This window comes from Malikia granosa, assembly GCF_002980595.1.
GTDB lineage: Bacteria > Pseudomonadota > Gammaproteobacteria > Burkholderiales > Burkholderiaceae_C > Malikia > Malikia granosa.
Genome location: NZ_PVLQ01000073.1, coordinates 1 through 45,625, shown reverse-complemented (window position 1 = coordinate 45,625; position 45,625 = coordinate 1). Strand labels below are relative to the sequence as shown.

Annotated in this window: 44 protein-coding genes; 23 read left to right on the top strand and 21 right to left on the bottom strand. The window is 68.7% G+C overall.

Features of this window, described 5'->3' with window-relative positions; genetic code table 11:
• The first annotated feature begins 54 nt into the window (after nt 1-54).
• Nucleotides 55-1,836, top strand: a complete 1,782-nt coding sequence (locus C6P64_RS15075) for an acyl-CoA dehydrogenase (RefSeq protein WP_105749379.1) — start codon at nt 55-57, stop codon at nt 1,834-1,836.
• A 602-nt stretch (nt 1,837-2,438) separates the two neighbouring features.
• Entirely contained in the window at nt 2,439-3,782 is a 1,344-nt protein-coding gene (locus tag C6P64_RS15070; RefSeq protein ID WP_105749378.1) for an NAD(P)-binding domain-containing protein, read from the top strand.
• Nucleotides 3,783-4,105: 323 nt separating this feature from the next.
• Here the strand turns inward: C6P64_RS15070 and C6P64_RS15065 are convergent, their stop codons facing one another.
• The 6 genes from C6P64_RS15065 to C6P64_RS15040 form a co-directional block, all read right to left on the bottom strand.
• Entirely contained in the window at nt 4,106-6,481 is a 2,376-nt protein-coding gene (locus C6P64_RS15065; RefSeq protein ID WP_105749377.1) for a trimethylamine N-oxide demethylase, read from the bottom strand.
• Nucleotides 6,481-6,819 (bottom strand): P-II family nitrogen regulator, encoded by a 339-nt coding sequence (locus C6P64_RS15060; protein ID WP_105749376.1) that lies wholly within the window; start codon nt 6,817-6,819, stop codon nt 6,481-6,483. Before C6P64_RS15060 ends, C6P64_RS15065 begins: the two co-directional genes overlap by 1 nt.
• A 49-nt stretch (nt 6,820-6,868) precedes the next feature.
• Complete coding sequence (locus C6P64_RS15055) at nt 6,869-8,179, bottom strand: ammonium transporter (protein ID WP_211296863.1); 1,311 nt, start codon at nt 8,177-8,179, stop codon at nt 6,869-6,871.
• A 306-nt stretch (nt 8,180-8,485) separates the two neighbouring features.
• Complete coding sequence (locus C6P64_RS15050; RefSeq protein WP_105749374.1) at nt 8,486-10,168, bottom strand: electron transfer flavoprotein-ubiquinone oxidoreductase; 1,683 nt, start codon at nt 10,166-10,168, stop codon at nt 8,486-8,488.
• 34 nt (nt 10,169-10,202) lie between these two features.
• The gene (hutG, locus tag C6P64_RS15045; protein WP_105749373.1) at nt 10,203-11,012 is read right to left on the bottom strand and encodes an N-formylglutamate deformylase; all 810 of its coding nucleotides are present in this window, start codon (nt 11,010-11,012) and stop codon (nt 10,203-10,205) included.
• Nucleotides 11,009-12,031 (bottom strand): LysR family transcriptional regulator, encoded by a 1,023-nt coding sequence (locus C6P64_RS15040; RefSeq protein WP_105749372.1) that lies wholly within the window; start codon nt 12,029-12,031, stop codon nt 11,009-11,011. The genes hutG and C6P64_RS15040 overlap by 4 nt, the downstream gene beginning before the upstream one ends.
• A 153-nt stretch (nt 12,032-12,184) precedes the next feature.
• Here C6P64_RS15040 and C6P64_RS15035 point away from each other — a divergent pair, with 153 nt between their 5' ends.
• The 4 genes from C6P64_RS15035 to C6P64_RS15020 are packed head-to-tail and all read left to right on the top strand — an operon-like array spanning nt 12,185 to nt 15,715.
• Entirely contained in the window at nt 12,185-13,369 is a 1,185-nt protein-coding gene (locus tag C6P64_RS15035; RefSeq protein WP_105749371.1) for an NAD(P)/FAD-dependent oxidoreductase, read from the top strand.
• Nucleotides 13,370-13,388: 19 nt separating this feature from the next.
• The gene (locus tag C6P64_RS15030) at nt 13,389-14,144 is read left to right on the top strand and encodes an electron transfer flavoprotein subunit beta/FixA family protein (protein WP_105749370.1); all 756 of its coding nucleotides are present in this window, start codon (nt 13,389-13,391) and stop codon (nt 14,142-14,144) included.
• Nucleotides 14,145-14,171: 27 nt separating this feature from the next.
• Nucleotides 14,172-15,122 carry an electron transfer flavoprotein subunit alpha/FixB family protein gene (locus C6P64_RS15025; RefSeq protein WP_105749369.1) on the top strand — a complete coding sequence of 317 codons (951 nt, stop codon included), beginning with the start codon at nt 14,172-14,174 and terminating at the stop codon, nt 15,120-15,122.
• Complete coding sequence (locus tag C6P64_RS15020; RefSeq protein WP_105749368.1) at nt 15,119-15,715, top strand: HutD/Ves family protein; 597 nt, start codon at nt 15,119-15,121, stop codon at nt 15,713-15,715. Before C6P64_RS15025 ends, C6P64_RS15020 begins: the two co-directional genes overlap by 4 nt.
• Nucleotides 15,716-15,736: 21 nt before the next feature.
• Here the strand turns inward: C6P64_RS15020 and C6P64_RS15015 are convergent, their stop codons facing one another.
• Nucleotides 15,737-16,339: a helix-turn-helix domain-containing protein gene (locus C6P64_RS15015; protein WP_245911751.1), complete on the bottom strand. Its 603-nt coding sequence runs from the start codon at nt 16,337-16,339 to the stop codon at nt 15,737-15,739.
• 170 nt (nt 16,340-16,509) lie between these two features.
• Here C6P64_RS15015 and glnT point away from each other — a divergent pair, with 170 nt between their 5' ends.
• The 11 genes from glnT to C6P64_RS14960 are packed head-to-tail and all read left to right on the top strand — an operon-like array spanning nt 16,510 to nt 26,952.
• Nucleotides 16,510-17,907, top strand: a complete 1,398-nt coding sequence (gene glnT / locus C6P64_RS15010) for a type III glutamate--ammonia ligase (RefSeq protein WP_211296862.1) — start codon at nt 16,510-16,512, stop codon at nt 17,905-17,907.
• Between the two features lie 10 nt (nt 17,908-17,917).
• On the top strand, nt 17,918-18,826 hold the full coding sequence (locus tag C6P64_RS15005) for a class II glutamine amidotransferase domain-containing protein (RefSeq protein ID WP_105749366.1): 909 nt from the start codon (nt 17,918-17,920) through the stop codon (nt 18,824-18,826).
• Entirely contained in the window at nt 18,814-19,503 is a 690-nt protein-coding gene (locus C6P64_RS15000) for a GltB/FmdC/FwdC-like GXGXG domain-containing protein (protein WP_105749365.1), read from the top strand. The genes C6P64_RS15005 and C6P64_RS15000 overlap by 13 nt, the downstream gene beginning before the upstream one ends.
• Before the next feature lie 10 nt (nt 19,504-19,513).
• Complete coding sequence (locus C6P64_RS14995; protein ID WP_105749364.1) at nt 19,514-20,881, top strand: FMN-binding glutamate synthase family protein; 1,368 nt, start codon at nt 19,514-19,516, stop codon at nt 20,879-20,881.
• A gap of 15 nt (nt 20,882-20,896) precedes the next feature.
• Nucleotides 20,897-21,481 (top strand): dimethylamine monooxygenase subunit DmmA family protein, encoded by a 585-nt coding sequence (locus C6P64_RS14990; RefSeq protein WP_105749363.1) that lies wholly within the window; start codon nt 20,897-20,899, stop codon nt 21,479-21,481.
• Nucleotides 21,478-22,431 carry a PDR/VanB family oxidoreductase gene (locus C6P64_RS14985; RefSeq protein ID WP_105749362.1) on the top strand — a complete coding sequence of 318 codons (954 nt, stop codon included), beginning with the start codon at nt 21,478-21,480 and terminating at the stop codon, nt 22,429-22,431. The genes C6P64_RS14990 and C6P64_RS14985 overlap by 4 nt, the downstream gene beginning before the upstream one ends.
• A gap of 30 nt (nt 22,432-22,461) precedes the next feature.
• Nucleotides 22,462-23,541, top strand: coding sequence for a heme-dependent oxidative N-demethylase family protein (locus C6P64_RS14980; protein WP_105749361.1), 1,080 nt, complete (start codon nt 22,462-22,464; stop codon nt 23,539-23,541).
• 52 nt (nt 23,542-23,593) lie between these two features.
• Nucleotides 23,594-24,724, top strand: a complete 1,131-nt coding sequence (locus tag C6P64_RS14975) for an aminomethyl transferase family protein (protein WP_105749360.1) — start codon at nt 23,594-23,596, stop codon at nt 24,722-24,724.
• 8 nt (nt 24,725-24,732) lie between these two features.
• On the top strand, nt 24,733-25,596 hold the full coding sequence (gene purU, locus C6P64_RS14970; RefSeq protein ID WP_211296861.1) for a formyltetrahydrofolate deformylase: 864 nt from the start codon (nt 24,733-24,735) through the stop codon (nt 25,594-25,596).
• A 10-nt stretch (nt 25,597-25,606) separates the two neighbouring features.
• Nucleotides 25,607-26,512: a bifunctional methylenetetrahydrofolate dehydrogenase/methenyltetrahydrofolate cyclohydrolase FolD gene (gene folD / locus C6P64_RS14965; protein WP_105749359.1), complete on the top strand. Its 906-nt coding sequence runs from the start codon at nt 25,607-25,609 to the stop codon at nt 26,510-26,512.
• On the top strand, nt 26,512-26,952 hold the full coding sequence (locus C6P64_RS14960) for a dihydroneopterin aldolase (RefSeq protein ID WP_105749380.1): 441 nt from the start codon (nt 26,512-26,514) through the stop codon (nt 26,950-26,952). Before folD ends, C6P64_RS14960 begins: the two co-directional genes overlap by 1 nt.
• Before the next feature lie 75 nt (nt 26,953-27,027).
• Here C6P64_RS14960 and C6P64_RS14955 read toward each other — a convergent pair whose 3' ends face one another.
• A complete protein-coding gene (locus tag C6P64_RS14955) occupies nt 27,028-27,801 on the bottom strand; it encodes an SAM-dependent methyltransferase (protein WP_105749358.1) in 774 nt (257 codons plus the stop codon).
• Nucleotides 27,798-28,406 (bottom strand): Maf family nucleotide pyrophosphatase, encoded by a 609-nt coding sequence (locus tag C6P64_RS14950; protein WP_245911750.1) that lies wholly within the window; start codon nt 28,404-28,406, stop codon nt 27,798-27,800. Before C6P64_RS14950 ends, C6P64_RS14955 begins: the two co-directional genes overlap by 4 nt.
• A 274-nt stretch (nt 28,407-28,680) precedes the next feature.
• Between C6P64_RS14950 and C6P64_RS14945 the strand changes: the two genes are divergently transcribed.
• Genes C6P64_RS14945 through C6P64_RS14925 form a run of 5 tightly spaced genes read left to right on the top strand, consistent with a single transcriptional unit; the run spans nt 28,681 to nt 34,537 of the window.
• Nucleotides 28,681-29,673 (top strand): S49 family peptidase, encoded by a 993-nt coding sequence (locus C6P64_RS14945; protein WP_105749356.1) that lies wholly within the window; start codon nt 28,681-28,683, stop codon nt 29,671-29,673.
• A 45-nt stretch (nt 29,674-29,718) separates the two neighbouring features.
• On the top strand, nt 29,719-30,930 hold the full coding sequence (locus C6P64_RS14940) for an FAD-dependent oxidoreductase (protein ID WP_105749355.1): 1,212 nt from the start codon (nt 29,719-29,721) through the stop codon (nt 30,928-30,930).
• Between the two features lie 56 nt (nt 30,931-30,986).
• Complete coding sequence (locus C6P64_RS14935) at nt 30,987-32,003, top strand: Bug family tripartite tricarboxylate transporter substrate binding protein (protein ID WP_105749354.1); 1,017 nt, start codon at nt 30,987-30,989, stop codon at nt 32,001-32,003.
• Between the two features lie 15 nt (nt 32,004-32,018).
• Complete coding sequence (locus C6P64_RS14930) at nt 32,019-33,629, top strand: thymidine phosphorylase family protein (protein ID WP_105749353.1); 1,611 nt, start codon at nt 32,019-32,021, stop codon at nt 33,627-33,629.
• Nucleotides 33,629-34,537 (top strand): ribose-phosphate diphosphokinase, encoded by a 909-nt coding sequence (locus tag C6P64_RS14925; protein ID WP_105749352.1) that lies wholly within the window; start codon nt 33,629-33,631, stop codon nt 34,535-34,537. The genes C6P64_RS14930 and C6P64_RS14925 overlap by 1 nt, the downstream gene beginning before the upstream one ends.
• Here C6P64_RS14925 and C6P64_RS14920 read toward each other — a convergent pair.
• From C6P64_RS14920 to C6P64_RS14890, 7 genes are all read right to left on the bottom strand, one after another.
• Nucleotides 34,534-35,457, bottom strand: a complete 924-nt coding sequence (locus C6P64_RS14920) for a hypothetical protein (protein ID WP_105749351.1) — start codon at nt 35,455-35,457, stop codon at nt 34,534-34,536. The genes C6P64_RS14925 and C6P64_RS14920 overlap by 4 nt on opposite strands.
• A 15-nt stretch (nt 35,458-35,472) precedes the next feature.
• Complete coding sequence (locus tag C6P64_RS14915; RefSeq protein WP_105749350.1) at nt 35,473-36,048, bottom strand: LemA family protein; 576 nt, start codon at nt 36,046-36,048, stop codon at nt 35,473-35,475.
• A 97-nt stretch (nt 36,049-36,145) separates the two neighbouring features.
• On the bottom strand, nt 36,146-36,799 hold the full coding sequence (gene kynB, locus C6P64_RS14910; protein ID WP_105749349.1) for an arylformamidase: 654 nt from the start codon (nt 36,797-36,799) through the stop codon (nt 36,146-36,148).
• 15 nt (nt 36,800-36,814) lie between these two features.
• Nucleotides 36,815-37,123 (bottom strand): YkgJ family cysteine cluster protein, encoded by a 309-nt coding sequence (locus C6P64_RS14905; RefSeq protein ID WP_105749348.1) that lies wholly within the window; start codon nt 37,121-37,123, stop codon nt 36,815-36,817.
• A gap of 31 nt (nt 37,124-37,154) precedes the next feature.
• Nucleotides 37,155-38,087, bottom strand: coding sequence for a class I SAM-dependent methyltransferase (locus C6P64_RS14900; RefSeq protein WP_105749347.1), 933 nt, complete (start codon nt 38,085-38,087; stop codon nt 37,155-37,157).
• A gap of 11 nt (nt 38,088-38,098) precedes the next feature.
• Nucleotides 38,099-39,070 (bottom strand): ornithine carbamoyltransferase, encoded by a 972-nt coding sequence (gene argF, locus C6P64_RS14895; RefSeq protein WP_105749346.1) that lies wholly within the window; start codon nt 39,068-39,070, stop codon nt 38,099-38,101.
• Between the two features lie 10 nt (nt 39,071-39,080).
• Nucleotides 39,081-40,280 (bottom strand): aspartate aminotransferase family protein, encoded by a 1,200-nt coding sequence (locus C6P64_RS14890; protein WP_105749345.1) that lies wholly within the window; start codon nt 40,278-40,280, stop codon nt 39,081-39,083.
• Nucleotides 40,281-40,543: 263 nt separating this feature from the next.
• Here C6P64_RS14890 and C6P64_RS14885 point away from each other — a divergent pair, with 263 nt between their 5' ends.
• Complete coding sequence (locus C6P64_RS14885) at nt 40,544-40,861, top strand: DUF3579 domain-containing protein (RefSeq protein ID WP_105749344.1); 318 nt, start codon at nt 40,544-40,546, stop codon at nt 40,859-40,861.
• A gap of 87 nt (nt 40,862-40,948) precedes the next feature.
• Here the strand turns inward: C6P64_RS14885 and C6P64_RS14880 are convergent, their stop codons facing one another.
• The 5 genes from C6P64_RS14880 to C6P64_RS14860 all read right to left on the bottom strand — a co-directional run bounded on the left by C6P64_RS14880 (nt 40,949) and on the right by C6P64_RS14860 (nt 45,585).
• Nucleotides 40,949-41,902, bottom strand: a complete 954-nt coding sequence (locus tag C6P64_RS14880) for a branched-chain amino acid ABC transporter permease (protein WP_105749343.1) — start codon at nt 41,900-41,902, stop codon at nt 40,949-40,951.
• 9 nt (nt 41,903-41,911) lie between these two features.
• On the bottom strand, nt 41,912-42,796 hold the full coding sequence (locus tag C6P64_RS14875) for a branched-chain amino acid ABC transporter permease (RefSeq protein ID WP_105749342.1): 885 nt from the start codon (nt 42,794-42,796) through the stop codon (nt 41,912-41,914).
• Between the two features lie 72 nt (nt 42,797-42,868).
• Nucleotides 42,869-44,077 (bottom strand): ABC transporter substrate-binding protein, encoded by a 1,209-nt coding sequence (locus tag C6P64_RS14870; RefSeq protein ID WP_105749341.1) that lies wholly within the window; start codon nt 44,075-44,077, stop codon nt 42,869-42,871.
• 36 nt (nt 44,078-44,113) lie between these two features.
• Nucleotides 44,114-44,836 (bottom strand): ABC transporter ATP-binding protein, encoded by a 723-nt coding sequence (locus tag C6P64_RS14865; protein WP_105749340.1) that lies wholly within the window; start codon nt 44,834-44,836, stop codon nt 44,114-44,116.
• Nucleotides 44,833-45,585, bottom strand: coding sequence for an ABC transporter ATP-binding protein (locus tag C6P64_RS14860; protein ID WP_105749339.1), 753 nt, complete (start codon nt 45,583-45,585; stop codon nt 44,833-44,835). Before C6P64_RS14860 ends, C6P64_RS14865 begins: the two co-directional genes overlap by 4 nt.
• Nucleotides 45,586-45,625 lie beyond the last annotated feature (40 nt).

The window sequence follows — 45,625 nt, the reverse complement described above, 5'->3', positions numbered from 1 at the left end:
CTGACCAAGGCGCTCTGAGCCTTTCCTCAACCCATTCATCTGGAAGTCAAGACCGTGAGCTACCAAGCCCCCATCAAAGACATGCTGTTCGTCATGCAGGACCTGGCCGGCATCAGCCAGGTCGCGGCCTTGCCCGGCTTCGAGGACTACGGCCTCGATACCGCCCAGGCCGTGCTCGACGAGTCGGCCCGCTTCTGCCAGGACATCGTCGCACCGCTGAACTGGGAAGGCGACCGCAATCCCTCCTCCTTCCAGGACGGCCAGGTCACGACCACGCCCGGCTTCAAGCAGGCCTACGAGCAGTTCATCGCCGGCGGCTGGCAGGGCGTGATCCATCCGGCCGAGTACGGCGGCCAGGGTTTCCCGAAGCTGATCGCGACCGCCTGCACCGAGATGCTGCATGCGTCGAGCCTGTCGTTCGCGCTCTGCCCGATGCTGACCGATGGCGCGATCGAGGCGCTGCTGACCGCCGCCAGCGACGAGTTGCGGCAGAAGTACGCGCCCAAGCTGATCTCGGGCCAGTGGACCGGCACCATGAACCTGACCGAGCCTCAGGCTGGCTCCGACCTGGCGGCGGTGCGTTCGCGCGCCGAGCCGCAGGCCGACGGGACCTACCGCATCTTCGGCACCAAGATCTTCATCACCTACGGCGAGCATGACCTGGCCGAGAACATCGTCCACCTGGTGCTGGCCCGACTGCCCGACGCGCCCGAAGGCGTCAAGGGCATCAGCCTGTTCGTGGTGCCCAAGTTCCTGGTCAATGCCGATGGCAGTCTGGGCGAGCGCAATGACGCGCATTGCGTCAGCATCGAGCACAAGCTCGGCATCAAGGCCAGCCCGACCGCGGTGCTGCAGTTCGGCGACCATGGCGGCGCCATCGGCGAGCTGGTCGGCGAGCCGAACCGCGGCCTCGAGTACATGTTCGTGATGATGAACGCGGCGCGCTTCGCGGTCGGCATGCAGGGCATCGCGGTGTCCGAGCGGGCCTACCAGCAGGCGCTCGGCTACGCCAAGGACCGCGTGCAGAGCCGCGACCTGGCCGGATCGGCAGGCCCGGTCGCGATCATCCAGCACCCGGACGTCAAGCGCATGCTGCTGACGATGAAGGCGCATACCGAGGCCGCGCGCGCGCTGGCCTATTGCACGGCAGCGACCAGCGACCTGGCACACCATGCCGGCGACGAGTCGGTGCGACGCGAGAACCAGGCGCTCTACGACTACCTGGTGCCTATCGTCAAGGGCCATTCGACCGAACTCTCGATCGAGCTGACCAGCCTGGGGGTGCAGATCCACGGCGGCATGGGCTTCATCGAGGAGACCGGCGCGGCCCAGCATTACCGCGACGCGCGCATCCTGACCATCTACGAGGGCACGACCGCGATCCAGGCCAATGACCTGGTGGGCCGCAAGACGGTGCGCGACGGTGGCGCGGTGGCCAAGTCGCTGTGCGCGCGCATCGCCGCGACCGAGCAGGATCTGCTGGCCCTGGGGCAGGAAGATGGCCTGGTGATGCGCGAGGCGCTGCAGCAGGGCCGTCTGGCGCTCGAGGCTACGATCGACTATCTGGTCGCGAATGCCAAGACCCAGGTCAAGCCGGTCTATGCCGGCGCGGTCAACTACCTGCGCCTGGCCGGCCTCGTGCTGGGCGGCTGGCAGATGGCGCGCGCCATGCTGGCAGCGCTCGAGCAGCGCGAGCAGGACCCGGCCTTCTTCGACGCCAAGCTGGTGACCGCACGCTTCTACGCCGAGGCGCTGCTGCCCCAGGCGCAGGCGCTGTCCGCCTCGGTGCGGACCAGTGGCGCCACGGTCGATCGGATGGCGGTCGAGCTGTTCTGATCGAGCGCCGCCAGCCGCAGCCGGCACCCGCACGCCCACCGGCGGCTGGTGCGTGAAGGCTGCGGCGCCTGGCGGCCCAGCCAGCCGCAGCAGGGCCCCGCGCCCCTGGCCCGCGCAGGGCCAGTTCTCCAGCCCGCACCAGAGCCAGCCGTCACTTGATGTGACGCCGCCTGGCTCGCGCCTGCCGTTCGTGCGCCAGGCGTCTCTTCTCCCTCTCTCTCCCAAGATCCGAATCCCGGCCCTGGCGACACCGCCTGCCTGAGGCAATGCCGATCGCCTGCAGGTTGTTGCGCCGCCCAGGTGATCCGGTGGTGGCCCGTGCCGTTCCAGCCGCTCCAGCCGTCACTGCCGCTGAGGCAGCGCCCGTTGCGCGCCCGTCCCAGCCAGGGGGCGGTGCCCATGCACCGGCCTCGTCCAATCTCCCGTTCACGCACCGGCATCGCACGGCATCGTGCGTCTTTTCTCACCCTTTTGGCGCAGGAAAGCCCCATTTCCTGCGTCTAGATAGTTCTATCGTCCTGCTCGAGCTGGCATGTCTTATGCTTCATATGGGGAATCAAAGTTTCACTGTGTTTAACCATGTCATCGATAGGAGTACTTGCATGAACAAGCGTGTTGCCATCATTGGCGCAGGCCCCAGCGGCTTGGCGCAACTGCGGGCTTTCCAGTCTGCCCAGGCCCAGGGAGCCGAGATTCCGGAGCTGGTGTGCTTCGAGAAGCAGTCCGACTGGGGGGGCATGTGGAACTACACCTGGCGCACCGGCCTCGACGAGCATGGCGAGCCGGTGCATGGCAGCATGTACCGTTACCTGTGGTCGAACGGCCCGAAGGAATGCCTGGAATTCGCCGACTACACCTTCGACGAGCATTTCGGCCGTCCGATGGCGTCCTACCCGCCGCGCGAGGTGCTGTGGGACTACATCAAGGGCCGGGTCGAGAAGGCCGGCGTGCGCAAGCACATCCGCTTCAACACGGTCGCGCGCGACGTGAGCTTCGACGAGAGCACCCGCCAGTTCACCGTCACCGTGCACAGCTATGACCAGGACCTGACCTATTCGGAGCAGTTCGACTGGGTGGTGGTCGCCAGCGGGCATTTCTCGACGCCGAACGTGCCCTATTTCCCGGGCTTCGAGACCTTCGGTGGCCGCGTGCTGCACGCGCATGACTTCCGCGACGCGCTCGAGTTCAAGGACAAGGACGTGCTGGTGGTCGGCGCGAGCTACTCGGCCGAGGACATCGGCTCCCAATGCTGGAAGTACGGTGCGCGCTCGATCACGAGCTGCTACCGCAGCAGCCCGATGGGCTACAAGTGGCCGGCCAACTGGGAGGAGAAGCCGCAGCTGCTCAAGGTCGAGGGCAACACCGCGCATTTCGCCGACGGCAGCAGCAAGCACATCGACGCCATCATCCTGTGCACTGGCTACAAGCACCATTTCCCCTTCCTGCCGGAAGAACTGCGCCTGAAGACCAGCAACCGGCTCTGGCCGCTGAACCTGTACAAGGGCGTGTTCTGGGAGGACAACCCGCAGCTGGTCTACCTGGGCATGCAGGACCAGTGGTACAGCTTCAACATGTTCGATGCCCAGGCCTGGTATGCGCGCGACGTCATCCTCGGCCGCATCCCGCTGCCCGCGCAAGACGTGATGCACGCGGAGAACCTGGCGTGGCGCGAGGAGGAACTGGCGCTCGAGGACGCGCAGCAGATGTTCGAATTCCAGGGCAAGTACATCGGCCAGCTGATCGATGCCACCGACTACCCGAGCTTCGACATTGCCGCCGTCAACAAGACCTTCCTCGAATGGAAGAAGGACAAGTACGAGGACATCATGGGCTATCGCAACAAGTGCTATCCCTCGTTGATGACCGGCACCATGGCGACGCCACACCACACGCCGTGGCAGGAGGCGCTGGACGATTCGCTGGAAAACTACCTCGCGCAACCTTGATCGGGTCGTGCTGACCTGAGCCGGCCCGGGGCGCGAACTGCGCCCCGGGCTTTTTTCATCCCGGCTGCAGGCGGCGGCATGGAGAGAGCGGGGAGAGCCGGGCGTGCCCCAGCGCGACCAAGATCGGACGCCAGACGCCAGACGCCAGACGCCAGACGCCAGCCGAGCGGGCACGGCCCGTGGCTCTGGTGTCGTCCAGGAACCAGGGCCGCAGTCGCTTGAGCTGGGGGATCGGGATGACGGGTCTCGGGCGTCTGGGGCGACGCGCCCGTCGAATGATGCGCCCCCCGGCCGGCTGCGCCGGGCAGCGGCCAGGGCGGTGCTCAGGCGCGCACGCGGCTCTTGTCGGGATCGTAGAAGATCGGGGCGCTCACGGCAGCGGGCAGGCGCTTCTGGTGTCCGTCGAGCTTGCCGATCTCGACCCGGGTGCCGGGCGTCGCGTGGGACACGCTCAGGTGGCACAGCGCGATGTTCTGTCCGGTCAGCGGCGAGCGGGTGGCGCTGGTGACCACGCCGACCTGGGCATGGCCGATGTAGACGCCGTCGCCGTGCGCCGCCATTTCATTGCCATCGAGCAGCAGGCCCATCAGCTTGCGTTGCGGGTGTGCGCTGCGCTCGAGCAGCGCCGCGCGGCCGATGAAGTCGTCGCTCTTGCTCTTGAGCGGCACGCAGAAGCCGATGCCAGCTTCGAAGGGATCGGTCTGGTCGCAGAACTCGTGGCCAGCGAACACCAGGCCGGCCTCGATGCGCAGGGTATCGAGCGCGTCAAGGCCCAGCGGCGCGAGGCCGAGCGGCTGGCCCAGTTCCCACAGCCGGGCCCAGACGCGCGGCGCGTCGCTCGGGTGGCACCAGACCTCGTAGCCGAGTTCGCCGGTGTAGCCGGTGCGCGAGACCATCAGCGGGCAGCCGTTGTGATCGTCGAGGCGGCCGACCAGGAAGCGGAACCAGCCCAGGTTCTCCAGCGCCGGCTGCGTGCCGGGCGACCAGACCAGTTGGCGCAGCAGCTCGCGCGCCCGCGGGCCCTGCACCGCGACGTTGTGGATCTGGTCGCTGGCCGACTTGACCCAGACCTTCATGCCGAGCTGCTCGGCCTGCTCGCGCAGCCAGATGCCGCTGTAGTCCTCGCCGCAGATCCAGCGGAAGTTGTCCGGTCCCAGCCGCAGCAGGGTGCCGTCGTCGAGCATGCCGCCGTGCGGATAGCACATGGCCGAATACACCACCTGGCCGACCGCCAGCTTCTTGACGTCGCGCGTCAGGCAGTACTGCAGCAGGGCTTCGGCATCGGGGCCGATGATCTCGAACTTGCGCAGCGCCGACAGGTCCATCAGCGCGACCTGCTCGCGGCAGGCCTGGTATTCGGCCACCGCACCGTAGCCGTCGTAGCGCATCGGCGTCCACCAGCCGCGGTAGTCGCCGAACTGCCGCGTGAGCGCCGAGGTGGCGCCGTGGAAGCCGCTTTCGCGGGTCATGGTGGGTTCGGCGTCGGGGGTGGGTCGGTGGGCAAGTGCCATGCTGAAGCGCTCCTGGGCGGCGTAGAGGCGGACGTGGATGTCGGTCGGCATCCAGCCGTTGGCGGGGTCGATGTCGTCCGGACAAGAGGTGTTGGCGCAGACCAGGTCGTCGAGCGCGCGCAGCAGCACATGGTCACCCGGCCTGGACCAGGGTTCGTCCATGGTCAGCTGGTCGTGCGCATCGACGCCGGTGTTGTAGAAGAAATTGATCGCGGGCCAACCCGGCCGCGCGCGCACGCCGTAGGGCGCCAGCTCGCGCGAGAGGTTGTCGCTGCAATTGGCATGGCCGAAGTAGCCCATGCCTTCGTAGTAGCGCGCCGCGCAGGCCAGGCCGAAGGTGTCGTGCCGGCCTACGGTGTCCTGCACCAGCTCGAGCATGGGCTGCATCTCGCGATCGAAGAAGCGCGAGTGCAGGCCAGGCCCCGGGTAGGCGCGTCCGCCGAGCGTGCGCGTGACCGTGGGATCGAGCTCTTGCTCGATGCCGCGCTCGAGCGCCTGCCGGTTGAAGGCCACGAAGTCGGAGCACTGGCGCCCGGCGACATCGATGATCTGGATGTACTGGCCCTTGGCGACGGTGTAGCTGCGCGCCGTGCCCGGCGCGATGGTGAACTCGTCGACCACCTCGCCCAGCGGCTCGGGCAGCGGTGGGGCAGCGAGGACATCGCGGCCGTGGCGCTGCACCTGCAGGGCCAGTGGCGTCGGGGCGTTCTGCTCGTGCACCTGGCTGTCCTGGCCCGGTGCCGCCACCAGCACCAGCAGCTCGGCGCTCGCGGTGCAGCGTTGCCGCTGCCCCGCCGGGCCGTCGCCGGCCCAGAGCTGGCAGGCGTCGGGTAGTTGCTCAAGGTCCACGCCGTGGCGCCGCAGCCCGGCTTGCAGCATGCGCAGCTCGGGCCGCTGGCGCTGCAGCAGGCTGGCCAAGCCGCTGGCCCCGGGCGATGCCTGCAGGCCGAGCGCCGGCAGGGCGGCGCGCCCCTCGGCATCCCATGCCATCAGCTCGCAGGCCTGCAGGCCCTCGGGGTCGATCACTTCCAGTGCATCGCCCGCGGCCAGCCGCACGACTGTCGCGCCGCCGCCGCTCACGCGGTAGCGCTCCAGCGTCGGCGTGCGGCGCGACAGCGCGGGTTCGCGCACATGGGTCGCCACCGGGGCGCGTGCCGCCACGGGCGCGGCATCGTCGGGGCTGCTCATCACAGCGCCTCGACGCCGTTTTCGCCGGTGCGGATGCGTACCACCTGCTCCAGGGCCGTGACGAAGATCTTGCCGTCGCCGATCTTGCCGGTGCGCGCGGACTGCTCGATCGCCTCGATCACCAGCGCCACGCGCTCGTCGGCCACCGCGGCCTCGATCTTGATCTTGGGCAGGAAGTCCACGATGTATTCCGCGCCGCGGTACAGCTCGGTGTGGCCCTTCTGGCGCCCGAAGCCCTTGACCTCGGTGACCGTGATGCCCTGCGTGCCCATGTCCGAGAGCGCCTGGCGCACCTCGTCGAGCTTGAAGGGTTTGATGATGGCAGTGACAAGTTTCATGTTGAACCTCGAAGCAGGAAGGGAAGCGGTTGGGTGACGACGCGCTGGCTCAGAGCTTGTAGCCCGGCTCGCCGTGCGAAGTCAGGTCCAGGCCCTCGATCTCGTCGTCCGCAGGCACGCGCAGGCCGCCGCAGAGCCAGCCGGCGAGCTTGAACGCGATGAAGCTGCTGATGGCGGAATACAGGATGCTGAAGCCGATCACGCCGACCTGCACCGACATCTGCGAGGCCAGGTCGCGTCCCTCGGCGAAGCCCAGGCCGCCGAGGGCGGGCAGGGCGAACAGTGGCGTCAGCAGGCCGCCGGCGATGCCGCCGACGCCATGCACCCCGAACACGTCGAAGGAGTCGTCCAGGCCGATCATGGGCTTGAGCTTTTCCACGGCCCAGATGCAGATCGGCGAGACGATCAGGCCGATCACGATCGCGCCCATCGGGCCGACGAAGCCGCAGGCCGGCGTGATGGCCACCAGGCCGGCGATCGCACCCGAAACCGCACCCAGCATGCTGGGCTTGCCGCGGTGCAGCCACTCGATCAGCATCCAAGACACCGTGCCGGCTGCAGCAGCCAGCATGGTGTTGACCACCACCAGCATCGCGAAGCCGTTGGCGAGCAGGGCGCAGCCACCGCAGAAGCCGAGCCAGCCGACCCAGAGCAGCGAGCCGCCGGTCATGGTCATGGTCATGTTGTGCGGCGACATGGCCGAGGTGCCGACACCCTTGCGGGCGCCGACCAGCCAGGCCCCGACCAGCGCGGCGATGCCCACGTTCACGTGCACCACGTTGCCGCCGGCGAAGTCCTGTGCGCCGAGCGCGAACACCCAGCCACCGCCCCAGCCCATGTGGGCCATCGGCACGTAGTTGATCGTGAACCAGATCGCCATGAAGACCAGCACGGCGGCGAACTTGATGCGCTCGGCGAACGCTCCCACGATGATGGTGGGCGTGATGGCCGCGAACAGCAGCATGAACAGGAAGTAGAGCAGCTCGGGGATGCTGCCTTGCAGCGAGTCCTGGGTCACGCCGCGCATGAAGACCTTGTCCAGCCCGCCGATCACGGACTGCAGCGAGCCGCCATCGGTGAAGGTCAGGGTATAGCCGTAGAGCGCCCACAGCACCATGATCAGCGACGAGACCGTGAAGACCTGCATCAGGATGGACAGCACGTTCTTGGTCCGGGCCAGGCCGCCGTAGAACAGCGCCAGTCCGGGAATCGTCATCAGCCAGACCACCAGGCTGCAGACAAAGATGAAGGCCGTGTCGCCCGTGTTGAGCGTCGGCGCGGCGGCCTGGGCCCAGAGGGATGAGGTCGAGAGGGTGAGGCAGGCCGGAATGATCCAGCGCAGGGAGTGGAACGTTTTCAAGGGGAGCTCCATAGGGCGGTTGTGGACGGTCTCAAGCGTGCAAGGAATGTGCCAAAGTTTCCCTTGGTTAATATTGGATTCACTGCAAGAAACTGGTGCGCAGAATGCTGCAAATCCAGGCTATGCACCGCCATCGCGCGGCAACTTGCGCCTTTCTTCACCTTTTTGGCGCGGCGCTCGGTGCCGCCCCGATTCCGCCCGGGCCTGGAAGGCCGAAGGCCGCCCTCGGGCGGCCTTGCTGGGGCGCATGCCGCACCGGGAGCGCGCTTGCGGCTGCAAGTCGCGCCCCCGGCGCGGGCTGCCGGCTCACATGCCGGCGTAGTTGGGGCCGCCGCCGCCCTCGGGCGTGACCCAGACGATGTTCTGCGTCGGGTCCTTGATGTCGCAGGTCTTGCAGTGCACGCAGTTCTGCGCGTTGATCACCAGCTGGTCCGCGCCGTCCTTGTTGACGAACTCGTAGACGCCGGCCGGGCAGTAGCGGCTCTCGGGACCGGCGAACCTGGCCAGGTTGACCTTGACCGGCACGCTGGCGTCCTTCAGCGTCAGGTGCGCCGGCTGGTTCTCCTCGTGGTTGGTGTTGCTGATGAATACCGAGCTCAGGCGGTCGAAGCTCAGCTTGCCGTCGGGCTTGGGATAGTCGATCTTGCGGCTTTCGGCCGCCGGGCGCAGCTTGCCGTGGTCCTTGACCCGGTTGTGCAGGGTCCAGGGCGGCTGGGCCACGCCAACCCTGGGCAGCAGCCAGTGCTCGATGCCGGTCATGAGCTTGCCCAGCAGCGGGCTCTTCTTGAACCAGTTCTTGAAGTTGCGGTAGGTCCAGAGTTCCTCGTGCAGCCAGCTGGCCTTGAAGCGGGTCTCGAAACCGGTCAGTTCATCGCTGCTGCGACCGGCGCTCAAGGCCTCGAACGCCGCCTCGGCGCACAGCATGCCGCTCTTGATCGCGGCGTGGCTGCCCTTGATGCGCGCGGCGTTCAGGTAGCCCGCGTCGCAGCCGACCAGCGCGCCGCCCGGGAACACGGTCCGGGGCAGGGCCTGGGGCGTGCCGTTGTTGAGCGCGCGCGCGCCATAGCCCAGGCGCTTGCCGCCCTCGATATGGGCCCTGATGCTCGGGTGGGTCTTCCAGCGCTGCATTTCCTCGAACGGCGACAGCCAGGGGTTCTGGTAGTCCAGGCCGACGACGTAGCCCAGCGTGACCTTGTTGCCTTCGAGGTGATAGAGGAAGCCGCCGCCGAAGGCCTCGTCGTTCAGCGGCCAGCCGGCGGTGTGCAGCACCAGGCCGGGCCTGGCCTGCTCGGCCGGGATCTCCCACAGTTCCTTGATGCCGATGGCAAAGGTCTGCGCGTCCCGGCCTTCGTCGAGCCGATAGCGCGCGATCAGCTGCTTGCCCAGGTGGCCGCGCGCGCCTTCGGCGAACACGGTGTACCTGGCGTGCAGTTCCATGCCGAGCTGGAAGGCCTCGGTCGGCTCGCCGTCCTTGCCCAGGCCCAGGTTGCCGGTGGCCACGCCCTTGACCGAGCCATCCTCGTGGTACAGCAGCTCGGCGGCGGCAAAGCCCGGGAAGATCTCGACCCCCAGCGCTTCGGCCTGTTCGGCCAGCCAGCGCGTGACGGCGCCCAGGCTGATGACGTAGCAGCCGTGGTTGTCGAAGTTGCGCGGCATCAGCCAGCCGGGGGTGCGCCGGGTGCCGGTTTCGCTGAGCAGCAGCAGCTCGTCGCCGGTCACGGGCTGGTGCAGCGGGGCGCCGAGTGCCTGCCAGTCCGGGAACAGCTCGGCCAGGGCCTTCGGGTCCATGACCGCGCCGCTCAGGATATGGGCACCGGGTTCCGAGCCTTTTTCCAGCACGCAGACGCTGACTTCGCTGCCCTGCTGGGCGGCCAGCTGCTTGAGGCGGATCGCGGTCGCCAGGCCGGCGGGGCCGGCGCCGACGACCACCAGGTCGTATTCCATCGCTTCGCGCGGGCCGTAGCGGCCGAGGAGGTCTTCTGGGCTCATGGGGACTGATCGGATAGGAGAGGGGGCGGGCGGGTCAGGCAGTCAGGCGGTCGAGCTCGCTCAGCGCGGTCAGCAGCATCTTCTGCAGCAGCGGCTGGACCGAGGTGGCCTTGTATTCCAGGTAGCTGAACGGTGGGTCCTCGAGCATGTAGAGGTCCTGCCCCATCTCGAGCTGGATCGCGTGCACCCGGTCGGCGGGCGAGCCGTAGTGGCGCGTGATGTAGCCGCCCTTGAAGCGGCCATTGACCACATGGCTGAATCCGCTGCCGCCGACCTCGGCGACCACGCGCTCGATGATGGCCGGGGCGCAGCTGCGGCCGTCGGCGGTGCCGAAGTTCAGGTCGGGCAGCTTGCCCTCGAACAGCCGCGGCAGCATGCTGGCGATGGAGTGGGCATCCCACAGCAGCACCGCGCCGTGCTGCGCCTTGAGCCGGTCGAGCTCGGTCCGCAGCGCGTCGTGGTAGGGCCGCCAGTAGCGCGCCAGGCGATCGGCCTGCTGCGCCGCGTCGGGGGCCTGTGCCTGTTCATAGAGCGGTTCGCCGCGGAAGGTCTCGGTCGGGCACAGGCCGGTGGTGGTCTGGCCGGGGTAGAGGCTCTCGCCGCCGGGCGGTCGGTTCAGGTCGATCACGTAGCGCGAGACCTTGGCCTGCAGCACCGAGGCGCCCAGGCCGGCGGCAAACCCGTAGAGCCGGTCGAGGTGCCAGTCGGTGTCCTGCTTGATCGGCGCGCTGTCGCTCATGCCGGCGGCGAACTCGGGCGGCAGCTCGGTGCCCAGGTGCGGGATCGAGATCAACAGCGGCAGGCGGCCCTGCTGCAGGGTGTAGGTGGGGGTGTCTAGGGTCATGGCGTCTCTTCTTGGGGGCAGAACAGGGCGTCCGGCGGCAGGCCGGGCATGGAACGGTGGATGGCGGTGCTCGTGTCCTGGCGGATCACGTCGCGCGTGACGCGGGCGATATGCTCGTCCAGGCCGGCCCATTCGTCCTCGCGCGAGAGCAGGAAGAAATGGCGCTGGCCGAGCCGGGTGGCGGGAATCGGGAGCACGACCACCTCGTCGAGGTACTGGCGCGACTGCCACAGGCACAGCGGCGTCGAGAGCGCCCAGCCCAGGCCCGAGGCCACCAGGCTGAGCAACGGGTCGGTGGCGTCGAACTCGTAGCTGCGCGGCGCCTGCACGCCGATATGGCGCAGGAAGCGCTCGATCTGCTGGCCGATCACCGAGCGCTGGCTGTAGCGGATCAGCGGCAGCGCGCCGGGCAGGGCCGACAGCTCGCGCGCCGCTGCCAGGGCTCTGACCGGATGGGCCTTCGGGAACACCGCGACCCAGGATTCGGAGAACAGCAGGCGCTGCACGATGCGCGGGTCATCGATGGCCGAGTCGGTGCAGATCGCGAAATCGAGCTCGCGTCCGCGCAGTTGCTCGGTCAGCGTGGGCGTCAGGCCCGACCACATCAGGATCTGCTGTGCCGAGCCCGACAGCGCGCGGATCAGCCGCGGGCCCACGGTGGCCGCGAACGAATCGACGCAGCCCAGGTGGATCTGTGTGTGTTGCTGGCGCGCGCTCGCGCGCACCTGCTCGACCAGCACCCGGGCCTGGCCGAGCAGGCGGGTGGCGCGCTCGCGCAGCACGCGACCGGCGTGGGTCGCGACGGCGGGACGCACCTCGCGGTCGAGCAGCTGCAGGCCGAGTTCGGTCTCCAGCGTCTTGATCGACTGGCTGACCGCGCTCTGGCTCAGGCCCAGCTGCTGCGCGGCCAGCGCCATCGATCCCGCGTCGCAGACGGCGACAAAGGCCTCGAGCAGCTGCAGGTCGGGCAGCTGGCGCGAACGGCGGGATGGACGGGCAGCAGGGGTACTGGGCGACATGGTGGCTCGATGGTAGGGGGGAGGGCCGGCAGTCGCCGGAGCATTCGAAAAACCAAAACATAGCATCAGATTTGCTTCAGTTGTCAGGCGGCCGGCCAGTGGCTCCTAAGCTTGACTCCATTGCCAACCCCCAAGCCCAGAAAGGTTTCCCCCATGCAGAGTTATGACGCCATCGTGATCGGTGCCGGCGTGATCGGAAGTTCGGTCGCTTACCACCTCGCGCGCCTAGGGGCCGCCCGGGTCCTGGTGCTGGACCGGCTGCAGATCGGCTCGGGCACCAGCACCCAGTCCTCGGGCATCCTGCGCACCCACTATTCGGTGATCGAGAACGTGGAGCTGGCCAAGCACTCCTGGTCGGTGTTCAACGACTTCTCCGGCTACCTTGGCGACGAGGAAGCCTCGGCCGGCCTGGTCAAGTGCGGCTACCTGATCTGCGCGCCCGACGGCCCCAAGCTCGAGCCCCTGCGTGAGGCCTTGGCCGGCCAGGAGCGCATGGGCGTCGAGGTGCGCCTGCTCGACCAGGCCGCCGCGCGCGAGCTGCTGCCGATCGCCCAGTTCGACGATGCGGCGCTGATCGGCTACGAGCCCGAGGCCGGCTTTGCCGATGCCTATCTGGTGGCCACCGGCTTTGCCCGCGCCGCACGCCGCCTGGGCGTGAAGATCATGGAGGGCGTCAATGTCGAGCGCCTGCTGATGGAGAACGGCCGCGTGGTCGGCGTCGAGACCAACCAGGGCAGCTTCCGCAGCCAGACCGTGATCAGCACCCAGAACATCTGGGCCGGCGACATCGAGCGCTGGACCGGTGTCCCGACCCCGGTCAAGGCCGAGCGCCATGCCGTGCTCGCGCTCGAGGGCCCCGAGGCCTACAGCTTCAAGATGCCGGTGTTCAAGGACCTGGGCTCGCCGGGCATGCTGTACTGCCGCAGCTACGGCGGCAACCAGATGCTGGTCAGCGAAGGCACGGTGGGCGAGACCCTGGCGCTGCCCGACAACGAGCAGGGCGACATCTCGATGGACTATGTGGTCGAGGTCGGCGGCCAGGTGGCCGAGCGCTTCCCCTCGTTCGGCGAGGCCGGGCTGGCTTCCTCCTGGACCGGCGTCTACGACGTCACGCCCGACTGGAACCCGGTGCTCGGCCGCCTGCCCGACGTGCCCGGCCTGGTGGTGGGCTACGGCTTCTCGGGTCATGGCTTCAAGCTCTCGCCCGGCGTCGGCCTGGTGCTGGCCCAGGAAGCGCTGGGCCTGCCGACCGAGGTCTCGCTCGCGCCCTACGCGCACGAGCGTTTCCGCAGCGGCCAGTTGCTCTCCGGCCGCTACGGCCTGGGCGCGGTGTCCTGAACCGCAGAGGGAGATGGACATGCACATACTGGTACCTGTCAAGCGCGTGGTCGACTACAACGTCAAGGTGCGCGTGCGCAGCGACGGCTCCGGGGTCGACACCGCCGGCCTCAAGATGTCGCTCAACCCCTTCGACGAGGTTGCCGTGGAGCAGGCCGTGCGCCTGCGCCAGGCCGGCCAGGCGAGCCGGGTCACGGTGGTCGGCTGCGGCGCCCCGGTGGCGCAGGACGTGCTGCGCACGGCGCTGGCCATGGGGGCGGATGCGGCGATCCTGCTCGATCCGGGCAGCAGCGAGGCTGATGCCCCGGCGCTGGCCGAGGCGCTGAGCCAGCTGGTGCAGCGCGAAGGGGTGGACCTGGTGCTGTGCGGCAAGCAGGCGATCGACGACGACCTGGGCGACCTGGCGCCGATGCTCGCCGCGCGCCTCGACTGGCCGCAGGCGATGTCGGTCAACCGGCTGGAAGCGGTCGATGGCGGACTGCGGGTCCACTGCGACGGCGACCTGGGCCTGGAGCAGTGGCGCCTGCCGCTGCCCGCCGTGCTCGGCGTCGACCTGCGCCTGTGCGACCCGCGCGCGATCAGCCTGCCCAACATGATGAAGGCGAAGAAGGCGCCGATCACGACGCTGGCGCTGGGCGAGCTCGCGGCCGAGCAGGCTGCCCGCTTCCGCATCGTCCGCTGCGCCACGCCACCGGCGCGCGCCGCCGGCGTGCGCGTCGACGGCATCGCGCCGCTGCTCGACCGCTTGCGCGGCCTGCCCGCGTTCGGCGCCTGACCCTGTCATCCTGAAAGCTTCCCCACCATGACCACCCTCGTCATCGCTGAACACGACGGCACCCAGCTCGATCCTTCCACCCTGAACCTGCTGGGCGCGGCCTTGCAGATCGGCGCCCCGGTGCATCTGCTGCTGCTGGGGCAGGGCGCTGCAGCAGTCGCCCAGGCCGCAGCCACGCTGGCCGGCGTCTCGCAGGTGCTGCTGGCGCCGCATCCGCAGTGGGACCAGCCTTCGGCCGAGACCCTGGCGCTGCAGCTCGAGGCGCTGATGCCCGACTACGACATCCTGCTGGCCGCGCACCGCATGCTGTACCGCGGCGCCCTGCCGCGCGCCGCGGCCCGCCTGCAGGCGGCCTACCTGAGCGATGTGGTGGCGATCGAGGCCGGCCCCCGCTTCCTGCGCCCCTTGTACGCCGGCAGCGTGCTGGCCTGCGTCGAGGCCCAGGCCGCCAAGACGCTGCTGACCCTGCGCCCCGCGGCCCATGCCCCGGCCGCCGGCATGCAGCCGGCCTGCCCCGTGCTGACGCTGGACTCGGTCAGCGCCGATGGCCGCAGCCAGCTCGAGAGCCGCGAGGCCATGGACAGCGGTCGCCCCGACCTGAGCCGCGCCCGCGTGGTGGTGGCGGCCGGGCGCGGCGTCGGCGCGCGCGAGCACATGGCCCTGGTCGAGCAGCTGGCCGACCACCTGGGGGCCGCCGTCGGGGCCTCGCGCGCGGCGGTCGATGCCGGCTTCGCGCCGAACGCCATCCAGGTCGGCCAGACCGGCAAGACCGTGGCGCCCGATGTCTATTTCGCCTTCGGCATCTCGGGTGCCATCCAGCACCTGGCCGGCATCAAGGACGCCGGCGTGATCGTGGCCGTCAACAAGGACCCCGACGCGCCGATCTTCTCGGTCGCCGATGTGGGCCTGGTCGGCGACCTGTTCGAGGTCCTGCCCGCGCTCAGCGCTGGCCTGCCGCGCGCGGCGACTGGCGCATGAGCGGCAGTTCGTTGCTGTCGCGGCCGCCCGTGCTGCGCCGCTTTGCCATCGAGACCTTGCCGCGCGAGGCCTGGAAGAACGGTGGCGGCTGGACACGCACGGTCGCCAGCCGCGAGCAGCAGGGCCGCTTGCGCTGGCGCGTCAGCGTGGCCGACATCGGCGCGGCCGGGCCGTTCTCGCGTTTCGAGGGCATGGACCGCACCGCCGTCATGGTCCAGGGCGGCGCACTGGGCCTGATCGGCCAGCACCAGGCCTGGCGCTTCGACGGGCCGGGTTCCTACGCGCAGTTTCCCGGCGAGCTGGACCTGCAGTGCGAGGCTCCGCAGCAGCCGACCCAGCTGTGGAACGTGATGGTGCAGCGCGGCCAGGCCCAGGCCGATCTGCTGATCGCCGACGAGGATACGGTATCGCTGCCGTCTGCGCCCGATCTGCTGGCGCTGGTCCTGCGCGGTCGATTCGAGCTGGCCCTGCCCGGGGCCGAGCCGCTGCTGCTGCTGCCCGGCGAAGGCCTGCAGCTGCAGGACCTGGCGACACCAGGCTCCCTGGTCGCTCGCGCAGCGGACAGCCTGCTGCTGCTCACGGTCCTGCGCTGACCGCCGCGCGCGGTCCGCGCGCTACTCCGCGCCGCGCGGATAGACGATGAAGGACAGGAACTTGATCGGGAACTTCAGCAGTTTCTCGGGGCCATGGGCCACCTCGCCCTGGAAGGTCAGCGAGTCGCCGGGCTCGAGCAGATAGGTATCCGGCCCGCAGCGGTATTCCAGCTTGCCCTCGAGCATGTAGAGCAGCTCGGTGCCCGGGTGCTGGAAGGTGGGGTACTGCTCCGTGTCGTCTTCCATCGTGATCAGGAAGGGCTCGAACAGCTTGACCGGGCCCTGGTCATAGGCGAGCAGGTGGTAGGTATGCCCGCTTTTGGTGCCACGACGCACCACCTCCATGCCCTTGCCCTTCTTGATGTGCTGCGCGGTGCTCGCCGACACGTCGTACTTGCTGAAAAGCATCGACATCGAGACCCCCAGCGCCCGCGCGATGCGCGCCAGTGTCTCCATGCCGGCCGCCGTCTGCCCGTTCTCGATCTTCGAGAGCATGCCGCGGCTGATGCTGGCTTGCTCCGAGACCTGCGCAATCGTCAGTCCATGGCGCTGGCGCAGCTCCTTGATGGCCGATCCGACCGATTCCTCGATCGAGATCGCCGGCTTGTCACCCTGCTTGTTCAAAACCCGCTCCTTGTTTTTGTGGCTGGAAAAAAGTGTACGTGGCGGCAGCAAAAAAATTCCTACCGGGCACAAATGTTGCATAAGAAGAAACATGGAGTCGACCACGCACCAAGATCGACGCCATCGAGACCAGTAGCCGAACCCTGATTGCCAACCGAAGGAGTTTTCCCTTGAACACACTTGCCGCCCCATTCGCCAGCCAGCCCGATCCGGGCGGGCTGGTACTCCCGAAACGCTTCAGCAACGTCGAGGACACCCAGGCCTATCTCAAGTCCCAGGGCATTGGCTATGTGCTGGCTCAGTTCGTCGACATCCACGGCGTGGCCAAGGCCAAGTCGGTGCCGGTGGATCATTTGAACACCATCCTGACCGATGGTGCAGGCTTCGCGGGTTTTGCCATCTCCGGCATGGGGATCGAGCCGCATGGCCCGGACTTCATGGCGGTCGGCGACCTGCAGACCGTCTCGCTCGTGCCCTGGCAGCCCGGCCTGGCACGCATCATCTGCGACGGCCATGTCGAGGGCGAGCCCTGGAAGTTCGACAGCCGCGTCGTGCTCAAGCAGCAGGTCGCGCGCCTGGCCGAGCAGGGCCTGACCCTGTTCACCGGCCTGGAGCCCGAGTTCTCGCTGCTGCGCCGCGATGCCAACGGCGGCATCGTGCCGCATGACGCCAGCGACAACCTGGCCAAGCCCTGCTACGACTACAAGGGCCTGTCGCGCACCCGGCTCTTCCTCGAGAAGCTGTCCGAGGCGATGCGCGGCACCGGCATCGATGTCTACCAGATCGACCACGAGGACGCCAACGGCCAGTTCGAGCTGAACTACACCTATACCGACTGCCTGACCTCCTGCGACCACTTCGTCTTCTTCAAGATGGCGGCCAGCGAGATCGCCAACGAGCTCGGCCTGATCTGCTCCTTCATGCCCAAGCCCTTCGCCAATCGCCCGGGCAACGGCATGCACATGCACCTGTCGATCGGCGACGGCAAGCGCAACCTGTTCCAGGACAAGAGCGACCCCAGCGGCCTGGAGCTCTCGCCGATGGCCTACCAGTTCCTGGCCGGTCTGCTGCACCACGCCCCGGCACTGACCGCCCTGTGCGCACCCACCGTCAACTCCTACAAGCGCCTGGTGGTCGGCCGCTCACTGACCGGCGCCACCTGGGCCCCGGCCTACATCAGCTACGGCGACAACAACCGCTCGACCATGGTGCGCATCCCGAAGGGCCGGCTCGAGCTGCGCCTGCCCGACGGCGCCTGCAACCCCTACCTGGCGACGGCGGCCGTGATCGCGGCCGGCCTGGACGGCATCGCCAAGAAGATGGACCCGGGCACGCCGCGCAACGTCAACCTCTACCAGTGGAGCGAGGAGCAGCTCAAGGAGGCCGGCATCGGACTGCTGCCGCAGAACCTGAACGCCGCGCTCGATGCCCTGGAGGCCGACAGCGTGATCCGCGAGGCCCTGGGCCCGGTCACGGACGAGTTCCTCAAGTTCAAGCGCATGGAGTGGATCGAGTACATGCGCCATGTCTCCGAGTGGGAAGTCAAGCAGTACCTCGAATTTTTTTAAGGAAGCAATCATGTGTGGAATTGTTGGACTGTTGTTGAAGAAGCCCGAGCTCTACAGCCGGCTCGGCGAGCTCATGGTGCCGATGCTGATCGGCATGCATGACCGGGGCCCGGATTCGGCCGGCATGGCCGTCTTCGGCCAGCCGCTGCCCGAGGGTCAGCGCAAGATCAGCCTGTATTCGGGCCTGACCGAAGCCGGCGCGGCCTATGACTGGATCGGCCTGGCCGATGCCCTGAACGCGGAGCTGAAGGTCAATGCCCAGGTCCAGACCCGGGGCAACCATGCCATCTTCACCTTCGACGGCCCGGCCGATCCGGTCAAGGCCTTCGTCCATGCCTTCGAGGGCAAGCTGCACATCCTGTCGACCGGTCGCCGCATCGACCTCTACAAGGACATCGGCACGCCGGCCCAGGTCGCCGAGCGCTATGGCTTCAGCCAGCTGACCGGCAGCCACCTGGTGGGCCATACCCGCATGGCCACCGAGTCGGCCGTGACCCCGGACCGTGCCCACCCCTTCACCGCCGGCGAGGACTTCTGCCTGGTGCACAACGGCTCGCTGTCCAACCCCAACGGGGTGCGCCGCATGCTCGAGCCGCGCGGCATCAAGTTCGAGACCGACAACGACACCGAGGCCGCCTGCCGCTTCCTGGAATGGCGGCTGCGCGAGGGCGACGACCTGCACACCGCGCTGCAGAAGGCGTTCGAGGCGCTCGACGGCTTCTACACCTTCCTGATGGGCACGCCGACCGAGCTGGCGCTGATCCGCGATCCCTTCGCCTGCAAGCCCGCCGTGGTCGCCGAGACCGACGACTACGTCGCCATTGCCTCCGAATTCCGTTCGCTCGCCCACCTGCCGGGCATCGAGCACGCGACCGTCTTTGAACCCGCTCCCGAGGAGATGTACGTATGGAAAATCTGACTTTCGACCTGAGCCGCCAGAGCGTGCGCGAGCTCAACTTGCACCTGCACGGCAGTCCCGAAGCGCTGGCAGGCCAGCATGTCGAGGTGCTGCACCCCGACGGCGCGCACAACATCGCGGTCGGCATCAACGCGCCGGTCAGCGTGACCATCAAGGGCCATGCGGGCTATTACGCCGCCGGCATGAACAAGTTCGCCAACGTCACGATCGAAGGCAGCGCCAGCACCGGCGTCGCCGAGAACATGATGAGCGGCAAGGTCCATGTCAAGGGCTTCGCCTCCAACGGCGCCGGCGCCTCGGCCCATGGCGGCCTGCTGGTGATCGACGGCGATGCCGGCCTGCGCTGCGGCATCTCGCTCAAGGGCGCCGACATCGTGGTCGGTGGCTCGGTCGGCAGCTTCTCGGGCTTCATGGCCCAGGCCGGCCGCATGGTGATCTGCGGCAACGCCGGCGACGCGCTCGGCGACTCGCTGTACGAGGCCGTGATCTACGTCAGGGGCGAGATCAAGAGCCTGGGCGCCGATGCCCAGCTCGAGCCCCTGACCGATGCCGACATCACCGCGCTGACCGGGTTGCTGGCCCAGGCCGGCCTGTCCCATGCCCCGACGGACTTCAAGCGCGTGGCCTCGGCCCGCAGCCTGTACCACTGGAACGCCGACGCTGATCAGACCTACTGAGGAGTCCCCCATGAGCACCGAACACCCCATCCATTTCAAGCGCCTGCAGCGCGAAGAGTCGGCCAGCTTTGACCGCAGCACGCTGGACTACATCCACCGCGCCTCCAGCACCGGCCTGTACGAGATCCGCGGCCTGGGCGCCAAGCGCAAGCTGCCGCATTTCGACGACCTGCTGTTCCTGACCGCCTCGCTGTCGCGCTACCCGCTCGAGGGCTACCGCGAGAAATGCTCGACCAGGACCGTGCTGGGCACCCGCTTCGCCAAGAAGCCGGTGGTGCTCGACACCCCGATCACGATCGCCGGCATGAGCTTCGGCGCCCTGTCGGCCAACGTCAAGGAGGCCCTGGGCAAGGCAGCGACCGCCATGGGCACCACCACCACCACCGGCGACGGCGGCATGACCTCGGAGGAGCGCCAGTCGTCCAAGACCCTGGTCTACCAGTGCCTGCCCTCGCGCTACGGCTTCAACCCCGACGACGTGCGTCGCGCCGACGCGATCGAGATCGTGCTCGGCCAGGGTGCCAAGCCGGGCGGCGGCGGCATGCTGCTGGGCCAGAAGGTCAACCCGCGCGTCGCCGCGATGCGCACCCTGCCGCAAGGCGTGGACCAGCGCTCGGCCAGCCGCCACCCCGACTGGACCGGTCCGGACGACCTGACGATCAAGATCCAGGAGCTGCGTGAACTGACCGACTGGGAAAAGCCGATCTATGTCAAGGTCGGTGCGACCCGGGTCTACAACGACGTCAAGCTGGCGGTCCATGCCGGCGCCGACGTGGTGGTGGTCGACGGCATGCAGGGCGGCACGGCCGCGACCCAGACCTGCTTCATCGAGCATGCCGGCATTCCCACGCTGGCGGCGGTGCGCCAGGCCGTGGCCGCGCTGCAGGACCTGGACATGATCGGCACGGTGCAGCTGATCGTCTCGGGCGGCATCCGCACCGGCGCCGACGTGGCCAAGGCCCTGGCCCTGGGCGCCGATGCCGTGGCGATCGGCCAGGGCGTGCTGATGGCCCTGGGCTGCAACCGCGACTCCTACCAGCAGGGCGGCCAGAGCCACAGCGCCGAGGCCGACTACACCGCCCTCGGCACCCAGGCCGGTTTCTGCCACCACTGCCACACCGGCAAATGCCCGGTCGGCGTGACGACGCAGGACCCGATCCTGGAGCAACGTCTCGAGCCCGAGAACGGCGCCAAGCATGTCAAGAACTACCTCAAGACCTTGACCATGGAGCTGACCACGCTGGCGCGCGCCTGCGGCAAGCAGGACGTGCACCACCTGGAGCCGGAAGACCTGGTGGCCCTGACGGTGGAAGCCGCCGCCATGGCCCAGGTGCCGCTGGCCGGCACCCACTGGATTCCGGGTCAAAACCTCGGCTGAACCCAGGAGCGCACCATGAAGCTACCGCCCTCCGAGGTCACCAGCCGGCCGGTCTACCTGCCGCTCGCGCCCGAGCTGGCAGCCGGTCGTCACTGGCTGGTGCTCGATGCCGCGTCGATGGACCAGGCCCTGCTCGCCGATCTGGCCACGGCCTTCGCCCCGGTGGCCGAGCGCCTGCAGGTCTGGTCGCTCGGTCCGCTGCCGCCGGCCGCAGGCCTGGGCCCGGTCACCGAGCTGGCCGATCTCCAGGCCCTGGTCGGCGCGCTGGCCGGCCAGGCACCGCTGCGCGTGAGCGACCGGCTCTGCGTGCAGGGCCGCGAGTCCTGGGCCTGGTCGGTGTTCCTGGCCGCGCGCGAGCTGGGCCTGGCCGAGGGCCAGATCCAGCTCGCCCATGCGGGCAGCCAGCGCCGGCGCGTCTGGTGCACCCATTGCCATGGCTGCACCGAGGACGTGAGCAGCTCGACCGTGGCCTGTGCCGGCTGCGGCCGCGAGCTGCTGGTGCGCGACCATTTTTCCCGTCGCCATGGCGCCTTCATGGGCGTGATGGTCGATGCCGAAGTGCCGGGCCAGCGGCCCGTGCGTGAGGAGCTGTTTCCATGAGCGCCAGTGGTTTGAAACTCAAGGTGGTGGCGATCAACGACATCGCCCCCAGCCTGCGCCAGCTCAGCCTGGCCAGTGCCGACGGAGCGATGCTGCCACCCCATGGCGCGGGCGCGCACCTGCTGCTGAGCCTGCCGGGCCAGGGCCGCGTGCACCGCAATGCCTATTCGCTGATCAATGAGCCGGGCAGCCGCAGCCAGTACGACCTGATCGTGCGCCGCGTGCCGGCCTCGCGCGGCGGCTCGGCCGCGGTGCACGAGCGCTTGCAGGTCGGCGACGTGATCGAGGCCCAGTGGCCGGCCAACCTGTTCCCGCCGCAGCGCCGCGCGCGCCGCCACCTGATGATCGCGGGCGGCATCGGCATCACGCCCTTCCTGTCCTACCTCCAGGACCCGGGCGTCAGGGCCAGCGACCATGCGCTGCACCTGTGCTGCCGCGAATCCGAACGCGAGGTGTTCGCGCCCTGGCTGCCGGCCGGCGACCCGCGGCTGTCCTTCCACTGGGACGCCGATGGCCATCGCCTCGACATCCCGGCGCTGCTGGCCGAGCAGCCGGCCGGCACCCATCTCTATGTCTGCGGCCCGGCCGAGCTCAACCAGTCGGTGCTGGACGCGGCCCAGGCCCTGGGCTGGCCCGCCAGCCAGGTGCACAGCGAACTGTTCGGCGCTGCGAGCAGCGGCGGCGCCCCGTTCGAGGCGGTGCTGCAAAAGAGCGGCCAGCGCGTGCAGGTCGGCGAGGACGAGACCCTGCTCGAGGCGATCGAGCGCCTGGGAGTGGCCGCGCCCTGCCTTTGCCGTGGCGGCGCCTGTGGCGTGTGCGTGACCCCGCTGCTCGAAGGCGAGGCCGAGCACCGCGACCACTACCTGAGCGCCGCCGACAAGGCCCAGGGCCGGCTGATCATGCCCTGCGTCTCGCGCGCCCGCGGCTCCCGCCTCGTGCTCGATCTCTGAAGGTTTTCCTCTTTCAAGGCCCAGACCACCATGTCCATCGTTTTCAAACCCGACGAGACCTTCCGCGGCGACTACAGCTACCGCAACAGCGAGGCGGCCATCCTGCGTTTTCCGTTTCCCTTCCCGGAAGACCAGTACATGTACAGCGTCAACATGGAGCCGCACCAGCCCAAGGGCGAGAGCTCGGTCTATGAGCACGCCTTCGACGTCGACGAGCACTACATCGCGGAATGCCGCGACAAGGCGATCACGCTCGAGCGCGACCCGGGGCGCTGCCAGGTGCTGCCCCACATGGAGCTGGCCGAGTGGGACACGCTCGAGCTGCTGATGGACAGCCTGAGCACCGACTACCCCGAGCATTTCTCGCTCAGCAAGACCGGCCCCGGCTTCGGCGCCCGCTGGAGCTGGATCAACCGCCCGCTGGGCATCGAGCAGGAGTTCGTGTTCGGCGATGCCGCCACCCTGCCTTGCGGCCCGTTCGAGTACATCACGCGCCAGGCCCAGGGCGACTTCGCGATCTGCGACCAGCGCGAGGACAACCTGTTCCTCGACGCCGGCATGGTGACCTCGCAGGCCGACTGGTCGCTCGACTTCAACGTCGGCATGAGCTTCATGCAGTGGCACGGCCCGGTGCCGCTGGCGCACCAGGCCGGCGTGTTCGAGCGCGCCCTGAAGTACCTGCTGATGATCCGCCAGGGCCAGCCGGTGCGCCGCCTGAACTGGACCATGACGGTGAACCCGCGCCTGGACACCGCGCCCGAGACCTTCCCCGAATGGGGCCCGGAACGCGCCTCGCTCACGCCCGAGAACGTCGGCCGCAAGCTGCACCTGCGCGTCGAGCTGCAGACCCTGTGGCGGCTGCCGCGCAGCAACGCCCTGCTGTTCCCGATCCGCTGCTACCTGGCCTCGCTCGACGAGCTGGTGCGGGTGCCCAAGTGGGGCAAGCGCCTGTCGCGCGTGCTCTCCACGCTGCCGCAGCCGCTGGTCGAATACAAGGGCCTGAGCCGCTACCTGCCCACGGCACTGGACTACCTCGCCGCCTTCGACGATGGCGGCGCGACCAGCCCGGGCACCGAGGCCGAGACCCGCGAGCTGGTCGCCAGCGCCTGAATCCTCTTTCCCTTCCCCCCTCTCCCTATCCACCTTCTGACTGGAGCATCACATGACCTCTTGGCGCATCTCCGCCCTGGCCGACCGCCATCGCGCGCTCGGCTCTAACCTGGGCGACTGGAACGGCATGGGCACGGCCTGGACCTATGCCGCCGACCTGGCCGACGAACACGAAGCCATCCGTACCAGGGCCGGCCTGATGGACGTGTCGGGCCTGAAGAAAATGCACCTGGTCGGCCCGCATGCCGAAGCCCTGCTGAACCAGGCCACCACGCGCAACGTCAGCAAGCTCTACCCGGGCAAGTCGGTTTATGCCTGCATGCTCAACGAGGCCGGCAAGTTCATCGACGACTGCGTGATCTACCGCATCTCGCCCAACGCCTTCATGGTGGTGCATGGCGCGGGCCAGGGCCATGAGATCCTGACCCGCGGCGCGCTCGGCCGCAACGTCGCGGTGCTGTTCGACGACGACCTGCACGACCTGTCGCTGCAAGGCCCGCTGGCGGTGAACTTCCTCGAGCAGTTCGTGCCCGGCCTGCGCCAGCTGCCGTACTTCCACCACATGCACACCACGCTGTTCGGCGCGCCGGTCATGCTCTCGCGCACCGGCTACACCGGCGAGCGCGGCTACGAGATCTTCTGCAAGGCCGCCGATGCGCCCGCCATCTGGGACAAGGTGCTGGCCGAGGGCAAGGCGATGGGCATCGTGCCTTGCTCGTTCACCACGCTGGACTGGCTGCGCGTCGAGAGCTCGCTGATGTTCTATCCCTACGACAACTCCGACATGTACCCGATGGAGGGCGAGCCGATCGGCGACACGCTCTGGGAGCTCGGACTGGACTTCACGGTCTCGCCGGGCAAGACCGAGTTCCGCGGCGCGGCCGAACATTACCGCCTGCAGGGCAAGGAGCGCTTCAAGATCTTCGGCGTCGAGCTGCAGCAGCTCGAGGCCGCGCAGGCCGGCGACGGCCTGTGGGACGGCGACCGGAAGGTCGGCTTCGTGACCTGCGGCATGGTCTCGCGCCTGACCCAGCGCTCGATGGCGATCGCCCGGCTGGACCCGGCCTACGCCGTGCCGGGCCGCGCGCTCGAGCTGCGCGGCGCCGCGCTGACCTGTGCCGCCACGACGGCCAGCCTGCCCTTCGACGATCCCCAGAAAACCAAACGCACGGCCAAGGACTGATTCAAGCCATGACTACCACCACCCGCCGCTATACCCTGTCGCTGTCCTGCCCCGACCGCGTCGGCATCGTCGCTGCCGTCAGCAATTTCCTCGCTGCGCACTGCGGCTGGATCACCGAGGCCAGCCACCACGCCGACACCGAGTCGCAGATGTTCTTCATGCGCCAGGAGCTGCTGGCCGACTCGCTGACGCTCGACATCGATGCCCTGCGCGCCGAGTTCGCCAAGATCGCCGAGCCCTTCGACATGAAGTGGCGCATCTCGGACAGCGCGCGCAAGAAGCGCGTCGTGATCCTGGTCAGCAAGCAGGAGCATTGCCTCTACGACCTGCTCGGACGCTGGCAGTCGGGCGAGCTCGACATCGACATCCCCTGCGTGATCTCCAACCACGAGACCTTCCGCGGCCTGGTCGAATGGCACGGCATTCCGTTCCATCATGTGCCGGTCACGCCCGACAACAAGGCCGCGGCCTATGCCGAGGTGGAACGCCTGTACCGCGAGGCCGAAGGCGACGTGATGGTGCTGGCGCGCTACATGCAGATCCTCTCGCCCGATCTGTGCGAGAAGTTCCCCGGCCAGATCATCAACATCCACCACAGCTTCCTGCCCAGCTTCGTCGGTGCCAAGCCCTACCACCAGGCCTTCAAGCGCGGTGTCAAGCTGATCGGCGCGACCTGCCACTACGTGACCTCCGACCTCGACGAGGGCCCGATCATCGAGCAGGACGTGATCCGCATCGATCACTCCGACGTGCCCGAGGAGCTGGTGCGCAGCGGCAAGGACGTCGAGAAGGCGGTGCTCGCGCGCGGCCTGCGCTACCACCTGGAAGACCGGGTGCTGATCGACGGCAACAAGACCGTGGTGTTCCGCTGAAGGGCCGGCCATGAGCGCACAGATCATCGACGGCAAGGCCCTGGCCAAACAGCTGCGCGTCGGCTTTCGCCAGCGCGTCGAGCAGCTCAAGGCGCGCGGCGTCGCGCCCGGACTGGCCGTGATCCTGGTCGGCGACAACCCGGCCTCCCGGGTCTATGTCGGCAACAAGATCAAGGCCTGCGAGGAATGCGGCGTGCGTTCCCTGCACCTGGGGCTGGCCGCCGATGTCAGCCAGGCCGAGGTGCTGCGCACGATCGAGCAGCTGAACCAGGACGACAGCATCCACGGCATCCTGATCCAGCTGCCGCTGCCGCCGCACATCGAGCTGGCCCGGGTGCTGCAGGCGATCTCGGTGCACAAGGACGTGGACGGCTTTCACCTCTACAACGTGGGCGCGCTGGTCAGCGGCAACAGCATCTTTCCGCCTTGCACGCCCTATGGCGTGCAGCTGCTGCTCGATACCACGGGCATCGACGTGGCCGGCAAGAACGCGGTGGTGGTGGGCGCGAGCAACATCGTCGGCAAGCCCATGGGCCTGATGCTGCTGCAGCGCGAAGCCACGGTGACGATCTGCCATGCCAAGACGCGCGACCTGGCCCAGCACACCATCCTGGCCGACATCCTGATCGTGGCCGCGGGCAAGCCCGGCCTGATCGTGCCGCAGATGGTCAAGGAGGGGGCGATCGTGATCGACGTCGGCATCAACCGGCTGCCGGACGGGCGCATCGTCGGCGACGTGTGCTTCGACGAGGTGAGGGAAAAGGCCTCCTGGATCACGCCGGTGCCCGGCGGCGTCGGCCCGATGACGGTCACGATGCTGATCGAGAACACCTTGCGTTCGGCCGAGCGCGCCTTCAAGGCGGCCGACGAGGTGGCGTTCCAGGCCTGGGAAGCGCCGACCGTGCAGTCGCCATGATGGCCGACGTCGTCCTGGCGCCCAAGGCGCAGGCACCCGCGGCCAGCCGGCCGCCGGTGCCTGCCTTCGGGCAGCAGCGGCTGAGCTTTTCCGGGCTGCGCATCGAGGCGCCGATCGGCATCCTCGCGCACGAGAAGACCGCACCGCAGGCGATCCGGGTCGATGTCGAGCTCAACCAGGGCCTGCAGCCGCTGCACCCGGGCGACCATATCGAGCAGGTGCTGGACTACCGCGAGGTGCGCCAGCTCATCGTGAGCGAATGCACGGCCGGCCATGTCAACCTGCTCGAGAGCCTGGCCGGCCAGCTCGCGCTGCGCCTGGGCGGCCTGCCCGGCATCCTCGGTGTCCGGGTGAAGGTCGCGAAGCTGCACATCTTCGACGACTGCGAGGTCGCCATCTGCATGGAGACCGGCTGCTGGAACCCGCGCCCGGCGAGCTGAGCCGGCGCCATGCTCTCCGGCGCCGACCGGCTCCGGCTGGGCCGGTTCAGGCAAGGCGCTGCCGGCCGGGCGACCTTACTTGCCGATCAGGAACACCGCCGGCAGCTCCAGCGGCAGGTTGGCGGCACGCGTCTTCCAGTCCGTCACCAGCCCGCTCTGGATGCGCTGCTGCGGCAACGTGAGGCCGCAGCAGACGGCCAGCCTTGTCGAGCCCTTGAGCGTCTGCAGCAGGCCCTGCAGCAGCGCGGCGTTGCGGTAGGGGGTCTCGATGAAGAGCTGGGTCTGGCCGGTCTTCTGCGCCAAGGCCTCGAGTTCGCGGATGCGCTGCGCGCGCCCGCTCGCGTCGGCCGGCAGGTAGCCGACGAAGGCGAAGTTCTGGCCATTCAAGCCGCTGGCGGCCAGCGCCAGCAGCAGCGAGATCGGCCCGACCAGCGGCACCACCTCGAGCCCGAGCGCGTGCGCGGCGCGCACCACCGAACTGCCCGGGTCGGCGATCGCCGGCATGCCGGCCTCGCTGACCAGGCCGATGTCCTGGCCTTGCAGCGCAGCCGCCAGCAGCGGCTTGGCATCGAAGCTGCCCGCGTCGTGGTCGCCCTTCTTGTGCACCTGGCGCGGCAGCTCGGTGATCTGCTGCTCCTGCAGCGGCGCGGCCAGCTCGTGCAGGCCGCCGACCCGCTTCAGGAAGGCGCGCGTGCTCTTGGCGTTCTCGGTGATCCAGTGCGTGATCCCGGCGGCGATGGCCAGCGTCTGGGCGGGCAGGGCGGCGCCGAGTCCGGCATCGACCTCGCAGCCGAAGTCCAGCGGCGTCGGCACCAGGTACAGCCTGCCGCGTGGCTTCGCCGCGCTCATGGCAGCTGCAGCCCGGCCTGGCGTAGCAGGCGGGCGGTGTGGATCAGCGGCAGGCCGATCAACGCGGTCGGGTCGTCGTTGTCGATGCGCTCGAGCAGCGCGATGCCCAGCCCCTCGCTCTTGGCGCTGCCGGCACAGTCGTAGGGCTCCTCGGCGCGCAGGTAGCGCTCGATGGTGGCGTCGTCGAGCTGGCGGAACACGACCTTGACCAGCGCGAGCTCGCTGGCCTCGAAGCCGGTTTCCTGGCAGACCACCGCCAGCGCGGTCTGGAACAGCACGGTCTGGCCGCTCATGCGGCGCAGCTGGGCCACGGCGCGCTCGTGGTTGCCGGGCTTGCCGAGCGGCTCGCCATTGAGGTCGGCGACCTGGTCGCTGCCGATCACGATCGCGCCGGGGCGCTGCGCGGCGACGGCGCGCGCCTTGGCCAGCGCCAGACGCTGCGCCAGCGCGGCCGGGGCCTCGCCGGGCAGCGGGGTTTCGTCGACTTCGGGGGCCAGCACCTCGAAGGGCTGGCGCAGCCGCTCGAGCAGCTCGCGCCGGTAGCGCGAGGTCGAGCCCAGCACCAGCGCGCGCGCGCCTTGGGACATTGGGTGTTGTTGCGTCATGGCCGCTATTGTCAGGATTTTTTCAGCGCGCTTCGATTGAGGTCGCTGGCCAGGTCGCACTCGAGCTTGCCGGGCGTCACGCGCGCTTTTTCGCTGCCTCGGGCCAGTATCTGGTCTGCACCGCGCCTGGAGCGTTGTTTTTACCCGACACTGGGGCCTGCATCGGCGGTCCCGGCCGGGGTCCGCTGGCGAAAATACCCCTCTTGGAGCGGGATGGAGTCCGGTACTGGCAGTCAGGGCCGGACTTCCTGCCCGCCGCTACCTGATTCTCCCCATGCAAGACCCCGTACAGGATTCCGCCGGCAGCGTCAGCCCGCCCGCGTCCACCCCCCCCGCCGATGCCTCCTGGGAGCGCAAGACGCTGGAGCGGCTGGCATTCGCCGCCCTCGAGGAGCAGCGTGCCGCCAGGCGCTGGAAGGTCAGGATCCGGTTGCTCTGGCTGGCGCTGCTCGCGGTGCTGCTCTGGATGGTCTACCGCGAGATGCCCGACAGCGCCTCGGTCAGCACGCCGCATACCGCGCTGATCGAGATCCGCGGCGAGATCGCGGCCGACACCGAGGCCAGCTCGCAGTTCCTGCTCGGCTCGCTGCGCTCGGCCTTCGAGGACAAGGGCGCCAAGGCCGTGGTGCTGCTGATCAACTCGCCCGGCGGCAGCCCGGTGCAGGCCGGCATCATCAACGACGAGATCCACCGGCTCAAGAAGCTGCATGGCAAGCCGGTCTATGCCGTGGTCGAGGAGACCTGCGCCTCGGCGGCCTACTACATCGCGGCGGCGGCCGACCGGATCTATGTCGACAAGGCCAGCATCGTCGGCAGCATCGGCGTGCTGATGGACGGCTTCGGCTTCACCGGGCTGATGGACAAGGTCGGCGTCGAGCGCCGGCTGCTGACGGCGGGCGCCAACAAGGGCTTCCTCGATCCCTTCAGTCCGCAGAACGCGACCCACCGCGCCTACGCGCAGGAAATGCTCAACGAGATCCACGCCCAGTTCATCGCCGTGGTCAGGACCGGGCGCGGCGACCGGCTCAAGGAAACTCCCGAGCTGTTCAGTGGCCTGGCCTGGAGCGGCCAGAAGGCGATCCAGCTCGGCCTGGCCGATGACTTCGGCAGCCTGGACCAGGTCGCGCGCGAGGTGGTCAAGGCCGAGGACATCATCGACTACACCCAGCACGAGAACGTGGCCTCGCGCCTGGCCAAGCGCTTTGGCGCCGGCGTCGGCGAGAGCGCCATGCACCTGATGCAGCGCGCGGTGCCGGCCCTGCGCTGAGGCTGGCCGGGCCAGACCCCGGCCCCGATCCGGCACAATAGGTCCATGGATGACTTGTTGGTGATCGGTGGCGGCATGGCGGGCCTGAGCGCGGCCCTGGTGGCGCGGCGTGCCGGGCTGCAGGTGACGCTGCTCGAGCAGGCCGAGGCCTTCTCCGAGGTCGGGGCCGGCATCCAGCTCGGCCCCAACGCGGTGCGCGTGCTGCACGACTGGGGCCTGTTGCCGGAGTTGCGCGCGGTCGCGGCCTTCCCCGAGCGCTTGAGCGTGCGCGACGCCCGCTCGGGCGGTCAGCTCGGCGGCCTGACCCTGGGCGCAGCGATGCAGCAGCGCTACGGCCAGCCCTACGCGACCATCCACCGTGCCGACCTGCACCAGATCCTGCTGCGCCAGCTGCAGGGCAGCAGTCAGGTCGATTGCCGGTTGCGCCAGCGCCTGCATGCTTTCGAACAGGATGATGCCGGCGTCAGGCTGAGGACCGAGGACGGCAGCCGCTACCAGGCCGGCGCGCTGCTCGGCTGCGACGGCCTCTGGAGCCGGGTGCGCGGCCAGCTGCTGGCCGATGGCGCGCCGGTCTTCAGCGGCGACCTGGCCTACCGTGGCCTGGTGCCGATGGCCGAGCTGCCGCCCGAGCTGCGCCGTAACCAGGTCACGGCCTGGCTCGCGCCCGGGCTGCACGCGGTGCATTACCCGGTGCGCGCCGGTACTGCGATGAACGTGATCGTGGTGGTCGAGGGCCCGATCCCGCCCGACCCCGAGAGCTGGGACCAGGCCGCGCAGGCGCCGCAGCTGCGCCGCGCGCTCGGCCCCGTGCATGGCGACCTGGACCGCCTGCTGCAGGCCGTGCCCGACTGGCGGCTGTGGCCGCTCAATGCCCGCGCGCCGATGCGCGGCCCGCAGGAACACGCGCAGGGCAGGGTGGCGCTGCTCGGCGATGCGGCGCATCCGACCCGGCCCTATCTGGCCCAGGGCGCCGCGATGGCGCTCGAGGACGCCTGGACCCTGGGCCAGCTGCTGGCGCAGCCAGGCTGGCGCAAGGGGCCTGCCGCTCAAGACATCGCCTGGCCCGGGCTGCTGCAGGCGCTGGCGCAGACGCGCTGGCGCCGCAATGCCTGGATCCAGCAGCGCTCGCGCCGCAACGGCCAGATCTTCCATGCCGCGGGCCCGCTGCGCTGGGGCCGCAACCTGGCCATGGCTGCGCTGGGTGAGGGATTGCTCGATCTGCCGCGCCTGTACCAAGGGCCGCCGGCACCGAACTGACCCTTTCCGCTCCAGGCCTTGTGTCAGCCAGGGGCTCAATATCCAGAGAGAATCCGATGAAAACTGCCGCCACGCCCTCGACCATCCCGACGCGCCGCCGCGCACTCCATTCGCTTGGGGCGGTGGCCCTGTCCGCCGCCTCAGGCCAGATCTGGGCCCAGGCTGCCAAGCCGGCGGCGCCCTGGCCCAACCGTCCCGTCAAGCTGATGGTGGGCTTTCCGGCGGGCTCGTCGCCCGACCTGATGGCGCGTACCCTGGCCGAACCCTTGTCGCTGGCGCTGGGCCAGCCGGTGGTGGTGGAAAACCGTCCCGGGGCCGGCGGCAACATCGCCGCGGATCTGGTGGCCCACTCGACCGATCAGCATACGCTGGGGCTGATGATCAATGGCAACCTGACGATCGCCAAGATCCTGAATCCGGCCTTGCGCTACGATCCGCTGCTGGATCTGGCGCCCATTTCCCTGCTCGCCACGGCGCCGCTGGTGCTGGTGGCGTCCGCCAAGCTCCCCGGCAAGCTGGCCGCCCTGCTGGCGGCAGGACGACAGGCCGGCGCGCAATGGAGCTATGGCTCGCCGGGCGTGGGCACGGTGGCGCACCTGGGCATGGAACTCTTCAACGCCAGCGCGGGCTTGAAGGCGGTGCATGTGCCTTATCCCGGCAACCCCCAGGTGATCAACGCCATGATCGCGGGCGACATCCAGCTGGCGCTGCTGCCGCCGGGCCTCGCGATGCCTCAGGTGCGTGCCGGCAGGCTGCAGGCCGTGGGCGTGACCTCGCCCGGACGCAGCACCCTGGTGCCCGAAGTGCCCAGCCTCGCGGAGTCGGGCCTGAAGGGCTTTCAGCTGGAAATCTGGGACGCGCTGGCCGCGCCGGCCACGCAACCCCGGGCCCATGTCGATCGCCTGTCGGCCTTGCTGGCCGAGATCGTGCGCCGGCCCGAGATCCGCGAGAAACTGTTTGCCCAGGGCTGGCAGGTGGCCGGCGCTTCGGCCGAGGGCCTGGCGCGCCGCATCCAGCTCGACACCCGGCAGATGCGTGCCATCATCGAGCGCAACCAGATCCGGCCGCAATGAGCGCAGGGGCAAGACATGAGCCAGACTCCCGCCACCTCGCCAGCACCGCCAGCCGACCAGGCCGTCCCTGCTGATGTCCTGGCTGCCGTGTCGCCGCTCAGGCTGCGCCGCGTCGCGATCGACACCTACCGCGAGAACGTCGCCTACCTGAACCGCGACTGCGCGGTTTACCGCGCCGAGGGTTTCCAGGCCCTGTCCAAGGTCGAGGTCAGGGCCAATGGCCGCCGCATCCTGGCCACGCTCAATGTCACGAGCGACCCGCGCATCGTGCAATGCCACGAGGTCGGCCTGTCCGAGGATGCCTTCGACCAGCTCGGGGTGCCCAAGGGCCATCCGGTGACGATCTCGCAGGCCGAGCCGCCGGCCTCGATCGCGGCGCTGCACCGCAAGATCGATGGCGAGCGGCTCGGGCGCGCCGACTTCGAGTCCATCGTGCGCGACATCGCCGAGCACCGCTATTCCAAGATCGAGCTGTCGGCCTTCGTGGTCGCGACCAACCGCGGCGAGCTCGACCGCGAGGAGGTCTATTTCCTGACCGAGGCCATGATCGCCTCCGGCCGCCGCATCGACTGGCACGAGCGCCTGGTGGTCGACAAGCATTGCATCGGCGGCATCCCGGGCAACCGGACCTCGATGCTGGTCGTGCCCATCGTCGCCGCGCATGGCCTGGTCTGTCCCAAGACCAGTTCGCGCGCCATCACCTCGCCGGCCGGCACCGCCGACACCATGGAGGTGCTGGCCGATGTCGAGCTGCCGCTGGCGCGCCTGCAGGAAATCGTGCGCGAGCACCATGCCTGCCTGGCCTGGGGCGGAACCGCCGACCTGTCGCCGGCCGACGACGTGCTGATCTCGGTCGAGCGCCCGCTCTCGCTCGACTCGCCGGGCCAGATGGTGGCTTCCATCCTGTCGAAGAAGATCGCCGCCGGCTCGAACCACCTGGTGCTCGACATCCCGATCGGGCCGACCGCCAAGGTGCGCTCGATGCCCGAGGCGCAGAAGCTGCGCCGGCTGTTCGAATATGTCGCGCGCCGGCTCGACCTCTCGCTCGATGTCGTGATCACCGACGGCCGCCAGCCGATCGGCAACGGCATCGGACCGGTGCTGGAGGCGCGCGACGTCATGCGCGTGCTCGAGAACCATCCGCTCGCGCCGCAGGACCTGCGCCAGAAGGCGCTGCGCCTGGCCGGCCGGCTGCTCGAGTGCGATCCCGACATCCGCGGCGGCGACGGCTTCGCGATCGCGCGCGACATCCTCGATTCGGGCCGCGCGCTCGAGAAGATGCGCGCGCTGATCGAGGCCCAGGGTGCCAAGCCCTTCGAGCACGAGCGGCCTGGCCTGGGTGCCCTGAGCTTCGAGGTCCGGGCCGAGCAGGCCGGCGTGGTCACCGGCATCGACAATCTGCAGATCGCGCGCATCGCGCGGCTGGCGGGCGCGCCCAAGGTGCGCACCGCCGGGGTCGACCTGGCGCGCAAGCTCGGCGATGCGGTGGCGGCGGGCGATCTGCTGTATCGCGTGCACGCCGGCTTCCAGTCCGACCTCGACTTCGCGCGCCAGGCCAGCGACAAGTCCAGCGGCTACCAGCTCGGGACGCCGGGCCAGCTGCCCCATGTTTTCGTGGAATTCTGATGCTCCTCCATTTCGAAGACGAGGCCTTGATGGCCTCGCGCCTGGCCGCCGAATCCGGCCTGACCCCGGTCGCCATCGTGCGGCACCGCTTCCCGGACGGTGAGCTCAAGCTCAAGCTGCCGCCACAGCTGCCCGAGCGCGTCGTGCTGCTGCGCGGCCTGCAGCAGCCCAACGAGAAGCTGGTCGAGTTGCTGCTGGTGGCGCGCAGCGCACGCGAGCTCGGCGCGCGCCACCTCACCCTGGTCACGCCCTACCTGGCCTATATGCGGCAGGACATGGCGTTCTCGCCCGGCGAGGTGGTCAGCCAGCGCGTGGTAGGCGCCTTCCTGGCCGACCTGTTCGATGCCGTGATCACGGTCGATCCGCACCTGCACCGCATCGCGACCCTGGGCGAGGCGATCCCGATCCCCGATCCGGTCTGGATCAGCGGTGCGCCGGCGCTGGCCGACTGGATCGCCCGCGAGCGCCCGGGCGCGCTGCTGCTCGGTCCCGACGAGGAGGCCGGCCAATGGGTCAGCCAGGCGGCCGCGCGCATCGGCCATGACAGTGCCGTCTGCCGCAAGGTGCGCCATGGCGACCGCGCGGTCGCGGTCGAGCTGCCCGGAGTCGAGCTGCGTGGTCGCGCGGTCGTGATCCTCGACGACATGGCCAGCACCGGCCACACGGTGGCGCAGGCGGCGCGGCTGGCGCTGGCGGCCGGCGCGGCCTCGGTCGATGTCGCGGTCACCCATGCGCTGTTCGCCGCGGGCGCCGAGCAGACGCTGCACGAGGCCGGCGTCGGCGCGGTCTGGAGCACCGACTGCATCCCGCATGCCAGCAATGTGGTGTCGATGGCGCCGCTGCTGGCGCAGGCGCTACGCGCCTTGACGGTCCATGAGCCGGGCGGGCCAGGCGCAGTGGCCGGCTAGAGCAGGCCCAGTTGCACCAGGCGGCCCAGCGCCGCCGCGCTGCCCAGCAGCACCAGCAGGTGAAAGCCGGCCCAGAGCTTGAAGCGGCGCGCGATCCCGGCCGGCTCCAGGTCCGAGATCAGGAACAGCCTGCCGTCGCCGGGCGCCACGACGCGCTGCAGTTCCGCTGCCGCGGCCGTCGCGGCTTCGTCGGCTTGCTGCTGGCGCAGCTCCTGCCTGGCCTGCTGGCGCGCCAGCTCCCATTCCTTCAGGTCGATCTCGCGGTTGCCGTCGAGGTCGAAGCGTGCCAGCAATCCGGCCTGGTCGGCCTTCCATTGTTCCAGCCGTTCGGCCAGTCGCCGCGATTCGCCCATCGGATCTTCCTTCGTGCCATCGAGCGGTCCCAGGGTGCGGAAGTCGCCCAGCACATAGACCGGGTCATGCGGCAGCAACGTCCAGAGCGTGTAGCGCCGCTCGTCCCGCTCGCTGATCTCGCGCCGCTGCACCAGCATCTCGGCGCCTTCCGGGTCGACCAGGCAGCTGCCGCTGCCATCGTCGAGCAGGAAGCTGGCCTGGCTCTGCTCCAGGCTCTCCTGCTGCCACTTGCCTTTCTCGTTGCGCTTCTCGGTCAGCAGGCGCCACCAGAGCACGGGTAGTCCGTTCAGCGGCGACAGCAGGGGCAGTCCGGCCAGCGGCTGGCCCTGGCCGCGCAGTTCGGCATAGCCCTGCGCGGCCGAAGCGATGCGCGCGGTCGGTGTGTCATCGACCAGCCTGGCATGGCGCAGCGAGCGCCAGAAGCCGAACAGTCCGCTGCACAGCAGCAGCGTCAAGGGCGGCCAAGTCGGCCGACCCAGTTCCGGGTGCAGCACCCAGGCCAGCAGCGCGAACTGCAGACCGGGCAGGCTCAGTCCCAGGCGGTCGCGCAGCAGGCGTGGCGGCATCGTGCGCAAGCCGGTTCAGCCCTTGAACAGGGCCTTGAGGTCGACATCGGCCGTCTGCTCCGCCGTGAACTGCAGCAGCGGGCTGGCCTGGAAGCCGAAGCCGCGCGCCAGCAGCAGCTCGGGGAACTGCTCGATGCGGGTGTTGTTGAGGTTGACCGCCTCGTTGTAGAGCTCGCGCCGGTCGGCAATCGCGTTCTCGAGCGTGCTGATGCGCGCCTGCAGCTGCATGAACTGTTCGTTGGCGCGCAGTTCGGGGTAGGCCTCGGCCACCGCGAAGATCTGTCCCAGGCCGCTGCGCAGCAGGCCCTCGGCCGCGCCCAGCGCGGGCAGGTCCTGCCGTTCGCGCGCGGCCGCGACGCTGGCGCGCGCTTCGGTCACCCGCGCCAGTGTGGTCGCCTCGAACTGCTGGTACTGGCGGCAGGTCTCGACCAGCTTGGGCAGTTCCTCGTGACGCTGGCGCAGCAGCACGTCGATGTTCGACCAGGCGCGCGCCACCCCGTGCTTGAGCCCGACCAGGCCGTTGTAGGCGACGACCGCGTAGACCGCGACTGCCGCCAGCAGGCCCAGCGCCAGGGCGGACATGATGTTCATGCGATTTCTCCTTTTGCCAGCTGTAAGCGCCATCATAGGAGCGCAGCGGCCTTGCGCCTAGCCGCATCCTGCCAGGCGCGCCGCAAGGCGCTGTGGCTCAGCCGGACTGCGGCTGGCCCGGCCAGGGCCGCAGCACCGCGCGCACCGGGCTGGCCTCGCAGTCCATCAGCTTGAGCGGCAGCGCGATCAGCTCGTAGTCGCCTTCGTCCACCGCCTCGAGGCAGAGGTTCTCCAGCACGCGCAGGCCATGGCGGCGCAGCGCCTGGTGGCTCTCCAGCAGCACGCTGTCGGCCGGGTCCACGCTGGCGCTGTCGATGCCGATCAGCCGCACCCCGAGCTCGGCCAGCCGCTCGATCGCTTCGGGGGCTATGCCGGCCAGCTCCGGGTCCCAGTGCCGGGGCTGCTGCCGGTAGGTGCGGACCAGGAGGCGCGGCGGAACCGCCTGGCCGGCGGGCAGCGCCGGCGCAATGTCTTGCCATTGCACGCGCGGGCCGCAGCCGATGGCATGGATCACGCGGCAGTGGCCGATGAAGGGTGCCAGCTCCATTTCGCCAGCCGACTGGCCTGCGGCGTCGTAATGCAGCGGCGCATCGGCATGGGCGCCGACATGCGGCGACAGCCTGATCGCGCTCAGGTTGACCGCGCAGTCCGGGCCGATCCGGCTTTGCCAGTCGCGCTGCCAGGGCTGGTCGCCTGGATAGACCGGACTGGACGGGCCGATGGGCGGCGAGATGTCGATCAAGCCGTCCATGGCCGCCGGTCCGGCTCAGGCCTCGATCGCCGGCAGGCCGTGCCGGGAGCGGGCGCGGTTGCAGGCATCGCTGCCTTCCTCGAACTCGCGGCAGGGCGAGGGCCGCCACTCGTAGATGCCGCAGCCGACCTTCTCGCCGAGCTTGCCGGTCAGCGCCGCGCAGCGGATCGGCACATGGTCGGTGCCGCGCATGCGCGCGGTGTTGCCATTGACCTCGACCGTCAGGCCGGCGGGCACCGGTCCGCCCTCGGTGTCGAGTTCGTAGATCGAGAAGTCGACGCGGAAGTTGGCGCAGCAGGCGCCGCAGCTCTGGCAATGCGACATGGTGGGGAAGTTCTGGCGAAGGTCGGGGGGATCAGCGGGATGGCAGCTCAGGCGCGCGGTAGACCAGCACCTTGAGCGCGCGCTCGGGCGCGATGTCGGCAAACGCCGCTGGGTTCGGCAGCCGCTGCTCGAACACCAGCTCCGGTGCGGCCTCGGCCATCTGCTGCTGCAGGAATTCGGGCCCGAGCTCGGGCGCGTTGAGGCAGAGCAGCGCATGGCCGCCCGGAATCAGCAGGTCGGGCAGGCGCCGCATCAACTTGAGGTAGTCCTTGGTCGCGACGAAGCTGCCCTTCTGGTAGCTCGGCGGGTCGACCACCACCAGGCCGTAGGGGCCGCCGCGCGTGATCTTGCCCCAGGTCTTGAAGATGTCGTGCGCCAGGAAGCTGGCCTGGCCCTGCAGGCCGTTGAGCGCATGGTTCTGCTGGCCCAGGCCGATCGCGCCCGCGCTCATGTCGACGTTGACGACCTGGCGCGCGCCGCCCTGCAGCGCCGCGACCGAGAAGGCGCAGCTGTAGGCGAACAGGTTGAGCATCTTCAACCGCGGCTGGCGGGCCGCGTAGTCGCGCACCCAGGCCCTGCCCTCGGCCATGTCGAGGAACAGCCCGTGGTTCTGGCCTCTGAGCAGATGGACCAGGTAGCGCGCGCCCTGTTCGGTCACCACATGCGGCTCGGGCAGGCTGCCGGCCATCAGCCGGGTCTCGGTCCTGCCCTCGAAGCGGCACTGGTAGACCCAGTTGAGCGGCTCGTCCGGGGCGATCTGCTGCCAGCGCGCCGCCAGCGCCTGCCCGACCCGGGCCAGCTCGGCCTCGTCGAGCGGCTGGAAGCTGGTCAGCAGCCAGGCCGGCGGATAGGCGTCGAGTGCCAGGTGCTCGCAGCCCGGATGGAGGCCGCCGCGGCCGTGGAAGATCCGTTGGGCATCGAGCGGCCGTTCGGCACGCGCAATCGCGTCGAGCAGGGCTTGCATCGGCTGCGCGCTCAGGCCAGACGGCCCAGCAGCAGGTACTCCATCAGCGCCTTCTGCACATGCATGCGGTTCTCGGCCTCGTCCCAGACCACGCTCTGCGGGCCGTCGATCACGTCGGCCGTGACTTCCTCGCCGCGGTGCGCCGGCAGGCAATGCATGAACAGCGCGTCGGGCTGGGCCATCGCCATCATCTCGGGCGTCACGCACCAGGCCGCGAAGGCCTTCATGCGCTTCTCGTTCTCGGCCTCCCAGCCCATGCTGGTCCAGACATCGGTCGTGACCAGGTCGGCGCCGCGGCAGGCTTCCATCGGGTCGTCGAACACCTGCCAGAACTCGCCCTGGCCGACACCGGCGACTTGCGGGTCGACCTCGTAGCCGCTCGGCGTGCTGACATGGACCTTGAAGCCCAGCAGCTCGGCCGCCTGCAGCCAGGTGTTGGCCATGTTGTTGCCGTCGCCGACCCAGGCCACGGTCTTGCCGCGCAGCGCTTGCGGATCGATGCTGCCGTCGGCGCGCCGGCCCCGGTATTCGAGCCAGGTGAACAGGTCGGCCAGGATCTGGCAGGGGTGGAACTCGTTGGTCAGGCCGTTGATCACCGGCACCCGCGAGTGCGCCGCGAAGCGCTCGATCTTCTCCTGGCCGAAGGTGCGGATCATCACGATGTCGGTCATGCGGCTGATCACGCGCGCGCTGTCCTCGATCGGCTCCGAGCGGCCCAGCTGGCTGTCGCCGGTGGTCAGGTGCACCACGCTGCCGCCGAGCTGGTACATGCCGGCCTCGAAGCTCACGCGGGTGCGGGTGCTGGCCTTCTCGAAGATCATGGCCAGCGTGCGGTCGGTCAGCGTGTGGTGCTTCTGGTAGGTCTTGAACTTGCGCTTGATCAGCCAGATGCGCTCGAGCAGGTAGGCGTATTCATCGGCGCTGAAGTCCTTGAACTGCAGGTAATGCCGGACCGGCACCGGGGGAGTGATGGACGCGTTCATGGGTCGGGATTCAGGCTTGTTCGGCCAGGAAGGCCTTGATCAGCGGGACCAGCTTGGCGACGATCTCGTCGGCCTCGGCGACGGACAGGATCAGCGGCGGCACCATGCGCACCACGCTGTCGGCGGTCACGCTCAGCAGCAGGCCGGCCTCGGCGCAGCGGTTCACCAGCACGCCACAGGGACGATCGAGCTCGATGCCGATCATCAGGCCCTTGCCGCGCACCTGCTTGACGCCGGCCACGCCCATCAGCTGGGTCAGCAGGGCGGTCTGCAGATGCTGGCCGACCTGGGCCGCGTTCTCGAGCAGGCCTTCTTCCTCCATGATGCGGATCGTCTCGACGCCGGCGCGCACCGCCAGCGGGTTGCCGCCGAAGGTGGTGCCGTGGTTGCCGGGCTGGAAGATGCTGGCGGCCTTGGGGCCGGCGACGACCGCGCCGATCGGCACGCCCGAGCCCAGGCCCTTGGCCAGCGGCATCACGTCGGGCTGGATGCCGGCCCACTGGTGCGCGAACCACTTGCCGGTGCGACCCATGCCGCACTGCACCTCGTCGATCATCAGCAGCCAGTCGTTGGCGTCGCACAGCGCGCGCACCTCGCGCATGTAGTCGGCATCGACCGGATTGACCCCGCCTTCGCCCTGGATCGCCTCGAAGAACACTGCCACCACGTTCGGGTTGCCGGCGGTCGCTTGCCGGATGGCCGCGACATCGTTGAGCGGCACGCGGATGAAGCCCTCGACCAGCGGGCCGAAGCCGGCCTGCACCTTGGGGTTGCCGGTGGCGCTCAGCGTGGCGATCGAGCGGCCGTGGAAGGCCTTCTCGTAGACCACGATCTCGGGCTTGTCGATGCCCTTGTCATGGCCGAACTTGCGCGCCAGCTTCAGCGCAGCCTCGTTGGCCTCCAGGCCGCTGGAGCAGAAGAACACCTTGTCCAGCCCCGAGCGCTCGCACAGCAGGGCGGCCAGCTTCTCGGCATTGGGCGTGTAGTAGTAGTTGCTGGTGTGGATCAGCTGGCCGATCTGCTCCTGCAGCGCGGGAACGAGCTTGGGGTGGGCGTGGCCCAGGGTGTTGACCGCGATGCCGCCCAACGCATCCAGGTATTCCTTGCCGTTGACATCCCAGACCCGGCAGCCGCGGCCGTGCGACAGCGCGATCGGCAGGCGGCCGTAGGTGTTCATGACATGCGGTTCGACCGGAGCAGCGTTGGACATGGCGAGCTTTCCAAAAAACGTGAAAAAACGGTAAGTCGGTGGTGGGCCGGACCCGGGCCGTGACCGGATCGCGTCTATTGGCATTTTAGGTCCAGTCCTGGACGCTCTTTTGACGCAGGAATGGCCGCATGCTCATATCATGACGGCATAGGTGATATCAGCTACCGCAAGTCTTATATAAGATAGAATTTTGCCGTCAGCAAGCGCAGGTGCCGGAAGATCCCGGATGCGCAGCTTTCGTTCCTACCCGAGGACTCATCCCGATGCTTTCCCCCTCCGCCAAAGAAGTCTTCATCCAGGGTATCACCCATAGCGGCCGGACCTTCCGGCCCAGCGACTGGGCGGAGCGGCTGGCGGGCGTGATGAGCCAGTTCAGGCCGGGCGGCAATCTGCCGGGTGCCCACCTGAGCTACTCGCCCTGGTGCATCCCGAAGGTCATCAACGGCGTCAAGTGCGTGGTCGTGCATACCGACCTGCGCGACTTCGACCTGATGGCCTGGAACTTCGTGCTGGGCTTCGCGCGCGACAACGACCTGCAGGTGGTCGAGGCCTGCCTGCTGCCCGAAGTCGCCAAGCCCTGAACCCTTCGCTCCGGCCGGCGCACCCCGGCCAAGAAAAAGCCGCACCCGGAAACGGGTGCGGCTTTTTCCGCTGTGGGGCCTGTGGACTCAGCGGCCCTTGCCCTGCAGCAGCGCCTTGATCTCGCCGACGATGCCGCGGCGAAACGCGAGCACGCAGACCACGAACATGGCGCCCATGATGACCGTGACCCAGGAGCCGACCTTGTCGGCCAGCTGGTTCTCGAGACCGATGATGGTGATGGCGCCGACCACCGGACCGAGCAGGGTGCCGAGCCCGCCGAGCAGCGTCATCAGCACCACCTGGCCCGAGGTATGCCAGTGCACGTCGCCAAGCGAGGCCAGCTGGAACACCAGCGACTTGGTCGAGCCGGCCAGGCCGGTCAGCGCGGCCGACAGCACGAAGGCGATCAGCTTGAAGCGTGCCACGTCGTAGCCGAGCGAGGTCGCGCGCGCCTCGTTGTCGCGGATCGCCTTCAGGATCTGGCCGAACGGCGAGTGGATGGTGCGGTGCACCAGCGCAAAGCCGAGCAGGAACACCGCCAGCACGAAGTAGTACATCGCGAGGTTGTCGGACAGGTCGACCAGGCCGAACAGCTGGCCGCGCGGGATGCCCTGCATGCCGTCCTCGCCGCCCGTGAAGCCCATCTGCAGCGCCAGGAAGTACACGATCTGGGCCAGGCCCAGCGTGATCATCGCGAAGTAGATGCCGGCGCGGCGGATCGCGACCAGGCCGAACACGGCGCCGAGCAGGCCGCCGAACAGCGTGCCGGCCAGCAGGCCGATCTCGGGCGAGCTTCCGAGGTCGCGGCACAGGTAGCCGGTGATGTAGGCCGAGCCACCGAAGAAGGCCGCATGGCCGAAGGACAGCAGGCCGGAAAAGCCCAGCATCAGGTTGAAGGCACAGGCGAACAGTGCGAAGCACAGCAGCTTCATCAGCAGGGTCGGATAGACCAGGAAGGGCGCGATCACGCCGACCAGGATCAGGCCGCCGAACAGCAGCGCGGTCTGGCTGCTGGAGTAGGAGTTGTTACGGGTTGTCATCGGGATTCCTCAGGCCTGCTTGCCGAACAAGCCGGCGGGTTTGACCAGCAGCACCAGCACCATGATCAGGAAGATCACCACCGCCGAGGCTTCCGGGTAGAACACCTTGGTCAGGCCCTCGATCACGCCCAGGCCCAGGCCGGTCACGATCGAGCCCAGGATGGACCCCATGCCGCCGATCACCACGACGGCGAAGACCACGATGATCAGGTTCGAGCCCATGACCGGATTGACCTGCATGATCGGCGCGGCCAGCACGCCGGCAAAGGCGGCCAGCGCGGCGCCGGTGGCATAGGTCGCGGTCACCAGCACCGGCACGTTGATGCCGAGCGCCTGCACCAGGTCGGGACGCTGGGTCGCGGCGCGCAGGGTGGCGCCCAGGCTGGTGCGCTCGATCACATACCAGGCTGCCAGGCAGACCGCGAGAGCCGCGACCACCACCCAGCCGCGGTAGATCGGCAGGTACATGAAGCCCAGGTGCACGCCGCCCTGCAGCAGTTCCGGCGCCTCGTAGGACTCGCCCGAGACACCGAAGAAGTTCTTGAACAGGCCCTCGGCCATCAGCGCCAGGCCGAAGGTCAGCAGCAGGCCGTACAGGTGGTCGAGCTTGTAGAGATGCTTGAGCATGGTGCGCTCGATCACCACCGCCAGCGCGCCGACCAGCAGCGGCGACAGGATCAGCGCCAGCCAGTAGTTGATGCCCAGGTAGTTCAGTCCGAGCCAGGCGCCGAAGGCACCGAGCATGTACTGGGCGCCATGGGCGAAGTTGATGATGTTGAGCAGGCCGAAGATGATGGCCAGTCCCAGGCTCAGCACGGCATAGAAGGAGCCGTTGATCAGGCCCAGCAGCAGTTGGCCGAAAAAGGCCTGCGACGGGATGCCGAAGATTTCCATGGCTTGTGACCTTGAAGCGGGTGGGGCAGGAGCGCCGGGTCGAGCGGACCCGGCGCGGGTCGGGCACAGGCCTTATTTCTTGATCAGCGCGCAGCGCGAGGCCGACAGCGGCTGGAAGGCCTCGGCCGCCGGAATGGTCGCCTTGACATGGTAGTAATCCCAAGGCGTCTTCGACTCGGACGGCTTCTTGACCTGCAGCAGGTACATGTCGTGCACCATGCGGCCGTCATCGCGGATCTTGCCGTTCTTGGCGAAGAAGTCGTTGACCGGCGTCTTCTTCATCTGCGCCATCACCTTGGCGGTGTCGTCGCTGTTGATGGCCTTGACCGCCTTCAGGTAATGCATGGTCGAGGAGTACTGGCCCGCCTGCACCATGGTCGGCATGCGCTTGTGCAGGTCGAAGAAGCGCTTGGACCAGGCGCGGGTCTCGTTGTTGAGATCCCAGTAGAAGCCTTCGGTCAGGTACATGTTCTGGGTGTTCTTCAGGCCCAGCGAATGCACGTCGGTGATGAAGACCAGCAGGCCGGCGAGCGACTGCTTGGGCGTGATGCCGAACTCGGCCGCCTGCTTGATCGCGTTGACGGTGTCGCCGCCGGCGTTGGCCAGGCCGATCACCTGGGCGCCCGAGGACTGGGCCTTGAGCAGGTAGGACGAGAAGTCGTTGCCCGGGAAGGGATGGCGCACCGATCCCACCACCTCGCCGCCATTGGCCTTGACCACGTCGGAGGCATCCTTCTCGAGCGCATGGCCGAAGGCGTAGTCCGCTGTCAGGAAGAACCATTTCTTGCCGCCGGCCTGGGTCACCGCCTTCGCGGTGCCGTTGGCCAGCGCGTAGGTGTCGTAGGTCCAGTGCACCGAGACATCGTTGCAGTTCTCGTTGGTGATCGCGGTCGAGCCCGGGCCCGACATCAGCACGATCTTGTTCTTGTCCTTGGCGATCTTCTGCACCGCCAGCGCGACCGAGGTCGTCACCAGCTCGCTGGCCGCGTCGACCTTGTCCTTCTCGAACCATTCGCGCGCCTTGTTGGCCGCGATGTCGCCCTTGTTCTGGTGGTCGGCCGAGACCAGCTCGACCTTGAAGCCCGGCTTCTCGGCCGCGACGAAGTCGTCGATCGCCATCTTGGTCGCCAGCACGGCGCCCTTGCCCGCCAGGTCGGAATAGGTGCCGGACAGGTCGGTCAGCACGCCGATCTTGACCACGCCGTCGGACACCTGGGCCTGTGCCGTGCCGACGATCAATGCCGAGAGGGCGGCGGCTTGGGCGATATGTTTGAGTTTCATGCTTGTCTCCGGGTCGTTATGGGAATGGGTCGGGCGTCAGACGCCCAGCATCTGATGGAGTTCGTCGGTGCGCGCCGCGAGCTCCTCCTTGGGCACGGTCATCACCACATGGCCATGCTCGAGCACGTAATGCCGGTCGGCCAGCGGCGCGGCAAAGCGGAAGTTCTGCTCGACCAGCACGATGGTGTAGCCGCGCGTCTTGAGCAGCCGGATCACCTCGCCGAGCTTCTTGACGATCACCGGCGCCAGGCCCTCGGTGATCTCGTCGAGCAGCAGCACCTTGGCGCCGGTGCGCAGGATGCGCGCCATCGCCAGCATCTGCTGCTCGCCGCCCGACAGCCTGGTGCCCGGGCTGTTGCGCCGTTCCTTGAGGTTGGGGAACAGCTCGTAGATCTCGTCGAGCGTCATGCCGCCGCTGGCCACCACGGGGGGCAGCAGCAGGTTTTCCTCGGTGCTGAGGCCGGCAAAGATGCCGCGCTCCTCCGGGCAGTAGCCCAGCCCCAGGCGCGCGATCCGGTGCGGCGCCATCTGGTTGATCTCGGTGCCGTTGAACATGACCGAGCCGCTGCGCCGGCCGACCAGGCCGAGCATGGCCTTGAGCGTGGTCGAGCGCCCCGAGCCGTTGCGCCCGAGCAGGGTGACGAGCTCGCCGCGGTTGACATGCAGGTCGATGCCGTGAAGGATGTGCGACTCGCCATAGAAGGCATGCAGCCCGGTCACGCGCAGCATCTCGCTGTTGGGGGTGAAGGCGCTGCTCATGCGTCGACTCCTACGTAGGCTTCCAGCACGCGCGGGTCCTTCGAGACCGTGGCGTAATCGCCCTCGGCCAGCACGGCTCCGCGCTGCAGCACGGTGATGCGGTCGCACAGGGTCTCGACCACCGACAGGTTGTGTTCCACCATCAGGATGGTCCGGTTGGCCGAGATCTTCTGGATCAGCTCGACCACGCGGCCGACATCCTCGTGGCCCATGCCCTGGGTCGGCTCGTCGAGCAGCATCAGTTCGGGGTCGAGCGCCAGCGTGGTGGCGATCTCGAGCGCGCGCTTGCGGCCGTAGGGCATCTCCACCGTCACGGTATCGGCGAAGCTGCCGAGGTCCACCGCCTCGAGCAGCTCCATCGCGCGCCCGTTGAGCGCGTCGAGCCGCTTCTGCGAGGACCAGAAGTTGAACGAGTCCGAGCGCTTGCGCTGCAGCCCTACCCGCACGTTCTCGAGCGCCGTCAGGTGGGCAAAGGTGGCCGAGATTTGGAACGAGCGGATCATGCCGCGCCGCGCCACCTGGACCTGGCTCTCGCGCGTGATGTCGACGCCCTTGAAATGGATCTGGCCGCTGCTGGCCTGGTGCACCTTGGTCAGCAGGTTGAACACCGTGGTCTTGCCGGCGCCGTTGGGGCCGATCAGCGCATGGATGCTGCCGCGCTCGACCTCGAGGTTGACGTCTGAGACCGCCTTGAAGCCCAGGAACTCCTTGGTCAGGCCCCGGGTCTGCAGAATGATGTCTTTGTTCATGGGTCCTTCCGCGCGGGGCGTCATTCGATCGCGCTGGCCG

What these genes read in the sequence shown, in the direction of transcription:
- C6P64_RS15070 (WP_105749378.1), top strand. Translation starts at nt 2,439, where the DNA reads ATGAACAAGCGTGTTGCCATCATTGGCGCAGGCCCCAGCGGCTTGGCG.
- C6P64_RS15065 (WP_105749377.1), bottom strand. Translation starts at nt 6,481, where the DNA reads ATGAGCAGCCCCGACGATGCCGCGCCCGTGGCGGCACGCGCCCCGGTG.
- C6P64_RS15060 (WP_105749376.1), bottom strand. Translation starts at nt 6,819, where the DNA reads ATGAAACTTGTCACTGCCATCATCAAACCCTTCAAGCTCGACGAGGTG.
- C6P64_RS15050 (WP_105749374.1), bottom strand. Translation starts at nt 10,168, where the DNA reads ATGAGCCCAGAAGACCTCCTCGGCCGCTACGGCCCGCGCGAAGCGATG.
- hutG (WP_105749373.1), bottom strand. Translation starts at nt 11,012, where the DNA reads ATGACCCTAGACACCCCCACCTACACCCTGCAGCAGGGCCGCCTGCCG.
- C6P64_RS15040 (WP_105749372.1), bottom strand. Translation starts at nt 12,031, where the DNA reads ATGTCGCCCAGTACCCCTGCTGCCCGTCCATCCCGCCGTTCGCGCCAG.
- C6P64_RS15035 (WP_105749371.1), top strand. Translation starts at nt 12,185, where the DNA reads ATGCAGAGTTATGACGCCATCGTGATCGGTGCCGGCGTGATCGGAAGT.
- C6P64_RS15030 (WP_105749370.1), top strand. Translation starts at nt 13,389, where the DNA reads ATGCACATACTGGTACCTGTCAAGCGCGTGGTCGACTACAACGTCAAG.
- C6P64_RS15025 (WP_105749369.1), top strand. Translation starts at nt 14,172, where the DNA reads ATGACCACCCTCGTCATCGCTGAACACGACGGCACCCAGCTCGATCCT.
- C6P64_RS15020 (WP_105749368.1), top strand. Translation starts at nt 15,119, where the DNA reads ATGAGCGGCAGTTCGTTGCTGTCGCGGCCGCCCGTGCTGCGCCGCTTT.
- C6P64_RS15005 (WP_105749366.1), top strand. Translation starts at nt 17,918, where the DNA reads ATGTGTGGAATTGTTGGACTGTTGTTGAAGAAGCCCGAGCTCTACAGC.
- C6P64_RS15000 (WP_105749365.1), top strand. Translation starts at nt 18,814, where the DNA reads ATGGAAAATCTGACTTTCGACCTGAGCCGCCAGAGCGTGCGCGAGCTC.
- C6P64_RS14995 (WP_105749364.1), top strand. Translation starts at nt 19,514, where the DNA reads ATGAGCACCGAACACCCCATCCATTTCAAGCGCCTGCAGCGCGAAGAG.
- C6P64_RS14990 (WP_105749363.1), top strand. Translation starts at nt 20,897, where the DNA reads ATGAAGCTACCGCCCTCCGAGGTCACCAGCCGGCCGGTCTACCTGCCG.
- C6P64_RS14985 (WP_105749362.1), top strand. Translation starts at nt 21,478, where the DNA reads ATGAGCGCCAGTGGTTTGAAACTCAAGGTGGTGGCGATCAACGACATC.
- C6P64_RS14980 (WP_105749361.1), top strand. Translation starts at nt 22,462, where the DNA reads ATGTCCATCGTTTTCAAACCCGACGAGACCTTCCGCGGCGACTACAGC.
- C6P64_RS14975 (WP_105749360.1), top strand. Translation starts at nt 23,594, where the DNA reads ATGACCTCTTGGCGCATCTCCGCCCTGGCCGACCGCCATCGCGCGCTC.
- purU (WP_211296861.1), top strand. Translation starts at nt 24,733, where the DNA reads ATGACTACCACCACCCGCCGCTATACCCTGTCGCTGTCCTGCCCCGAC.
- folD (WP_105749359.1), top strand. Translation starts at nt 25,607, where the DNA reads ATGAGCGCACAGATCATCGACGGCAAGGCCCTGGCCAAACAGCTGCGC.
- C6P64_RS14960 (WP_105749380.1), top strand. Translation starts at nt 26,512, where the DNA reads ATGGCCGACGTCGTCCTGGCGCCCAAGGCGCAGGCACCCGCGGCCAGC.
- C6P64_RS14955 (WP_105749358.1), bottom strand. Translation starts at nt 27,801, where the DNA reads ATGAGCGCGGCGAAGCCACGCGGCAGGCTGTACCTGGTGCCGACGCCG.
- C6P64_RS14950 (WP_245911750.1), bottom strand. Translation starts at nt 28,406, where the DNA reads ATGACGCAACAACACCCAATGTCCCAAGGCGCGCGCGCGCTGGTGCTG.
- C6P64_RS14945 (WP_105749356.1), top strand. Translation starts at nt 28,681, where the DNA reads ATGCAAGACCCCGTACAGGATTCCGCCGGCAGCGTCAGCCCGCCCGCG.
- C6P64_RS14940 (WP_105749355.1), top strand. Translation starts at nt 29,719, where the DNA reads ATGGATGACTTGTTGGTGATCGGTGGCGGCATGGCGGGCCTGAGCGCG.
- C6P64_RS14935 (WP_105749354.1), top strand. Translation starts at nt 30,987, where the DNA reads ATGAAAACTGCCGCCACGCCCTCGACCATCCCGACGCGCCGCCGCGCA.
- C6P64_RS14930 (WP_105749353.1), top strand. Translation starts at nt 32,019, where the DNA reads ATGAGCCAGACTCCCGCCACCTCGCCAGCACCGCCAGCCGACCAGGCC.
- C6P64_RS14925 (WP_105749352.1), top strand. Translation starts at nt 33,629, where the DNA reads ATGCTCCTCCATTTCGAAGACGAGGCCTTGATGGCCTCGCGCCTGGCC.
- C6P64_RS14920 (WP_105749351.1), bottom strand. Translation starts at nt 35,457, where the DNA reads ATGCCGCCACGCCTGCTGCGCGACCGCCTGGGACTGAGCCTGCCCGGT.
- C6P64_RS14915 (WP_105749350.1), bottom strand. Translation starts at nt 36,048, where the DNA reads ATGAACATCATGTCCGCCCTGGCGCTGGGCCTGCTGGCGGCAGTCGCG.
- kynB (WP_105749349.1), bottom strand. Translation starts at nt 36,799, where the DNA reads ATGGACGGCTTGATCGACATCTCGCCGCCCATCGGCCCGTCCAGTCCG.
- C6P64_RS14905 (WP_105749348.1), bottom strand. Translation starts at nt 37,123, where the DNA reads ATGTCGCATTGCCAGAGCTGCGGCGCCTGCTGCGCCAACTTCCGCGTC.
- C6P64_RS14900 (WP_105749347.1), bottom strand. Translation starts at nt 38,087, where the DNA reads ATGCAAGCCCTGCTCGACGCGATTGCGCGTGCCGAACGGCCGCTCGAT.
- argF (WP_105749346.1), bottom strand. Translation starts at nt 39,070, where the DNA reads ATGAACGCGTCCATCACTCCCCCGGTGCCGGTCCGGCATTACCTGCAG.
- C6P64_RS14890 (WP_105749345.1), bottom strand. Translation starts at nt 40,280, where the DNA reads ATGTCCAACGCTGCTCCGGTCGAACCGCATGTCATGAACACCTACGGC.
- C6P64_RS14885 (WP_105749344.1), top strand. Translation starts at nt 40,544, where the DNA reads ATGCTTTCCCCCTCCGCCAAAGAAGTCTTCATCCAGGGTATCACCCAT.
- C6P64_RS14880 (WP_105749343.1), bottom strand. Translation starts at nt 41,902, where the DNA reads ATGACAACCCGTAACAACTCCTACTCCAGCAGCCAGACCGCGCTGCTG.
- C6P64_RS14875 (WP_105749342.1), bottom strand. Translation starts at nt 42,796, where the DNA reads ATGGAAATCTTCGGCATCCCGTCGCAGGCCTTTTTCGGCCAACTGCTG.
- C6P64_RS14870 (WP_105749341.1), bottom strand. Translation starts at nt 44,077, where the DNA reads ATGAAACTCAAACATATCGCCCAAGCCGCCGCCCTCTCGGCATTGATC.
- C6P64_RS14865 (WP_105749340.1), bottom strand. Translation starts at nt 44,836, where the DNA reads ATGAGCAGCGCCTTCACCCCCAACAGCGAGATGCTGCGCGTGACCGGG.
- C6P64_RS14860 (WP_105749339.1), bottom strand. Translation starts at nt 45,585, where the DNA reads ATGAACAAAGACATCATTCTGCAGACCCGGGGCCTGACCAAGGAGTTC.